Origin of the sequence: Legionella gresilensis (assembly GCF_900639865.1) — a bacterium.
Lineage (GTDB): Bacteria > Pseudomonadota > Gammaproteobacteria > Legionellales > Legionellaceae > Legionella_C > Legionella_C gresilensis.
Map to the genome: position 1 here is coordinate 346,028 of NZ_CAAAHX010000002.1, position 48,120 is coordinate 394,147.

Here is a 48,120-nt window from a genome sequence, read left to right on the forward strand (position 1 = left end):
GTGGGGGGAGTTTTGCCAGCGAGCATTGAATAAATCAATTACATTATTAAAATCAAGTTTTTGGCACATACCCGTAACCTTATAAATCAGGTTCCTTAGGCATTTTTTTTATTTATTTTCACACTAAGTCTTTAGCAACTGATTTAACTTAAAAATTAATTATCAATCAATAACATCACATTCGGTTAGGTTAATATTTTTATCAAAACAGTTATTTTCTTTAGCACACCCAAATTTTGTTATTGCCACTTAAGCGGAAATCCTTTCGCTTTGTCATTCCCGCCTATGCAGGAATGACAAACAGAAACAAACAGAAAAGAAATTATCTTGCTTAATGCGTTGTCAAATAATTTAAGTGTAGCAATTAAAATTTATTTCGGAGTGAAATTTCAAAGAAAAATCATGTTTTGACGGATTTATATAAACTGAAAATGATTCAATAGACGCTTAAACTCGCTGATATTAAATCTCTTCAATTATTAAAATTATTATTAATTTTAGGATCTTATCAGCGAGCTTTAATTAGGTAATGCTTTTAAAAAAAAATTATATTAATTTTAATTATAAATTATCGTTTTGCGATCATTTCCCACTGATCAACAATAGTCCCATCTGACTTAATGGCAAATATCTTGCGACTTCGCCCCTGAATTTCCATTAACATAAAATGACGAGTGCTATCTGTTTTTACAAACTCTGGACGATGACCATTTTGCACTTTTCGAGGCGCAACTCCCCAGGCGCCATCACCGACATAAACGACGCCTTTAGAATGGCTTACTTCACCTTGATATAAGGGATAAGTTCGCTTATAAGCGTGATCATGGTGTTCAAAAGCAATATCTAAACCATATTTTTCGAATAGGGTTCCCCAAGATTTTCGAATCTCTTTCGCTTTTGAACGGTTAAAAGAGCGTACAGAAGGATAAGCGCCTTGGTGATAAAGAGCAAAAAGATGAGGACGTGATTGATTTTCAGCAAGAACTGCGTTCAACCACTTACTTTGTGATCCGGTAATATCACTGACATTATCAGCGTCTAACATAACCATTAACATCTCTTTGCCAAATTTGAGAGCATAATAAGTTTTATCTTTGGGATTGGTTGTAGGGAAAAAGTTATAATAAACAAGTTTATTAACGGGTTGCCCTTCGCCACCTTCTACCTCATGGTTGCCAATAGCAGGGACAATAGGGATTAAGCGTGCGTTAGGGCCCCGCATTGTTTTCCACCAAATATTAAACCATTTAATCCAATATTTAAACTCAGATTTTAGATTGCCTGCATAAGATAAATCACCGCCAAGAAAAGCACACAAAGGATCATAACTTGCAGCACGAGTATTCATAGCAGCAAAATTTTCATCACGATTATCATCACCATACGTGTCACCGCCTAGGACAAAGCGAACGGGTTTATCAAAGGTTTCTGACATAGTTTTAAAAGTATAGATTTGATTATTATCCGTTTTTAATGAAAATTCATAAGTTGCACCGGGTTTTAATCCATTTAAACTTACACGGTGCACTTGATAGCTTTTATCAACAGGTAAAACATTATGATTACCATTAACAGGAATCCAGGCTGCCGTTGCAGAAGGGCGGTATTGTAAAGCATCATTGTTGTCATTAGTTTTAGTAATCCAATTGATTGTCATCGTTGTATGAGGATCAGATTGCCAGGTTAAATAAACAGCATTTGGTTCTGCAGCAAAGAGAAAGCAGGGAAAAGCACTTAATAAAATGAGTACCCTACACTTTTGTAATATTCCTTTCATTGTGAGTTATCCTTAATTCTTAGAATTAAATCTATATATTTATAATTTAAAGCTTATGAAGGCTGGCCTTAATTTATATTAATTTTTTTAAATATAAAAGATTGACTATGAAACATGATGAATTTTAAGTTTGAAAATCTAGCCTAAAAGAATGAAAGGATTGTTTAGTTAAATTAAGTGAAAAAATAAATGAATATAAGGTTAAGGATAAAGAATTAACAATCAGAACTAAATTAATAAAAAGCTAGGATCTTAATGTGAAGGAGTTTGCAACTTAATATTTAAGCCTGTAAAAGCCTTTCGTATAAATACAGTGCATCCCTAACTTCAGTGCCTATTTAAGAGTTCTCGTCAGTTGGCCAAAGTCTAAAATTTATTATATTTATTTTAACTTTTTTAGACAGGTGATATTCATTTTTTATACCAGAGCTAACTTCAAAAGTATCTGCAGATAAGTTAAATTGAGGTTCTGTTTGAAGTTCTGGCTCATCTTCTTCCTCTTCTTCGACTAGATCTCCTCTAGTTCGTCTCTCTCAATCTCTTTTACAGCTGAACTAAATTCATTTTTGCTTAACTTTCAGGTTTAACTATTTCCTCCACATAAGTAAAACTTTTTTAATAGTACTAGTTGTCGCTATTTTTGTTTTTTGGGAATGCTGGCGTTCCTTCTAATAAATCCATTATAAAATTAGTAGAACGGCGTATCCATCGATGAATCTAAGGTAACAATAGTATAATCTAATTTCATGTTGGTTTAAATTAAACCAACATGAATAAAATATTATGAGTGGATTCAGCTAGTTATTTCGATTATGATAAAATCTTTCATCAATATTTATTGCTATTTCCTACCTATATTTTGCTGTTATAGGAAAGCTACCAAATAGAGCTTATGGTGGTTTAAAGTAAAGGGATAATTTACTTAATTCTTAAGCAGCGCCTTTTCTTGCTTAATGTTTAAAAATTTTATCGATCGGTTGAAGTTAATATTGTACTACTATTAATTGTATAAAATGTAAACATGTTGGCTGCTAACAAAGGTTAGGAACTATGGGAAAATATGATCCAAGTGAGAAAGATAGTATACAAAGGAGAAAATATAATACAAGGTACATGTCTAAGGCTAACAAGGATGACAAGGGAGAAAAGGATATTAAAAAAAGAAAACAGGCTAGTTCGGCTTCTCCTGATTTGCCAGAAGAGAATAAGCCCATAGCTAATCAAGATGAAACAAAATCTAAAAAGCTGAAAACAGGAGAAAAATTTGAAAATCAGAGGGATAGGCAAAAAACAACTCAAACTAAACGTCGGGAGACTGGTGCTATTGGACTTCAAGAAGAGTCAAAGTCAACTACGAATATTCAATCTGATGAAAAAGCAATTGTAAAAAAATTAACTAAGCAGAATAGGGGTCCCATAAAAGTAAAAAAAGGTCATTCCCCAACATTTTTTTCAGGGAGAAACGACTCTCCAGTGGCTAATCCATATGCTGAAAATAAACAACAAACAGCGGCTGCAGCCTTCTCTAATCCAGAAATCCATAAACAAAATTTAAAAGAAGAGGTTGATGAGTCCAGCATGGAAAATCAGAAACTTTTTAGTATTGGACAAATCCCTAGTGAAGCTGATTTTGTTACATATCGTGGTATGCCAGCAGCGTCAGAAAGCGCTAAGAAAAAACAAGATCAATATAAGCGATTAGATCAAGTCATTGAAATAGTTAAAAAACATAATCTCACTTTAAAACCTACAAATAATGCAATGTTAGAAAATTGGCAGGCTTTATTTAAAAGTATTGCAGTACATAATCCTAATGCAAAAATGTTATTTGATGAGATTGATCCAAATGATCCAATAAAGAAAGCATTGTTAGCTACCCACAATGTAGAATATATTAAATCTATAATAGATAAATGTGTTCATTCTGATCAAGATTTAGATGAAGAAGTAGATACTGATATTCACATTAATAATCAAACGTTTGAAGTATTAATTAAAGATATTGCCACAACAATAGAGGGCTTCAACCAAAATAATAATATGATTTTTAGTATAGGTTTGCCCACTCATCATGCCTATCGTGAAAAAGCAGCTGGCTTTTGTATTTTTAATAAAGTTGCTGTACTTATTCATTATTTTGGACATACTAATAATGTTATTTGTGGCTTAGACGTTAATGAAGACGATGGTTTGCACAATACTTTAAGCACCAGTAATTTTCCTAAATCACGTACTATCCTTCATCTCGATAGCTATGATCCTCGCGTTTATCCTTATTCTGCTGCTGGTAATGTAAAGTATGATAAAGTCATAAATGAACAGTATGTCTATCTGCCAATTCACCTAGATGATCCATCTTATGCAAGAGAAGAAGCTCGTGAGTTACATCCTGTTATAGTGGAGGTATTAAATCAAATTGAGCAGGCTTGCCAGAATAACCCCCATGATACTGCCATCTATTTAGTGCTTGGTTGGGATTCACACAGTAAAGAGAAAGCAGGGTGTTCTAGAGATATTTATTATGGAATAAATAAGACAACTAAAGAATTTGCTTACAGAGATCTTAAAGCGCTAGAGGCTAATGAACAAAGATTTAATGATCGAGATTTCGAATATTTTTATAAGCAACTAAAAGAAATTATTAGTAAGCATAAAATTCCTTTTGTTTATATTAGTCTAGAGGGCGGTTACACACAAGCAGTCAATAAAAAACAGACAGAGATACTTATTAAAACGCTACTTACGCCTGAAATAAAGCCTCAAGCACAATTGAAAGAGGATACGGTTAATAATTATAGTTTTGGTTAGTTGAACCAATTAATGTTAGACAAAATTTATTAGTTATTTACTTAAAAAACTGCAAATAATTTGTAAAATTCAGCCCTATCGAAATAATTTTTAATTTTGTTTGTTCTAAAATACACCTTGGTTAAATTCAACTTATTTGTATGATGTATGAAACGCCAAAATTAGAAAGTAAAAGCTCTGCTCTTACTACGCTAAATAAAGCTATCGAGCTAAATTTAGTCCCACGAACTGAAGCAGGTGCAATTGATTTAACAAAAGCTGAAAAAATCGCTGAAGGTGGAACTCACATATTGTATCGCTTTCCAAATGGCCCTTTTGTTATTAAATTAATGAAACAGAATCCAAATCCAGAAGAACTAACTAAGTTAGAAAAGAAATATGCTGTCTTATATGCATGTTTTGATAAAGAAGGTAAGGAGCGTTGTATTCGAGAACAACATGCGACATTTTTAGTACAACTGCCAGGGAAAAAAGCTCAAATTTCAGCGTTATCCTTTGTTCCCTACGAAAAGTGCTTTAAATCAAAAATAAAGTTTGATTTTAAAATAGAACCAACAGAGCTAGATCCATATTTAATAGAACAAAATCAAGACTTTTTCGAAAAGATAAGTGAATGTCTTATCCAGCGAACAGATAAAATTGATTTTAATTTAAATGATTACGGACTGTTTGATGGGCGTATTGGAGCAATTGTGCAACGCTTGGATAATGATTTTAAGCTCAGAAAAGTGATGGCTGAGTTTTTAAATCATTATCGAGATTTTTATCAAAAAACCAATATCATTTTAGATGCCATGGGGTATGAGAATATTCTCTTCTTTAAAGATGAGCAAAACAACTGGCAGTTTAAAATTGGTAGTGTTATTAAACATGATACTGGCCAATACACGAATGAGTTATTTGCTAATTTACAGGCTGGGAAGCCTGTAGATTTAACCAATTTTTTTAACTTCACACATGCCTATTTTTCACCAGCAAACATTCGAGCCCTAAATATTTGCGCAGAGAAATTAGGTTTAGCACCTGTTATTAATGATGTAAGTATTAATACACGAGAATTAGTTAGCTTGTCTCAGCAATTGTCAATGCCAGAACGTATGCTTGCCTATGCTAAACATGGTTATTTTTCCAAAGTTGACAGCATGCTTAAAGACAATAAAAATAAATTAAGTTTCAATCTCATGGATTATTGGGCCTATTCATTAATAGCAGATGAATATATCAAGCATGGTCAGTCACCAAAAGCGCTTAAAAATTACCTTGATATTGTTAGTAGATTACCGGTTTTTTTGCCTGAAAACGAAGATGATAAACAACGTATTAATACGGCAAAAGAAATGATCATTGATAGAAAAAAAATACATGATAAAAAAATGCAATTACATGAGGAAATTATAAATATTTTTCCAAAATTTAGTATTTGGTCATTAAAAGTAAATGACCAAAATGATCGCCAACAGGAAGAAAAAATAACGAATTTATCTAATCCTTTTGAATAAATAGTTATTAATTTTTTATAAGATTATTAATTTCCTACCCTTACAAATTTTCGGTAAATTTATAAGGGTAGCTTTTGATTATTTTGAGTGCTCCTTTAAAATTAAATAAGCAGCTTTTTCTGCGATCATGATAGTAGGCGCGTTTGTATTGCCGCTGGTTATTACAGGCATAATAGAGGCATCTGCAACGCGCACCCCCTTTATGCCACGTACTTTAAGGGAGGCGTCTACTACTGCCATAGGATCTTGACCCATCTTACATGTCCCTGCAGGGTGATAACCTAAAGAAGAGTGGCGACGGATATAATCTATCAGTTGGGTATCGTGAACATTTGTTCCTGGAAAACGCTCAGCGACAAGATAGGGTTTAAACGCTGTCGTATTGATAATTTTACGCGCAATACGGCAACCTGCAAGCAAGGTTTCTACATCTTGCTCCTCAGCTAAACTTTGATAATTAATGAGAGGAGGAGAGGCAGGATCAGCGCTAGATAGCGAAATTGATCCGCGGGTTAAAGGACGACAAATATTAGGCGTAAGCACAATGGCTGGTTGCTTTGTTAAAGATAATTTGCCATCATCAAATTCATAAGAAAAGGGCGTAAAATGAATTTGGATATCAGGTTGCTGAATACCTATCGCTGTTTTGATAAAACAAATAGCATGGGCAATAGGTGTTGCTATAGCACCACCTCCTTTTATAAGCCATTGCGCTAAGTGTTTTGCTGCACGCCAAATATGGAGATCAGTATTATAAGTCGATGTATTTACAAATGCGCTAATCCAAGTATTTGGATGTTCTTGTAAATTTTTTCCAACCCCAGGTAATACGTGAATACAAGAAGAATGAAGTTCTTTAGGCGAGCCAATCCCCGATTGTAATAAAATTTTAGGAGATTGAATGCTTCCAGCACAAAGTATTATTTCTTTAGTTGCAAAAAAATCTTCTAAACCATGACTTAATTGGGTGCTTACACGATAAGCTCGCTGATTTAGTAAATGAATTTTATGCACGAACGCTTTTGTTAAAACTACTAAATTTTTACGATGTCTAGCTGGTTTAAGATAAGCAGCAGCAGTGCCATGTCGTATTCGTTTAGTTTGATTAGTCTGGCAAATTCCAACCCCTTCTTGCTCGCGGCTATTATAATCTGCATTAAAAGGGATTTTTAACTCTTGGGCTGCTGCAATAAACACCTTAGTTAAAGGATGAGGTTTGATAACTTCTCGAACCTTTACAGGGCCACAATTACCACGATAATTTGAATCACCGTGAGCAAACGATTCCATCTTTTTAAAAAACGGCAAAACTTCTTCATAAGACCAACCTGGATTACCCAGAGAATGCCAATGATCATAATCTAATTTATGTCCACGGACATAAACCATACCGTTAATTGAACTACTACCACCCAAGCATTTGCCAGCAGGCCAGCGCATTTGTCGATGTGCAGAAGAGGGATCAGGCTTGGCTAGAAATTGCCAGTCCCAATTAGGATTGCCCACTACTTTAGCTTGGCCAACAGGAAGTTGAGAGAAAATATGGCTCGAATTTTGTCCTGCTTCAAGTAAAAGTACAGAATGATTAGGGTTTTCTGATAAACGATTGGCTAAAACGCAACCTGCTGTTCCACCACCAATAATAATATAATCAAATGTTTTCATGATTCTACTCCCTCTTGAGGAAGGGTATAATTAAGCTCCCATTTTGACCGGGCTCTTCCATCTGGTGACAAAGTATAAATTCCAATAACATGCGTAATTAATTGATTATTTTTTTGCATTATTCGATAACGTAATATTACTTTTGCTTGCGCGATAATAAGGTCATCAAAAGGCATAATTAATTCGATGTCATCAGTGTTTTGAATAATCTGTTGAAAATGCTGAGACAGCTCTTGGCTTGAGTTAACTACGTTTTGTCCATTAACTGTCATATTAAAATTAGGATCAAAAAAATAATCTATAGCATCATTGGAAATGGCAATTTCTTTATCAGCTATAGTATTAAACCAAGAGTACAATTCATAAAAAAAATTTACAGTATTCATATTTACGCTCAAAAAATAGATAAGAACTTCAGCTAGGGTGAAGATGAAAAAAATTAATGTATTTGAGCGTGGCTAAACAGCTAAAAGGAAACGTTTGAAAGGTCTATGTGCATTTAACGCATAAGAAATACCGGCAACGATCGCTGCAAGTTGCATGAACAAATTATGTAATAAAATAGTATGCATTGCTATTTACCGGTTTGAAATTGACTATATATTACTTTTTTTACTTAAAGTAGTCAATAATCTTTCAAATATTGCATTGAGAACGTTTTTTATTAGCTTTACTCACTCAAAGGATACGCAGTACTCTCTAAGTTTTCTCTTAATGTTCGATAAAATTTATCCATGCGTAAGGCAATAGGTAAATAATGTTCAAACGGTTTTAGATAGGCTGGTAAAGTAACTGAGCTTTTTTCCTGGTAATATTTTTGCAACAGAATAGAAAAATCCTTATCTGAATTTATTTCTAGTTTTAAAAGATATTCAATTAACCAATAAACTAAGAAAAATGCCTTATACATTTGATCATAATTTTGGTGTCGCTTAAAAAATACTTTTTCTGATTCGGAAAGTTTAAAGTGATCACTTATGGCTAAACCAAAGTCAGATAAATAGACTTGCTGGCCATCAGTTAGGATGTTCTTGAAATGAGCATCAAAATGCTGCATACCTTGTTTATTAATAAAGGTGAGAATATCAGTAAGAGAATTATCAATTTCTTGGAGTAGTGTTGTTGATAATAGGGCGTCCTTTTTTATTGATAACAGCCAATCATGCAGTGTAAAAGGAATGTATTCTAAAAAAAGAAGAAGTACCTGTTGGCCCTTATGCCTGGCTAGGTGTCGATAGCAAATAGTAGGTTCTTTATGCCAAACAGAGACTTCTTTTTCCACTTTATCTAATATAGTTGAAGTGATTGTATGCGAGGGAATATTAATGGTGCGCCATTGATAAAGTAATGGAAAATGGTTACATTGGCCAGACAGCACCCAGTTACTAGCTATTTGTTGAGCGCTTAATTCTCGCCAAGCACCAAAGCCAAGCGAACCAATGCCATATTGGTAGTAAAGAGGTAATTGAAAAAAGTTGGTGGTAGAGAAGTAGTTTTCAGGTAAACATTCCAGCTCTGATAAATATATCGCTTTAATAAAAACGGTTTGCTCACTAACTTGCATTAGGGTATTTACGCTCAAGCTTGATAAGTGCGAGTCAATTTTTAAAAACCTTTCTAGAAGTTCATCCTCATTTAATTTATCTAATTCTTGTCTAATTAAATGATAATTATTGATACGTTTATGCCAATTCTTTTGTTGATAAGGATTATTAAATTTCATGGATTAAAACTCAGTATATAAGCTATGGTTTATTCAATTAAAGTATTCTCTTGTTAGGCAATATTGCCAGCCCCAATGATTTAAAAAGGCATCTTTATCTAACTTATCTTGATGCTTAGTGGCATTCTTTTTTAAGAGAATTTGCTCTAGGTAATAACGGATATCTTCAAAAAATCGTTGCAGTTGATAAAATTTACATAGGTCTAAATCAATTGTTTGGTTATTTAATTTAGCGTAGAACTTAAGTAAATCACTCTCTTGGTAATGCCAAAGATCTCGTTCGATAGGCGCAATCTTAATACCATCCCAATCAACTAACCATGCCTCATTTTTAGCTTGTAAAATATTATAGTGGTGTGGATCACCATGGGTAATGGTTAGCGATATATCTCTTTGTTGAAATTGAGCTTGCCATATTTTAAGCTGGCTTAGTTTTTCCTTTAGTATATCTTTGTAATTATCTAATCGCGATAATAAAGTAGGCGCATGAGTATTATCTTTAACAAAAATCTTTTGTTTAAGCCAATTTTCTAAACCAAGGGCATAGGAAATATTAAAATCTTCCTGCTTTAAATTAGGAAATTCGCTAGTCGGGATTTGGTGAAGTTTAGCAAGTAAAGCGGCGAGGTTTTCAGCTAATAATTGATTTGGGCAGTAGGAAGGATGAGAACCTTTAATATAATTAAAAAGTATTAAAATAAGTTCAGGGGTATTTAAACAAAATGTACCTAATCCAGTTTTAATGATATGGGGGATATAGTTAAGCTCAAACTCATATCTAAATCGATAGAGTGCAGTTGAAGTATAATTAAGAGATTCAAGGTTAGGATGAATAGGTACTAATGTTTGATTTTTCGGGTAAATTTTTAAAAAAAATTTTTTATTATTTACAGTTTGAACGACGAAGCTGTAAAAAGATCCGGTATTAATAAAGTGAATTTGGGTCGCTTGAAGGGCGTATCCTTGCTGAAGAAGATTAATTAGTTGTTGGTCAGAATATTTTAATTCTTTACGTCGCATACCAATCTCCTAAAATCTAATCAAATGTACATAGTGAACTTCTATTACTTCATAAATAGTGTCTATCGAGGCATATGTTTCAAGAGAGATATTAACAGAAAACTAGTTCACTACTTTTAGGCAAGGAGAGTTAATTAAGTCATAGGTATAGTAGATATTATTTTAAAGTTAACTGCAATCCTATAAGTGACTTTAGGTCACCTATAGGAAGTATGGAAGAATTAATTAATAATCACATTGTACGTTACACAATTTTTTGCCCCATTTATTCTTATAGCACGATTTTACGCATGGGTGACCATGTTTCCAAAAATAGATGTCTGGATACCAAAATACATTTTTCCAACCTGAATACCAGTAATGTCCGGGATTCCAATGATGTTTATGGTGTTTGTGATGTTTGTGATGTCCGCCTCCATAGCCATCTCCGCCATATCCACTGCCTTTACCACCCCATTTTCCATCCCCTTTACCACCCCAGTCGCCTTTTCCACCACTACCACCATGCCCACCCCATCCGCCATTATCAGCTAAGATCAGCTGGCTTGCTGGTAAGTTGACATTAGGAGAAGCAAGTACTAAGGGCGAGGCTGCTAAGGCTATGGAAATACTGAGAAATTTAAGCTTTGTGAAAGTTGCCATATACACTCCTTGTAAATGAGAAATTTCTAGAAAGACAGTATAAGTATATACAATTTGAAAAAATTGTACAAAATATGGATAGATAGTATATTTTTCAACAAAATAACTGTGTTAGTTGCCATCTCAAGGAAGTTTTAAGTTGGTAATATAATAAGTTATTGTTCTAAAAATACTTTCCTTTATGGCAATAAAGGTTGCAGATTTAATTAGAAAGGAAAAGGAGGTAAATGTTCTTTGTTTTTAAGCCAAAAGGAATGATGCCATTCTTCATAAATGGAAACCGGCATATTACTTCGTTGGTATTCTTCAAAAGATAAGTCACAAAGAAACCATTTAAGGAATTCGGCACATGTTTTAGGGCTAATTAATTGTCCCGTTTGATACACCTTATCAAATATATTATGTAAATGAAACGAAGTTGTTTCCCTTAAAATTTTCTGGATTTTAGTATCTACTTCCCCAGGAATAACACAAGCTACGCCTACCTCTTTTTCTTCTAATTCTTTTCTTACTATGGCAGTAATTTCATCCAGGCCAGCTTTACTAGCACAATAAGTGGAGCTTTCCTTAAGCTTTAAGGTTGCAGCCCTTGAGGTAACAAAAAGAATGCGTGATTTGTTAGGCATTTGGGCAGCAAGCAGCGCTGTTAATTTCATGGGTGCTAACAAATTAACCTGAAAAACTTCATCAATACTTTCACAGTTATATTGAGTTAGGGGACGCGGAGGGCTTTTCATGCCTGCATTTTGGACTAAAAGATGAAGAGATAATCTAGAATCACTAATGACTTTCGCAACCTGCTCAATATCACTATTTTTAGTAAAATCTGCTTGTATAGGAATAAAATGTGGAAACAGCGCTTTTGTATCCTCCAAACTACTCTTATCTCGCCCGGTTCCAAATACAACCCACCCCTCACTTAAAAGTCTTTTAGTCAATTCTAGGCCAATGCCATGACTTGCTCCTGTAATTAATGCTACTTTATTACCATGATTCATCCTGAAACCTCTTAGAATTTAATTCAGTTTTGGCATGCAATGATAAACAAAATTACAACTAGTGAATAGGTAGGATATGAGTGTGCACTGATACTATTAAAACCTAGATTTTTTTTACTTATCCAGTAAACTTTAAAATTTTATTTCTTAGAGCTAAAAATGTTTGCTGTTATCTATCGAGCTTTTATCAAACCTGGCTATGAGACTCAATATCAAGAAGCTTGGCGTCAGGTTGCCTCTTATTTTGTCCAATGTCGTGGTGCATTGGGTTCTTGTCTACATAAAACCCCGGAAGGCATGTGGCTTGCTTATTCTCGTTGGCCTGATAAAGTAACTCGAGATGCTTCATGGCCTGGGGAAGATGCACCATCAGAAATTTTGCCTAGTGAGATTAAAAATGCTATTGTGACAATACAAAATTGTATCGATCAAACACAAAAGTTTCCTGAAATTGCTATGGAAGTTGTTGATGATTTATTAACTACAAGTCAATTGAAAGCATAACCTCTTCATTGAAAGATGCTTTATTATGAATTAAGCGAATATCTAGGCTAATTTTTTGCTACTAATAAAACACCTAACATTAGCACAGGCTCATTCCCTTCATTAATCCAATAATGATTGGTTGAGCGTTGCAATACAGCATCAAAAGGCTTAAGTCTAACTTCACCATCATCTAACAATAAGGTGACCTCTCCCTTTAATACAACAACATAATCAATTGTATTAGTAGTATGCATCATAGGATGACGCTTAGTATTAACTCGGCAATGAGACCCCTGAACGGCAGCAAAAGCTTCCTCTGCTTGCTTTTCAGCCTTTTCTTGCGAGCAATTTTTATCTATCGGTGGAATTTCAAAAAAACGGAAAATTGTTCCATTTTCGGAAGGTCAAGGGTTGTAGGTTGATTTAATAAACTATTTTTAGCTTGACTTAATGGCGGCATTTCTTCTGTTGCCCAGAAATCATATATCCCTAAGGGACTTTTTGATACGTTGTGATCTTTTTCTATAAAGGAAGTACCATCCAGTTTTCTGCCGGTAACAACGCAACGAAAAGATGTTTTCAACAGAAGGCCTTTGAAGAAGTAAAATATGATTTAATTTTAGATTCTAATCTAATAGACAACACAACATCTTATAAAAATTATAGCAAAACTAGCCTAGTATCCTTCTACTATACCTCTTAAATTAGAAAAAACTATATTTATTTTAATAACTTAATAAATCTATAATCATATTAATCATATCTGATTTCTTTTTACAATTTAATTTATCTTTAAGCATACTTAAGTAATATTCAATCGTTCTTGGTGATAAGTTGAGAATAGGGCCAATCTCACGTGCTGATTTGCCTCTAAGTATATAAAATAAGCATTCAGCTTCCCGTTGCTTTATATGCTGCTTAAATTTTTTAGTAAATAGGGATCTTATTTTTTCAATTGTATAAGGATAATGGCCACTTTTATCATCTAAAAAAATTAAACTAGTATTATTCTGAGATATTCGATTGTCAGATAGTAAACCTGTTGTAATTAACGTTTGGACTGATTGAGCCAGTCCATCTAGTGGTAAAGAACAGCCAAAAATACCTATAATTTTTTCATTGTCATTAAAAAGCGGGTATTTGATAGCTAAGTCATAAAACTCAAAATTATCTAATCTTAAAAAATGTTCATTTTTAATTATGATAGATTTATTAGCAAGAACATCATTGTTATGTTGAATAGAGAATTCAGCAGATTCCTTCTTGGAAACGGCACGGGCTGTTTTACCAATAGCATCTTTATTTAGGTGAGTTTAGTAATTTTTACTAAACCTAAGCCCGCTTACTAGCTGTATACTTAAAATACAGGAAATAAGTAAACAGTTTTAATTAATATGAAAGATATTCAACTAGTGACTTATCAAGAGCACCTAAAAGATCAGGTTATAAAGCTTATTAGTAACATACAGCAGCAAGAATTTAATATTCCTTTATCTATTCAAGATCAGCCAGATTTATTAGATATTTTTAATTACTATCAAGTCGGTAAGGGTAATTTTTGGTGCGTAATAATAGACAATTAAGTTATAGGGGCGATTGGCTTAATAGATATAGGAAATGGGCAGGGTGTATTGCGTAAGATGTTTGTAGCTAAAAACTATAGAGGGAAAGAACGAGGGATAGCTCAATTATTATTAAATAAAGTTTTAATCTGGTGTGCAGATAAGCAAATTGATGAAGTATATTTGGGTACTGTTTCAGTATGGCAGTAGATACTAAATTTTATGTGTACCGCGGAGGAAAAAATTATGCAAGCAATCAATCTTAAAGAGAAATTTGAATTATTTACTGATTATTGGTCACCCAAAATTGTAGGTGAAATCAATGACGCTCATTTAAAGTTAGCAAAATTTAAAGGAGAATTTGTTTGGCATGTGCATGAAAATGAAGATGAATTATTCTTAGTGATAGAAGGCCAATTATTAATTCAGCTTAGAGATAGGGATATTTATTTGAATAAAGGTGAATTTGTTATTATTCCTAAAGGTACTGAACACAGACCTGTTGCTAAAGAAGAGGTCCATGTCGTGTTACTTGAGCCCAAAACAACAATTAATACGGGTAATATTCAAGATGAAAAATTAACTAAAAAAGCATTAGAGCAAATCTGATAATTAGTATGTCTTTAAAGTAGTTTCCCAAGCACCTTTAGAAACACACTTAACTTCATCACTGCCTGGCCAGGGTGGCATAGTAATACAAATAAAAATAAGAGCATCTTCATCACTGCGATATTGAAAATCTGTACCTAAAGGAATATCAATACTAATTCCAGCTGATAAGGAGGTAATCGTTTCTTGATCATCTTCTTTACGCCAAATAGCACCTTTTCCTGAAATAATATGCCAAATTTCAGAAACTGTTTTATGGCGAACCGCTTTCGAGATGGTTCCTGCCCGTAAAGTACAATGTGCCATGCCGCCTAGATGATTATTCATAAGTAACCGTACTTCTGCGCCGGCCGGTGAAATGTGTTGATAGTCTTGTGGTATATCTTGTGTTTTCATTTATAACCTCAATGATGTTTTTTTTCATAATACAAATTTGTAAAAAGGGGTTGAAAACCTATTCGTTTATATACATTTAGGCCTGATGTTGCCGCCTCTAAGAAGCATGTTTTTATCCCCAGACGAGATGCTTGGTACAAAGCTGCATGAATAAGTTCAGTCGCATAACCCTTTTTTTGATAAGCTGGCATCGTTGCGATATCATCTAGTCGAGCACTATTGTCATAAATAGATAAAGTAAGTGAACAGACGGGCGTCTTTTTAATAAAACCTGTGAAATGATAAATATTGTTCTTTGTTTGGGTAGCAATCCGATGCTGGTTAGTATAAACATCCATAATGTTAGGCGTAGATTCAAATCCATGCAGTATGGGAATACTCCAGACTTCTAGCTCATGTTTCATTTCTCTAACTTCTAGTAATGATGGTACAAAATTAGACGGTTTTAAAACGCTCTGCATCGCTACACCTTTGTCTACAAGCAACAATTTTTGCGCATCTATTAGAGATAGAATATCTTTGTTGCATAAATAATCAGGCAAAATTAATGACCAGGGCAAATTTTTTTGAGAATAAAAGGATATACAGTTTAAAAGATCTTTTTTAAAACAAGCATTAACTGGGTTTACAATAGCTGGGTTTAAGTTAGGTGCTTTCACACCCGTGGCAAAAGCGTCTAAACAACTTAAATGCATTTTCTCAAAACTAAGTAGCGCAAAAAAATGATGTTCAAGTTTATGAAAGGTAGTAAAGTTATTCATTTTTACAGCCAAAAAGCCTTAATTTGCATGATACTACATGAGGTGTAAGGCGTATCATAATACAATGGTAGCCTTTGTTTATAAAGTATAACCTTCTCTATATTATCTAAATTAAGCTTATAGCATGTAGCCTTATATACAAAATTTGATTAGGCTAGGTTACATCAAAAATTACTTTAAACAAATATCTAGATGTCCAATTCTAATATTTAGAGCGGTATTCAGATCAGTATATATGTAAGGAATGACTATGAGAAAAATATTAACGATATTAATTCTTATGCCTCTCGTCGTTTTTTCTTATACTAATGAACAAGAGATGGTGACAAAATCACTTAAAAATCTGGTTATAAATACGATAAAGTCATGTAATGAATTCGCAAACACTAACCCATCAAATTTAAGTAAATCAGTTGAAGTTTCTTTAGAAGAACTCAATAAGCAATTTCTAATTAACCATCATAAAGCTGCACAAGCCTGTAGCAAAAAAATCACACAAGTTATCGTTAACTTATCTGGCAAACTTTCTTTATGGGTTAAACAGGGTAATCAATTTGTTCTAAAAAAAGAAGTCACCATTCCTTCGCCGCAAGGGTTTTATAGTAGGGTAAAGCAAATTTCCCATATCCCTTTGCTTATTTTAGAGCACGTCAAACAATTGAATGAAGGTCTAATTGAAATAAAAGAATTTAAAAAAGCAATGAAAGACATAAATAATAAGTTGTCTGTTATTTTAGAAAATTTAACAAATATTTTTAATCCTGAAACTATAGAAACTCAGAGAAAAATTTTAACTGAAACAAGAAATTTTGTTTTGGTGGTTATCGATGATAATAATATTCATCAAATATCACAAAAAACTGAAAACTATTTTAGTAAAATAAAATATTTATTAGATAAAAATATTCATTTTGGTGGAGAGGCCATTATAAAAGAGCTAGATCATCAAATAGATAAATGGAGTTTAAAAAACAATCTTCAGCTACTGCATACACGTGTTCTTGTTGTAGGACCACAAGGTCCTAGAGATGGTGAACCCATGATTCAATACTTTGAAAGTTTGTTTAATAAATATTTATCAAATTCAACTGCTAAGGTTTTAAATGCTAAAAGAGTTTATTATGTTGAGACCTTACCTAAGTTAATGAACAAAATAAACATTGAAGAAGATTTAATTAAAGACTTTTTACTAGGTGAAGAATTTAATAAATTAATGGGAAATCAAGTTTTATCCAATTCTAACGCTTTATTTAAAAACATACTTGGGAAGCCTGCCCATAAAAGTATAGAGCAGATAGCTAATTCTATTTGACATCAAAATTTTCTGCAGGCTTATTATTATGTCAGGATATTGCAAGAAAAAATCATGAAATAAAAGAAATAAAGGTATCTATGCCGCAAGATGTCTTAAAACAATTTCAGGTAAATTGATTTTCAATCCGGAAGCCTCGGCTTGGAGTAGTAAAGCACTGGAAGCACATTAAATTAAATCAAAGCTATCGCTAATCTTGTAAACGAGCGATAGCTAAATTTCATTAAAGGTGAAAAATTTTATCTTTTGATAGGACTAATACAGAGTTGAATCAATTTACTGAAAAAATAAAACGAGGTTATGACAAGATTGCTAATATTTGGTATGAAAAGAGGGATTGGTATATTGAGAAAAAAGCCATAACTGACATTATAGCTATGCTTAAACGAGGCGTTAAAATTTTAGATGTAGGATGTGGTTCTGGCAAACCAATTGCAAAGTATCTTAAAGATAAAGGGTTTGATGTTTATGGTATTGATATCTCACCTAAACAACTTGAATATGCTAAGCAAATTATTGCTAAAGATAAGCTTTTTAATACTGATATTTTAAATTTCTCAACGAGTATTAAGTTTGAAGCCATCATTTGTTGGTTTACCTTATTTCATATTCATATAAGTCTTCATGAAGAGGTGTTAAGAAAATTACATCGTTTGCTTAAACCGCAAGGGTTATTATTAATTACTTTTGCTGACACAAGCTTTCAACCAGAGACCCCTTTTAATCGGATTGATGATTATACAATTGAGTCAGAAATGTTTGGTGAATATTTTTATCATAGTGGTCTACCTGCCGAAATCAATAGCCAACTTGTAGAAAACAATGGGTTTAGCATTCTGTCTGATAAAATAGATCAGCCTGGAAATCAGGTGATTTTAGCTAAAAGATTAACTTGATATAAATACAAAGATCCCTTCTGAAATTAAGCATAAACAGGCGCATGAAGTGTTTGATAGAATTATTTCTTATAAACAGAATTTGATTAAGCAGTTTGGCAAAACTCATAATACAACTTTTTTAGATTATGGTTGTGGAAAAGGGGATTTTGTTAAGTTATTGCTTGCTAAGGGTAATGAGCGGCCAAAAACAATTTTTGCTGTTGATTCTAGTAAGGCAATGATTCAGGGAATTAAGAAAACATTTGCAAAAGAAATAGAACTAGGTCTTTTAGTACCAAAACAATATTCAAAGCTAACTTCGCTAAAACCTAATAAATTCGATAAAATCATCTGTAATAACGTGCTTGAATGCATTGATAAGAAACTCGATTTCATTAATGAGTTTAAAAACTTACTAAATAAAAATGGCGTGTGTATCCTTTCTCATTATGATTTTGACTCAGCTATTTATAATAGCCAGTATAAAGATTTAACACGTAATCTTATTCATACTTATGCTGACACACAACAAAGCTGGCAAGCATACTGCGATGGGCAAATGGGTAGAAAGCTGCCAGGTTTAATCGCTGCTAGTTTTTTTAGTAAGACAAGTAAATGTGAAACATGGCGTATTGTTGAGTATGATTTTCAACCAGGAAATTATGGTTTTTTAATGGCGCAATTAATTATTGACATGAATAAGTCGAGTTCTGATAAAGAGTTATTACAAAATTGGTTAAAGGATTTAGAGTTAAAGAGTAGGAATAAAAGCTATTATTTTGCGATTGATCTAAATATAGCCAAACTTGTTTTGTAAGTACGTAGTTTTGTCAGGCGCTCACTTTCCTTAATTTGTATTAACTCAACTGTTATGCCCGCGCAGGCGAGCATCTACGCAATATATGGCACTGTATAAACTATTTTAAAATTTGTTTTTACTATCTAAGATGAAAACTCACCTGCGAATATGATTTAATAATTTAGATTTGGGCGTATTAACTGATACTATATTTTCTGTGCAATGGTCATGATACGCTCTGATTTATTTTCAATAAAAGGTGAGCCATCAACGTCACATTGATTTAAGATGTTAAAGCCACATTGCTGCAATAGGTCTTGTAATTGTTTAGCTGTATAAATCTGCAATGTTTGGGAGGTTTTAGACATTTTAGGCTGGCTAGAACCATATTGCTCAATTGCGGTAGTAAATGACGCAAGGACGCCATCTTCATCAACAGTACTATATTGTATTTCGCGTACTTTTTTTTCTTTATCAGCTTTAAGCCAATCAATGGTAAGCTTCATAATATTATTATCAGTTAAAAGGTAGCGTAAATTAAAAATATCAAACAGATATAAGCCATTAGGTTTTAGGTTGTTATAAATATTTTGTATAGCAATTTGAAAATCATCTTTTGTTAAATGACCTATAGCGTTAAAAATAGTAATCACAGCATCAAATTGACCAACCTTTATAGAGCGCATATCTCCTTTAATAAATTGAATATTGACATTTTCCTGTTTAGATTTGTTTTGCGCTATTTTCAACATATTTGCGTTAATATCCGTACCGACTATTTGAAAGCCTCGTCTTGCTAACCAAAAGACTTGCGAGCCCGTGCCACATGTTAAATCAAGGACGGTTTTTACCTGATGCTGTTTAAGAATATCTTCAATAGTTTGGTTAATTATCTTAGAGTTTTCTTCATTAAAGGCATCGTAATTGGTAGCTTCGGTATTGTAGTGCGAAGGTTTTGCGCTAGTATGTGATTTATATTTCATTTAAGTAAAGATCAAAGCTTTTTAAATTTTAATTAAAGATATTGCTACAACTAGACATAACTTTCAACAATTCTAGCCATTAATAGTGTTTTCTAAAGAAACTTCAGGCTTTGAAGCATCTACTATTATATTTCTTTTAAAAAGTCTATATCGATTGCTTGTATCATTTTGAGATAAAGCAATTTTATCTAGAATAATTTTTACTATTTCTGGAGACCCATTTATACGAGCAACTTCATGAGGTAAAATGGATACATATCGTCCGGATTAAGTGCTTTTTCTGTAATAAATGCTTTGGCTCTGGCCCAATATTCTGGTCCTGTATCTTCCACTATCTTAAGTAGTGATTTAACAGTTGTTTGAAAACCAAATTGACAAGCATTAGTAGCTAGCAAATATTCAACAACCTCAGCTTGTCCCTTTTCTGCTGCAAAAAAGATTGGTGTCACTCCAACTTCCGTAAGTTTGTTTACTTTTGCCTTTGCTTCTACTAGTGCTTGCACTATGTCTAAGCGCCCCTCTTTTTTGACCTTTTTTGTAGCTATGGGGCTAAGGATAATTCATTTGCTATCATTTCGTCTAATACTATAGATTTTTTGCCCCGGCTTCCTTTTTAATTTCTCTAAATTTAAGCCATGGTTATCAGTATTATTTCTGAACTTATCTAAGGCTTCTCGGTATAATTCCAATTCATTACCTAGTTTTTTTAGGCTTGCGCGGACTAAGATTTGTTTGGGCAGGACTTTTAAACCATCAAGATGATTAATAAAAAAATAAACTGCATTACATTGACCAATCGAGAGCAGGCTATTTAGTGTTATTAATCATAAGTTGGTCTTATCATTGATTTTAAAAATCTTTATTGGTGTCATTTTTAGATATCTTTTTATACATATTGGGTCAAGGCTCCCAGGAATGATAGTGAAGATAAGGTTGACTTTCGTGCAAGAAAGGTTAGCAGATTTTTTATTTTTAGTTTAATTCGCTTTAGGGTATGGAATAATTCCCTTTCCTCTTTATTAATTTTTGCGTTGTTTATGAAACATATAATATAAACTTGGTAAAACTAATAAGGTTAGAAAAGTGGAAGAGATAATGCCTCCAATGACAACGGTAGCAAGAGGTTTTTGTACTTCAGCGCCTGTACCTGTGGCTAGGGCCATTGGCACAAAGCCTAATGATGCTACTAGCGCTGTCATGAGCACGGGCCTAAGTCGTGCCAATGAGCCCTGAAAAACAGCTTCTTTTAAAGTCATTTTTTTTTGGTTATAAAGCGTATTAATAAAGGTAATCATAACAAGGCCATTTAATACGGCGATCCCTGATAAAGCAATAAAACCAACGCCGGCTGAAATTGATAAGGGAATATCACGAAGCCATAAAGCAAAAACGCCTCCTGTCAAAGCTAGAGGAATCCCTGTAAAAACTAAAAAGGCATTTTTAACATCTCCAAAACTCATAAAAAGCAAGAAAAAGATACCGAATAAGGTAATAGGAATAACAAGTTGTAATCGTTGCGATGCAGACTGCAGCTGTTCAAACTGTCCACCCCAGGTAATCCAATAGCCACTGGGCACCTTCACTGTTTTATCAATACGCTGTTTTGCATCCTGGATAAATGAATTTAAATCACGGTTTCTGACATTCGCAGTGACAACCACTAGGCGCTTTCCATTTTCACGGCTAATTTGATTAGGGCCATCGCTGCGAACTAGCGAAGCAACTTCACTTAAGGGAATAAAATGCTGGTGTTCATCTTTAGAAAGAGGTAAGGGAACAAAAACTCGGCGTAATACATTAGGATCAGTACGTAAGGATTCTGGTAGCCGGACTACTAAATCAAAGCGTCTATCTCCTTCAAAAAGTTCGCCCCCTTTCTTACCACCTGTTGCAATGACAATAGCATCTTGAACAGTACTAATTTGTAATCCATATCGTGCCAGCGCATCACGATTAATTCTAACAGTGAGAAGTGGCAAACCACTGACCTGTTCCACTTTGACATCTGATGCCCCGAGCACCTTTTTTAATTCAAGGCTGATAGCGTCTGCTGTTGTTAGTAAGGTATCTTTATTATCGCCAAATATTTTTACTGCAACATCACTACGAACACCAGATATTAACTCATTAAAACGCATTTCAATGGGCTGAGTAAATTCATAATTATTCCCAGGAATTTCTTTTACTGCTTTTTCAATTTCTTGCACGATTGCTTGTTTTGTTTTTCTAGGGTTAGGCCACTCGGTGCGTGGTTTTAATATGATAAACGTATCAGCCACATTAGGTGGCATAGGATCGTTAGCAATTTCTGCAGTCCCCAGTTTTGAAAAAATAAGTTTGACCTCAGGAAACTGTCTAATTCGTTGCTCTACTAAATATTGCATATTTATCGCTTGGGTTAAACTAGTTCCTGGAATTCGCAAGGCATGCATCGTAATATCGCCTTCATCAAGGCTTGGAATAAATTCGCCACCTAAACGAAAAGCAATAAAAAGACTTACTGCAATTAATAAAACTGCCGCGCTAATAACGAAATATCGAGCATAAAAACACCACTTTAAAACCCTGGCATATCCTAGCCCTAAGTAATGTACAAGGATATTTTCTTTTTCTCTAATTGATCCCCTTAATAAGATAGTAATTGCCGCTGGCACGAAAGTTAATGCAAATAGCATAGATGCTAATAACGCCATAATGACTGTTTTAGCCATAGGTATGAACATTTTCCCTTCAACCCCAGTTAAAGTTAAAATGGGTAAATACACGATGGTGATAATGAACACCCCAAAAATACTTGGTCTCATTACTTCAGTCGTTGCTGAGGCAACTACACCTAAACGTTCGTTGAGATTTAAAATTCGGTTCAGTGCATGCTGTTTTTGGCCTAATCGTTTCATACAGTTTTCAACAATAATGACTGCACTATCTACTATTAGACCAAAATCAAGTGCCCCTAAGCTCATTAAATTAGCACTGATTTGATTGGTTACCATACCACTAATAGTTAGCAACATTGATAGAGGAATGACTAGCGCTGTAATAAGTGCTGCCCGAATGTTGCCTAAAAATAAAAATAAAATGATGCAGACTAATAATGCGCCTTCAAGCAAATTATTCTTTACTGTATTGATCGTAGCATTCACTAACCAGGTCCGATTGTAAACGGTTACAGCCTCAACGCCTTTTGGTAGGGTTCTGTTGATTTCTTCCATTTTAGCTGCTACTCGCTTTGATACCGTACGGCTATTTTCTCCCATCAGCATAAAAACAGTGCCTAAAACCACTTCGCTACCGTTTTCAGTTGCAGCCCCCGTACGTAATTCTTTTCCTAAAGCTACTTCAGCCACATCACGGATACGTACTGGTGTCCCTTCATAACTAGCAATAACAATACTTTCAATGTCAGCTATATTTTTAACTTGACCTGGTACTCGAATTAAATTCTGCTCACCATTGCTTTCAATGTAACCTGCACCGACATTGGCATTGTTGCGCACTAATGCTTCGACTACATTATTTAAACTTAAGCGATGACGTACCAATTTCATTGGATCAGGCGTTATATGGAATTGCTTTTCGTAACCACCCACGGTATTGACTTCCGCTACGCCTTCGACGTTACGTAATTGCGGTTTAATAATCCAATCTTGGATCGTGCGCAGCTCAGTAGGATTAGCACGAAGATTGACAGGTACATCGGGTTTATTGACAACAGTGTACATAAAAATTTCACCAAGACCTGTTGAAATAGGACCTAAAGTTGTTTCTGTTTCTGGTGGCAATTTGTCTTGAACTTCTTGCAAGCGCTCATTAATAAGTTGTCTTGCAAAGTAAATATTAGTTCCATCTTTAAATACAACTGTCACTTGCGATAAGCCATAGCGCGATAAAGAGCGTGTATAGTCCAAATTAGGTAAGCCGCTCATGGCTAACTCAATAGGAAAGGTGATACGTTGCTCTACCTCAAAGGGAGAATAACCTGATGCCTGGGTATTAATTTGAACTTGCACATTGGTGATATCAGGTACAGCATCAATGGGTAAACGATGAAAATTATACACACCAAAAATTGCAATGATGGTTGTAAATAAAAGGATAAGCCAGCGATATGTTAAAGAAAAATGGATAACTCTTCCGAGCATGCTTAATCCTTAGTGGTCATGGCTTGCGCCTTCTTTACCTAGTTCAGCCTTAATAAAAAAACTGTTTTTGCTGACATACTGCTGACCAGCATCAAGACCTGATATCACTTCAGCCCATTGCTCATCTTTCTCACCTAATATAACAGGGGTTGCCTCAAAATAATTGCCTTGTTTAAGAAAGACCACCTCTTTATTATTTATAAGCTGTAAGGCAGAGAGTAAAATAGCAATGGGCACTCTTTTTACTTTAATAGTAATTATTCCATTGATATACATCCCAGGTAACCAAAGTCGCTTTTCATTAGCAAGAACAGCACGCGCTAAAATGGTTTGACTATCTTCAATTCCTAATGGGGAGATATATGAAATAGTACTAGTAGACATAGGTTTACCATCATCGCCAGTGACTGTAACTACCATACCTTGTTTCACAAGCGGTGCATCTTTACGGTACAAAGTAAAATCAGCCCACACTGTAGTTAGATTAGCTACTTCATAGATAGGTTTTGTATTTTGTGCAAGTTCTCCTTTTGTTGCCTGCTTTCGCACAATTGTTCCTGTGATGGGCGAGGTAATGGTATATTTTTCTAGACTTTCACTACTTTCTATAATAGCTAATACTTCTCCTTGCTTAACTTCATCTCCTAAATTTTTAGTCATGGATTGAATAATTCCTGAATAACGAGCATAAATAGGCGCAAGGGTATTCCGATTAGGTGTAATTTTTCCTACCACTTTCAATGACTTTTTAATAATTTGGCTTTGAGCAACAGCTATTTGCATATTAGCGGCTTGCAGCATAGCTGGTACAATTTTAACTCGCCCCTCATAACTTGAATAATGCCAATTGAACAGCTTTTTATCCAATGTTAATTTAATATCTACATCAAAAGAATGTGGTTCTTCAATCACTTGATTGCTTTGGAGAAAATCTTCTATAGGAATAAAGTTAATCATCTCTTTTTTATGAGTAAATCGCATTAATTGCAGGGTAAGATGGGCTTGGTTAGGATTAACTATCTTTTCCTTTTCATAAAGGTAGGCTCGAAAATGAGGCGGCATATTTCTTTCAAAAATAAATAATTCCAAAGTTATATTATCGGCTTTAAATAAACGGCCTCCATGCGGTCCCTTTTCTATAACAGAAGTAAGATTGTTTTCATTATTAGCATAGGTGCTGATAGGTTTGAAAGAAAGCAAAATGAAACTCAATAAAAAAATAAGTAATTGAAAATAAAAAAGGTAAGTTTTTAGAGATTTCATTTACTTTCCTTAAGGCAATTTAACCCTAGAAGTCCAGTAAGCTTAATTAATGCTTTATGATTTTCAGCATGCGCTTGTTGATAATGTCGTTCCTCTTCATATAATGTATTTAGAGCAGTAAATAATTCAATATAGGTGTAACGCCCCACCTTATAACGCTTTTGCGCTAAATTTATAGTCTTACGGGCCAAGGGTAATAGCGCATCTGTTACAAGCTTTGCTTCATAATGACTTTGTTTGGCTTGTAAATATGCAGCGTAAAGAGCTTGCTGCACATCTTGCTGTTTTCTTTGAAAATCATGCGCTGCTTTCGTATATTCTGCCTCAGCTGTCATAATTTTTCCTTGATTACGATTATAGACAGGTACTTCGGCAAAAACAGACATAACCATAGCGTTACTATCATCATCAGAAAAATGCCGGCCGCCTAATTGAATATTCAAATCAGGCCAAACCGACTTTTTAACAGCAGTAATAGCTAATCGTTTTGCTTGTAATTGCAATCGCTGTTGTTGTAGCTCTGGGTTTTGTGGTAATCGTTTAATTAATTTGGGCCAGTTTAAAAAAACACCTGGTAGCCCCTTATCAATTAAGAGGTTATCTATTTTTAATTTATTATTACCTAATAAGCGAGCAAGCTTTGCTCGTTGCAACAAAACATCACGTGCAGCTTTATTTTCCTGAATACGAGCTTCACCTAAGCGTAATTGTGCTAGTCGCAGGTCGAGCTCTGAACTAGCACCCGCTTTAACGCGTCGTTCAATAGCTGCAACAATGTTTTGATTGAGTTGAATAAGTTTTTTTGTTACTTGATGCCATTGACCTGCATAGAGTGAATCAACATAAGCAACACCAACAGATATATACAATGCTGTTTTTTGCACATTAATTTGGGCAAGAGAAGCAAGATAATCAGCATAGGTAGCTCGCTTTAAATAAGCAAGACGATTTCCTAATGGAATAGGTTGCGTCACAGAAAAAGTTGTTTCAGCTGCTTCATAACTCGAATATCGACCTGAACCACCGAAATTTTCCCCAGTTAAAGTTAATTGGGGATTAGGGTAGAGACCGCTTTGAATAAAATAGCCACGCATAGCTTCGGCTTTATCTATTTCAGCTTGCAATTCAGGATTATTACAGTAGGCAATTTCTAAGGCCTGTTTGAAAGTCAATAAGTCAGTTGCAGCCAATACATTGTAAGAAGGGAAGTAAATTAAACTAATTATGACAATACTTAAAAAATAATGCATTCCCTTCCTTTCCTAATCCATGGCTAATTTATTAGTTTTAATTTAACTATCAATCAATAAGTCCTTTCATAACTTGTATTTTTACTTTATTAGCACATTGTAAACATTGTTGCGGTGCTCCTACGTTTACACTAAAGCAAAATTCATAGGTTATGTAAAAACTCTAATATAAGCAAACCTATAAAGACAATCTTTAAATTGATTTTATTAATCAATATTGAATTTATAATTAAACATAAATTAAAAATTATAGACCAAGCTGTTTTATAATTAATATTTGATTCCAATTTTTTCTCCTTAGCGGACATCCTTTAATGAGCTTTTTTGCAGAGATTTAGAAAAGAAAATAATGATCAGCTGAACCAATTTTTTATCAAAATGTTTAACATTCATAATTTGACTATTTTCTTTTAGACGAAATATACTAAATAAGTAGTACTTATGGATTTGTATTGTAATGTGTCTTGCCTTAGTAGCTATTAATGAACATCCTAAATATCCTCTTATCATTCTATCTAATAGAGATGAATTCTACGCTCGCCCCACTTTACCGGCTAATTTTTGGCAGAATAATTTAAATGTTTTTGCTGGAAAAGATTTAAAGGAAGGTGGCACGTGGTTAGGTGTTACTAGATCGGGCTATTTCGCATTACTTACCAATTATAGAGATCCAAAATTATATAAATCATCATTAGAGTCTCGAGGTAGGCTAGTCAGTAATTATCTTTTTACCTGTGAAACAACATCTCCGCTTCAATATTTGCAAAGAGTTCAATCTTTTGCAAATAAGTACAACAAATTTAATTTAATTATCGGAAGTATTAATCAAATTCTATATTATTCTAATGTTCAAAATTCAATTCAGGAGCTGTCTTCTGGCATTTATAGCCTTAGCAACCACTTGCTGAATACGCCTTGGCCTAAAACGGAGAAAGCAAAGGCGTTATTGAAAAAACATATTACTGAATTAGATAAATATACAAATAACGAAGAAAAAATTGATGTTCTCTATACAATACTATCAGAGGAAAGCTTAGCCCCGGATAATCAGCTTCCTGTAACAGGAATTGCACGTGATTTAGAAAAATCATTAAGTTCTGTATTCGTACATGTACCACAAGCTGAATATGGTACTGTGAATTCTACAATAATATTGTTTCAACAGGATTCTTCGATATTGTTTTCAGAGAAAATATTTCAACAGGGTAATTTTATTTCATCCAAGCTCACTTTATTCTAAATTATTTGGCAGAAGCTAGATGTATCAGCTACTTTTTCCTCCTGTTTAGGTTTTGGCGGAAGTGCAATTTCTGTTAATGTATATAATATTTCAAATAATTTAGTCTCTTTTCCTGTAAAGCCAACATCATCTGATTCAGCTCTTAATTTCTTACATGAAAAATCGCCTGGTATAATCCCGACAATATTATAATTTAGTTCATCTTTTAAACTTACTAATTCAGAATAACAATTGTCTGTTGCATTAATGACTATAAGTGGAGGAGATATCGGTGAGTAAAGTTTTGCTTCAACTATGTCAGGATAGGATTGGGTTACCTCTTCTAATATAATTTTCAACTCAGCATATAATGCCTCTTGTTTATCATTTTTTAAATCAATTAACCTTAGTAATTTATTTCTTATATACTCAAAATTTTCTGCCAAAATAATTTTACGCTTTTGAACATTATCAATTAGAAGCACTTCATCTTCTTGGGAATAAAAAAACGAATAAGGATGTTTATTAGAAAATTGGAATTGTTTTCCAGGTGTTTCAATAATAATATCAAACGTTTTTTTATCATTAATAATCCTATTTAAAATATTTGAACCATAATAGAAATTCTGTAATCCTTCGCAGCACATTCTTATCTGAACTAGTGAGCTAGCTTTTATAAAAAAACATAAAGTTTTTTTAATGAATTTGGCACCATAATAATGAGCGGTAAAAAGAGATCGCCTAATATCATTCATATGTAATGTATATTCATGAAACTCAATTTGGCGTTTATTTATTAACGATTGTACATGGCTAGTTACATGCATTGAGTTTTCTGCATTAAGCTTAGTTGCATCAATAAAATAAACGGAAAAAGGAAAATTATAGTCAATGTATTTTAGGTTAATACAACTGCTTAATTGTTTTTGCAAATCTACTAAAGTCAGTTCATTGTGAACTAAACGTGCAAGCAAGTTATTTCCAGGCAACTGAAATAAAGGTTTATATTTTTTAACTAATTCTTAAGCTGAAAGCCCTAAATATTGTTGTAAATCTTTATTAATAAATTGCTTTTTCCATAGGCAATCAGCTTCAGCTTCTTTTTTAATTTGTTTAGATACAGCGGCTAGTCGACCCAGCTGTTGACGGCTAAAAAAGGAAAACATATAAAGTCTTACTTCTGTAGGCAAGTTGCTAATCATAGTTTTTTATATAACCATCTTAGTGTAATTAAATTGAGCTTTCTAATGTTATAAGGAGCATTTTCACCGCACAAGAATGGATTGATTAATTTGCGAAATGGAAGTAATTCCTGTTAAGGTCATTGCAATTTGCATTTCAGCAGCAAAAATATCCAATAAATTTTCTACGCCTTCTTGTCCCTTGGCTGCTAAAGCATAAATAAATGATCTTCCCAATAAAACAGCTTTTGCCCCTAGGGCTAGCATACGAACTACATCAAGCCCTGATCGGATGCCTGAATCTACTAAAATAGTTAGATCGTCTCCAATTGCGTCTATAATAGGGGGCAGTGCCTTAGTCGTGGATAAAACGCCATCCAGTTGACGTCCACCATGATTTGAAACAATAATTCCATCGGCGCCTAATTTTAGCGCCTCTCGGGCATCGTCAACATCTAGTATCCCTTTTATAAGCATGGTGCCTTTCCAAAAATTTCGTATCCATTCCAAATCAGCCCAACTAATAGAGGGATCAAAATTTTTATTTAGCCAGCCTATATAATCCTCTAAACCAATGGTTTGTTTCAGATAAGATGAAATATTTCCTAAATTATGAGGTCGGCCCAACATGCCAACTTGCAAAGCCCATTCCGGCTTAAATAGCACTTGTAACATTCGTCTAGACTTTCTAAATGGGCCAGATAATCCGGAATGGGCATCGCGATATCTTGCACCTGGCATAGGCATATCCACAGTAAACACCAAATTGTGGATGCCTAAAGCCTGCGCTCTTTCAAGAACATATTTCATAAAGCCGCGATCTTTAAGTACATAAAGCTGGAACCAAATAGGTTTTGGGCTTTGCAGAGAAACTTCTTCCAAGGAGCAAACTGACACAGTGGATAGGACAAATGGAATCCCTTTTTTTGCAGCAGCTTTCGCAGCCATAACTTCTCCGCGACGGGCATACATGCCAGTTAGACCTACAGGGGCTAAGATAATAGGTATATTCAGTTTTTCTTCGAAAAGTTCCACTTCTAGCTTTAATTTATCGATCTTTTTAAGAACGCGCTGCTTTAATAGAATGCTCTGAAGATCGGCCATATTTGCTCGAAGCGTTTGCTCTGTATAGGCGCCACCATCAATATAATCAAATAAAAAGCGTGGTAATTTACGCTTTGCAGCGATTCGGTAATCTAAAGCAGAAGATATGATCATTCCTGAATTCCAAAAGAATTATTCCATTATATTTTAATCTTACTAAAGATCAGACGATTCGAATACTAGGAAGCTTACTTACTTGGCGTCCTTACAATAAATAGCTTTTAATCAAATTATGCTTACATTAAAGACAATATTTACGCTAGCTAATAAAAATTTAGTGAGTAAGCGACATATTAATCGATGAATTAAAAAGTATTTCATCATTGGTAAGTAGAAAATATAAACGAGCAAGCAATGAATTATAAGAGACCTGGGTGGTCAATTTTAGAGCTCGAAATTTTTTAGATTTAAAAGGTTCATTACAAAACTATTAAGTAGGTAATTTTATGGGATGAATAATTCTTAATAAATTTAATTTATTAGCTATAAAAAAAGCTGCAGAAGCTGATAATAAGCTTTACTATTTGACTATAACATGTGTGTATTCGAATAAAAGTCTCAAAAACGTTCTTTGCAATAAATAGTGAAATAGATTGCGATTCATACAATAAACTCCTTTTCATGTTTTCTTTAAATAATAAACATGTAAAGAATGACACACCAAACCTAGTAGAATTAAACTAAGGCCTGAGAGCCAAACCGCTAAAGGAACCCAAAAAGCTAAAAATAAACATGCAATTAAACCCATGATTGCTATAGCTTGAGGATACCTCTGCTCTTCTTTAGGCAGATATAATGCTGCTAAGTTAGTAATAAAATAATAGATCAATACAGTAAAGGCACTGAATGACCATGTTAAATCAACACTTTCTAATAGACTGAAGCCAGCTATCAAGATACCAACACTGGTTATAGCAACCGTCGGTGTATGGTTTTTTCTAGAAACAAAGGCAAAGATTCTTGGTAAATCACCACGGCGACCCATTGCTAATACTACTCTAGATAAACCTAAAACTAAGTTAAGCAAAGCACTCAGCATGGCAGTACAAGCACCTAATGCGATTATTGTAGTTAATCCTGGGATTTTCATGGCTCTGGCTGCCGTCTCAAGTGGCGTTGCTTGATATTTGGTTGTTAGCCCTAATTGACTGGTTCCGACAGAGCCAATAGCAACTAAAGCTACTAAAATATAAAGTGAGGCACTGATAATTAAAGTTAAAATAATTGCTTTAGGGATAGTGTATTTAGGCTCTATTACTTCCTCGCCTAAGGTTGCAATACGTCCATAACCTGTATAGGCAACAAACATTAACGCAGTTGCATAGAAAAAATTGCCTAAGCCACCTGTGATTTGAGGAAAAAAGGGCATAAAGTGACGTCCCATATTTTGGAACAAATTAGGCAAGCCAGCTAGAATAAAGATTAGCAATGAAGTAAGGGTAATAGAGACAATAAGTAAGTTGGTTCTGTTAGAGCGCTTTATGCTACTTAATGCAATTAAAGTCAAAGCAATGACTACGAAACTAGCTAAAAAATTATTTGGTCCTTTTTGTAAGTTTATTAGGTGAAAAAAGTAGCCAGTAAATCCTAAAGCAGCAGTTGCTGCTGAAGCAATTTTTGCACATAAAAACATCCAACCCGCAGTAAATCCTAAAAAAGGATGAAGATATCGATAACCATATTCATAAGTACCACCACTAACAGGATGATTGGCAGCAAGCTGTGCGCTTGATAATGCATTACATGTAGCAACCAGCGCAGCAATCATAATCGCTAAAATAACAGAAGGACCAGTAACACCGGTAGCTATACCAATACTTACAAAGACACCTGTGCCTAAGATAGAGCCTAATCCCATCATGATGGCGCTTGGCAGTTCAAGAACCCGCTCTAATTCTAGATGTTTCTTATTATTCATAAGTTATTCTTGTTTTCTATTCCTTTAAATCAATATTATTACATAATTTGCATAAGTTATTTTTGTTGAGCAGAATAGGTTCTTCATTATGGTTATCTAAAAGAAAGCCAATAAGTCTAAACGTTTAGAGGTTTAATAAAGATCAAGGCATGTTTAAATATGGCGCTAAATCTCCTCGTATTTTATCGAATCTCCAATTCCCCTGGAACGTAGTCTTCTTGTCTTAAATTGAACCTTTTAATAATCCTACTATATTGGGATTATTGAAAAATTAAATTAATATTTTTTAAATTAAGTCTACTTTAATAGGATTATATGGCTAAAAAAATTAAAAAATTTAAGATGCCTAATTTTCAACAGCCGTTAACGGCGGAGTTGTTAGAAGAAGTTATAAAAGCACGTCGAACACAAAGTGAATTGCGGTTAGAAGATGCAGCTGCTTTATGTGGCGTGGCTAAAGAAACTTTTATGAAAGTTGAACATGGGCTAATCGAGCTGTCAATTAACAAGTGTATTACAAATTTGTTCTGGTTTAGAAATAAATATCTACATAAAGCCGTGAGTGGATAATAGCGAGGATGAAAATGATTGGAGATAAGCAGCTTTTAGATGTTTATCTAGGAAAAATTCAAATAGCTAATATCAAAACCATCGAGGATCAACTATATTGGAGTTATAGTGAAAATTGGCAAAAGACAGGATTCCCTATTTCACCACATATGAACTATCCTGGTTTTCAAGCGAGAATAGCCATCCAGTTTGGGGTGATGAGTGATAAATTTTATGTAGATATTGACGTAGGCGATGTCGTATAACCAGTATCTTTAGCTTGGCCATCATTTATCTATAAAGAAAAACCATTATTTGAAGATCTTATTTTTCTTAAGGTGTAATGCGCAATAAAAATACATTAAATTTAAAAAATAATCAGTAGACTTGCCTATCCTCTAGATCATAATTATGTTATTTAGCTGCATAATTACAAAGTACTTGCTACACTAAATTTTAAAATATTTAAAAATATTTCTATGACATTACTGCGAAAGATATGTAGCATTATATGTCTTTTACTCATTTCAGCTGTAGTTGTCAGTCAGCTTGTAAAAAACTTTGGGCAAGCTAAGAAGAATGCCCGAGTACTTTTTGCATTTCATCGGGAAACACTCTACTGCCATTGCCGTTTTGACGCGCGCCTGCAAGTTGATTTAAACAGTTGTAATATGCAATCAGCTGCTAAGTTTAAGAGGGCACACCGAGTTGAGTGGGAACATATGATGCCTGCCGAGAATTTTGGTAATCAGTTTGCTTGCTGGCGTGAACTACTTTGTCAGAAGCAAAATGGTAAACTATATAGAGGTCGCGCTTGCTGCGAGCGTATTGATCCTAAGTTTAGACAAGCCGAAGCTGAGCTTTATAATCTATGGCCTGCAGTAGGCTTAGTTAATCAAGCTCGCTCAAATTATCGTTATAGTATGTTAGATACTCATACTACTTTTTATGGATGTCCTATTACAATTGATTCGTCTACTAGGCGCGTAGAGCCAGCGGACTATGCTAAAGGAATTGTAGCAAGAGCAAATTTATTCATGTCTTATAAATATAAGATTCGATTAAGTGAAGCACAACGTACATTATTTTTAAGTTGGGATGAACAATTCCCACCTAATGATATAGAAATACAATGGGCTCAAGCAGTTGCAAAAATAGAAGGCTATGAGAATCCTTATATTTTCAACAGGGAAGATGATTATTTGAATTTGATTAATGAAGTCCCAACGTTTATTAAATCACATGAGAATTTGTTTAACCTAATACCGGTTCTATTTAAGTAATATTTTTCCATTCTATTTTAGTGGTACTCTTTGCTGTTACAAATTTGCTACGTAACCAGCTCATCGATAAAAATACTTGAGGTATAATTTGTTGATATATAAGAAAAATGGCGCGCCCGGAAGGATACGAACCTCCGACCTCCTGGTTCGTAGCCTGAGCAGTCGAATAAAATTCGCTTATAAATCAATGAATTGCAATGTAACGATAGGAGTAACTACTGTCAGAAACTGCCTGACTTTAGTGGATTTCAGTAGTGGTTTGTTACAATTTTGCTACACTATAATGACTTGTTTGTAACACAGCCATCATAAGCTTATTTTTTGATATATTCCTTATTTACAACTAGCTGCTTTTAGAAATTGTTTAATAATTTGATTATTAGTATTACCAACAATTTCACCATAAATAATACATGAATAGTCATTTGCTTGTACTAACATCCATTTATATAGTCGATCGATATCTTCTCCTGATTTATTTAATAATTCACCGTTCTCTAAGTGAATGTTAGCAGTATATCTATTCATAATTGATAAAATTTCGCCCAATAATATGTAGTTTAGTAGATATAGTTAAGTATATAGCTCTGGTGTCTAAAAGTTGTCAGGTGCTTTTAATATATTGTTCTTAAAAAGTATTTAAATTGAAATTTATACAATAAATAAAGGCTTTTTCGACTAAACCAATCTTGCAAATATTAATTGATAAGCTTCGATTATTTTCGAATTATTTGCAAAACTTTCTGTATATCTTTTTCATTTTGTAAGTTATCAAAGTCACCTCTTAAAATTTTTAGTGAATATTTCTCCGAATCAATCTCCTTCTGAGTTCAAACTTTTAATGCTCTTAATATAGGTAGAGAGGGCACCATCCTTGAAGGGCGTGTAAAGTTAGAAATGGGATCACTAAACCTGGGAGGATAAGCCAATAGGTATTTACAAATGCAACTAATAAAACACCAATAAAATCCAAGATAGAAGCATTTAACTCTAGTACTCTTTCGACATTATATTCTTTTTCAATTTTATCAATCCCTTGGCTTAGTTCATCTGAACTTGCAGTAGAGAAAGATTGTAGTGTTAATATCATTTGATTATCAATTGCTCGGTTGGCAGAAGATGAAGTGTTTGCTCTCACTTTGTTTTTGAAAATGACAGTTTTGTTACAGCGCTGGATACTATGCATAACAAAAGACTTCGCCGCCTGCCTGTTCTTGATGAAGACAAATTACTGGTGGGGATTATAACGATGGATGATATTTTAGATACTTTGGTAGAAATGCTAACTTACATTGCATCTATTATCAAAATACAACAGAAAAAGAAAGAAAAAAGGCGATAATAATCTACAAATAACGGATCTATTAATTTTTAAGACCTTAGGGAATATTTAGTAGTCTATAATAATTAACTGGGTCCAACTTTTAAGTTGATTAATGCTGAAATAAGGGACTTATATTCTATCTAAGGAGAGTAATATGCGTGGACTTAGCAAGGGAAATAAAAGTAGTGCTTCTATCACTACTGAGCACCGAATAAATCCTTTTTTAGGTTTACATCAGGCCGTTGATGAAGCAATGAAAGATTTTTACCATCTCTTTGAATCGCCGGATTTTGAGCGGCTTGAAAATCGAAACCTTTTTCCTGCCATGGACATTGTAGAAGCTAGTGACCATTACACTATTGAAATTGAAATGCCTGGGATGGGTGAAGAAGATATTAATGTCTCTATTAATAACAATCAATTGATTATTAAAGGTGAAAAATCAACTTCTAAAAAGCATAAAGATAAAAATTATTTAAGTCGAGAAATTAAATATGGTAGTTATGAGCGTGTGATTGATTTACCGCTAGCGGCTGATGCGGAAAAAGCGAGCGCTACTTTCAAAAAAGGTATGCTTTGGATAAAAATTCCTAAAAAAGCTGGCAGTAAAAATAATGCCCGTAAAATTAAAATTGAAAAAGCACAATAAAGAGTAAGGCTACTTTCTTAAGCAGAAAGTAGCTTATAAATAATTTTTAATTAGATGTTGTTAATAACTAAAATGTCTAATGTTTTGAGATAGCTTCTAACGTTTCGCCACTTGTCTCTTCATCACATTTTAAAGAGATATCGCCTAAAGAAATGACGCCTGTTAACCTTTTATCTTTATTTAAGACTATTAATCGGCGAATTTGCTGGTCCTGCATTAACTCACAGGCATCATTGATATCATCATCCTCATAGCAATAGCAAACACCTTTATGCATAATGTCTCTAATTGGTGAATTTAAGTTCTTACCTTGAGCAATAGCAGAAATCACTATATCTCGATCAGTTATTGTTCCTACAATTTTATCGGCATCTTTATCACCAATAGGTAGAAATCCCGTGTCCAGATCTTGCATTTTTTTTGCTGCTTCTTCTATTGTTGAATTTGCAAATAAATATTGAGGGTTAGAAGTCATAATATCCTTAACTTGCATATATTCCTCCTTAAATAATATAAAATAATAAATTTTTGCTTTATCTTTAGTTTAAGTTTTGATAATAAAAAACTCAATTAGTTTTTTTATTATCAATTTATGATGGAGGGATTTTTTATTTAAGAATATTTTATTTAATCAAATGGTTATTTTACTAAAAATAGGGGAAAACTATATTGTATTTTCGGGTAAATCAATTTTAACCTTGTGCCCAAAAGCTAATCTTAAGGAGTTAATTATTGCAAGTATGTCGATAACTTCTTGAATAATTGCGCCTGCAACTGGGCTAATAAAGCCTCCTGCTGCAAACCCCATACCAATAATACTCAAGACCATACCACCAATAGCACTTTGAGCGGCAATGGTCCTAGTATTTAAGCTTAAATGTATTAATTCATCTACTTTACGTAATGAACTTTCCATAATAACGGCACCCGCAGCTTCTGCCGTAATATTGCTGTTTTGCCCAAAAGCAATGCCTACAGTAGCGGCTGTTAAAGCCGGTGCATCATTAATGCCATCTCCCATAAAGACTGTAGGGGCCTTTGCTATTTCAGAACGCACAATAGCTAATTTGTCTTCAGGGCTTTTCGATGCATAAACTTCATTAAAGTGTAGCAGTTTAGCCAGATAATTGACTTCTGATTCACGATCTCCTGAGACTAGCATTAATTTTGTAAACTGGTGTGATGGATTTAAGTGATTAATAAATGATTTACTTTCAGCGCGTGGCGCGTCATGAAAATGTAGGGAGCCTGCATAATGATTATTTAACAAAATAATACACTCTAAACCCGGCGATGTTTCAGGAAGTAAGGATTCATATTTTGGTTGTGTTTCCAATAGTTTTTTTCGACTTGTAATTTGGATTTTATAGTTATTTACTGTGCCACTTAGTCCTTGGCCGGGTTTCTCAGAGACATTGGAGGGTTCTAATAATTTTATATTCTGCGCATTTGCTGCATTGATAACAGCACTGGCCAGTGGATGTTTAGAATAGCGTTCTAAGCTTGCAACATATTGTAATAATTCTGCATTTGTATAGTTTTTAGTAGTTAAAATTTTTGTTAACGTTGGTTTTCCATAGGTTAATGTCCCTGTCTTATCAAAAATAGCTGTTTTACACGTTGGTAATTGTTCTAGAACGGTGGGATCTTTAATAATAATCGATTGTTTTGCCGCTCTTGATATAGCACTAATAATGGTAATTGGAATAGCAATGAGTAAAGGACAGGGTGTTGCTATAACAAGTACAGCTAAGAAGCGCGTAGCGTCATGGGTAAAATACCAGGCAAGGGATGCAAAGAGGAATGCAATAGGCGCAAAAATGGCACCAATTCGATCGCCTAAACGACGTATAGATGGTCGCTTTTGTTCTGCTTCTTCTAAGACTTTAACAATAGTAGCATAGCGAGAGTCGGATGTAAGTTTAATAGCTCCTATGGTTAAAACAGTTTCTCCATTGATAGCGCCCGATAAAACATTAGCGCCAGCCGCTTTTGAGATTTGATATGGTTCCCCGGTAAGATACGATTCATCCATCATGCCATGTCCTTCAATAACAACACCATCAACAGGACAAATTTCATGTGGATAGATAATGAGTGTATCGCCAATATTAATTTCAGCTAATGCAACATCACTAATCTGGTTATTTATTTTTCTATGAGCTATCGAAGGCATACGGTTAGCAAGTGCTAATAAAACGGAAGAGGCTTTACGACGAGCATACTTTTCTAGGGTTTGACCACTGGCAAGCATAAGTATAATAATAACACCCGCTAAATACTCTTGTAAGATAAAGCTCGTAATAAGAGCAATAGCAGCCAGCGTGTCAGCACCTAAATTACCTTTCAGTAGTTTGAATAGTATTTGCAGAACTAGAGGTATTCCACCTATTACAAGTGTAAATAATAACGGTAGATTAGATGTAGAAATATTTAATATTTCTAATAAGAGATAAAACGTAATGGAAATTAAGGATATCAGTGCAATAAGGGGTTGCCATTTAAGCTTTAAAAGATTAATAACTGCAGTTATGTGCTCAGTATTCATGCGTTTATAGTGATAACAGCTGAGCCTGTAAACCGACCATAGCGAAGGTCATCTAAAGCTTGATTAACTTCTCTAAGAGGATAAGTGTGGATTTCTGTTTTAATGGGAATAGTTGGTGCTAGGGCTAAAAATTCTTCACCGTCTCGTCTGGTTAGATTAGCAATAGAGCATAGCGTACGTTCACCCCACAATAAATCATAAGAAAAACTGGGTATATCGCTCATGTGAATACCTGCGCACACCACTATGCCGCCTCTAATGGTATTTTTTAGGGCTAAGGGAACTAATGCCCCAATGGGTGCAAAAATGATTGCTGCTTCTAGTTGATGAGGTGGTAATTTATCGGAATCTCCAGCCCAAGTTGCGCCGAGTTGATAAGCAAATTTTTGCGCAGCTTTATCGCCTGGCGAGGTAAAGGCATAAACACGCCGCCCTTGTTTGCAGGCAACTTGGGTAAGAATGTGGGCAGCTGAGCCAAAGCCATATAGTCCTATGTGCTCGGCACTCATTGTCTTTAACAAGGCTCGATAGCCAATAAGGCCTGCACAAAACAAAGGGGCTGCTTGATAATCTGAATAACCACCAGGTATTGGAAAACAAAAACGATTATTTGCGACACAATACTCGGCAAATCCACCATCTATTTGATAACCCGTAAAACGAGCTTGCTCGCAGAGGTTTTCTCTATTTGTTAGACAAAACTGGCAAGCGCCACAGCTACTTCCTAACCAGGGAACGCCAATACGTTGCCCTAGTTTAAATGACTTAACTTCAGTTCCTATTTTTTCAACAACACCGACAATTTGATGGCCGGGTACTAGAGGTAGTTTTGGCTCAAGTAATTCGCCATCTACAACATGTAAATCAGTTCTACATATGCCACAGGCATTTATTTTAATGAGTATTTCTTCTGGTTTAGGCTCAGGCTTTGGAATTTCTGTGTAAATTAATTTTTGGCCGATTTTTTCCATTAACATAGCATGCATGTTCACTTAGTATCCTTACTTGCTAGTTCGAAACCTTAGTTAGAGTATAACTAATCATTAGGTATGCTCTATATTTAGTATATGTAGTGTTTAATTAAATATTAAATTTATGAGCAGAAATATTTTTAAATAAGGAAATTGAAATAACATGCTAGCTATTATTTCTCATAAGGATTGCTTAAAACACAATGTAGAGATTATTGAGCATCCTGAATGCCCAAATCGCTTACAAGTGGTATTTGATGCACTACATGCGGCAAAGCTGGATAATCTGTTATCTTTTGAAGAAGCGCCATTAGCCGCTGTTGATCAACTGTGTCGAGTTCATGATAATGAATATGTGAATAGTCTTTTAGCACTGACACCCAAGAATAATATGATTAGCCCAGACGGAGATACAATTCTTGGTCCAAACACGATGTCTGCAGCCCTTTATGCCGCGGGCGCCGTTATTAAAGCAGTTGATTTAGTTATGCAACAGCAGGCAATGAGTGCATTTTGTAATGTTCGCCCGCCTGGCCACCATGCGGAATCTAAGCGCTCAATGGGCTTTTGTTTTTTTAATAATGTTGCTGTGGGTGTAGCCCATGCACTTACAATTCATCAATTGAAACGAGTAGCTATTATTGATTTTGATGCTCATCGTGGTAATGGAACAGAAGCTATTTTTCGAAATAATAAGAAAGTACTTATTTGCTCCATCTATGAGGAATTATTATATCCTTTTGATAAGCTCGAGCAAGCCGATAATATTGTTTATATTCCTTTAGCTCCCGGTGCAACAGGTAGAGAATTTCGCGCAGAAATCACCCAAAATGGTTTAGAAAAAATTGCAGCTTTTAAACCTCAAATGATATTTTTCTCAGCCGGTTTTGATGGTCATGTGTTTGATAGTATGTCAAATCTGAATTTAACAGAATTTGATTATTTGTGGATAACGCAACAGATAAAACAGATTGCTGACAAATATAGTCAAAATCGAATGGTTTCAGTATTAGAGGGTGGGTATGACTTAGGTACTTTAGGGCAATGTGTAGTCGCTCATATTAAAGGGATGATTGGCGGTTTAAAGTAATTTAGAGGCAATCTTTGATAAAGAATCCTCTTTGTTTTCCTCAATAGTGAATCCTAAACGCGTAACTAATAAAATCATGTTCGTATTATTCGCTAAAATATTACCCTTCATGATAGTTAAATTACTTTTTTTAGCTATCTTAATTAAACTTATCATTAAATGGCGTCCTAAGCCTTTATTTTGCCAGGTATCTGCAACAACTAAGGCGAATTCACATGATTTAAAGTCGGGATTCGTTATATATCTCGCGATTCCTATAATGACTTCAATGTTGTTATCTTCAATCGTTGCAACTAATGCCATTTCTCTGTCGTAATCAATTTGAGTAAAGCGGACTAACATTTTAAGTGACAATTCTTGAATGTGACCCATAAAGCGAAAGTATTTAGATTGAGAGGATAAGCTATGCATAAAGTCTTGCTCTAATTTTGCATCTTCTGGCCGAATAGGGCGAATAGTTATCTTCGTCCCATCATGCAGTGTCCAATGTGAAATCATATGGCTAGGGTAAGGACAAATGGCCATATGATAATAGGGTATTTTTGCTGACTGTTCGTTATGGCTAATAAGTATTCTCGCATCAACCACAGTAGCTTCTTTGTCATTAATAATAAGTGGATTAATATCCATTTCCTGAATGTTAGGCAATTCACAAATCATTTCTGAGACTTTTAGAAGCGTGTCAATTAATGCTTCTTGATTAGCGGCTAATTTGTTTCGAAAGGGCCCAAGTAATTTTGGTAAACGAGTTTTGGAAATTAACTGCTTTATAATGGCGACACTAAGGGGCGGTAATGTAACAGCTTGGTCACGGATAATTTCAACTAAAGAGCCACCCATGCCTAACGAAATAGCAGGGCCAAAAACTTTATCTTGGATGACGCCAATTATCAGTTCGCGATCATTATCAGTTTGTAACATCGGCTCAATAGTCACACCAAAAATAGTTGCTGTCGGTTTATATTCTTTAGCGTCTGCTATCATTTGATTAAATACGGTTTTAACTGATTTTATATCAGTAATTCCTAGCTTTACTCCTTTAGCATCTTGTTTATGTGTAATATCAGGAGAATTAATTTTCATCACAATTGGAAACGGAATAGCTTTAGCTGCATTTAAAGCCGCTTCTGCAGAATTAGCAGTTAGGGTAGTAACTGTGTTAATACCAAACGCTTTTAAAATGGTTTTTGACTCTATTGTAGTTAATGAGAACCGCTGCTCATCTATGGCCCGCTTAATGATTAATTTTGCTAAGTCAATATCAGGTTTAGAGTAAAAACTACGACAAGTAGGTAAGTGTTGTAATAAAGTTTGATTATGTTGATATTCGGCTAGATAAGAGAAAGCCTCAACTGCTTCTTCCGGTGTGTTAAAATATGGAATTTGATGTTTTACGAAGAGATTTTTTGAAGTTTCTATATGATGCCCACCCATCCAACACACTAATATTGGTTTTTTAATTTTTCGGTTATCTAAAATAATTTGCTTTGCTACTTCAAGTGGCTCTGTCATCGCAACAGGTGTTAAAATCACCAATAAGCCATCAACGTTTTCATCTTTAGTGCAAATTTGAATCGCATCGTGATACCTCAGAGGTGTTGCATCACCAAGAATATCAATGGGATTTTGATGAGACCACGCTTTAGGCAGTACTTCATTGAGTTCTGATAAGTTAGTTTTATTAAGCTCAGGCAAACCAATATTTAGTTCTGCTGCTCTATCTGCTGCTAAAACGCCTGCACCACCACCGTTTGTAATAATGGCTAATTGGTTGCCTTGAGCGCGCTTAGGGCAAGAAAAAACCTGTGCTGCAGAGAATAGTTGCTCAAGTGATAATACTCGCACAGTGCCGGCACGTTGAAGGGCTGCATCAAAAACTTCGTCACTACCAACTAAGGCGCCAGTATGTGAATAGGCTGCTCTTACGCCCTGTGTATGTCTTCCACCTTTAACGACAATAACAGGTTTTATACGAGAAGCTGCTCTAAGCCCACTCATAAATTGCCTGGCATCATGAATACCTTCAATATAAAGTAAAATAGTTTCTGTGTGTCTATCCCAAGCTAGAAAGTCTAAAATTTCACCAAAATCTAAATCGACAGCATTGCCTAATGAAATAACCGTAGAAAAGCCAATATTTTTATCATGAGCCCAGTCTAAAATGGCTGCAATAATGGCGCCTGATTGAGAAATAAAGGCAATTTTACCTAGCGCCGCATTATTATTATCGAATGTGGCATTGAGCTTAAGAGAAGGACGTATTAATCCGAGACAATTTGGCCCAATTAGACGAATACTGTATTTTTGAGCTATTTTCTTTAAATCTTGCTCAAATTGTTGACCCGCTTTGCCAGTTTCACTGAAACCAGCAGAAATAATGATTACAACTTTAACTCCTTTTTTTCCGCATTGCCTGAGAATTTTAGGCACAGTTAGAGCAGGGGTGGTAATAATAGCGAGATCAATAAGCTGCGGTAGGTCGCCAACTGAGGGGTAGGCCTTTAGTCCTTGAATTTGGGTATGTTTTAAGTTTATAGGAAAGACTTGACCTACATAACCACCTTTGATTATATTTTCCAATACCAACTTACCAACAGATTTAGGGCGCTCGCTTGCTCCAACTACAGCAATGGCTTTGGGATTGAAAAGTTCGTCTAAGTAATGTTTTTCCATAAAATTTATACCGAACTACATGCTAATGATCATCTTAATGGCGCCCGTTTTACTCGCTTGAGCAAACGTTTCATAAGCCTCTATGATATCGTCAAATTGAAAGTGATGACTAATTAACTTACTTGGATTTAATTTTTCCGATATCAGCATTTTAAGTAAAGTGGGTGTTGTACTTGTATCGACAAGCCTTGTCGTAATAGCAATATTTTTTGACCATAATTGTTCTAAGTGGAGTGGGGCTTCAATACCGTGAACACCAATATTGGCAATAATGCCGCCAGGCGCGACAATGTCTTCACACATGACAAAGGTTTCGGGAATTCCTACTGCTTCAATTGCCGTGTCTACGCCTATTTGATTTGTTAGTTTCATGACTTCGTTGATAACATCGCAGTTATCACTATTTAGACTATGTATTGCACCTAACTTTTTAGCGATTTCTAACCGGTGCTCATCTTTGTCAATCATGATAATATCTGAAGGTGAATAAAGTTGGGCGGTAAGCATTACTGCTAATCCGATGGGGCCTGCGCCAACAATAGCGACTGTGGAACCTGGTTGAATTTTGCCATTTAACACGCCGCACTCAAACCCTGTTGGCAAAATATCACTTAATAGTACTAGCGCATCATTATTTAAATCAGGAATTTTATATAAACTAGTATCTGCATAAGGTATACGTACGTATTCAGCTTGCGTACCATCAATTACGTTACCGAGAACCCAGCCCCCGGTTAAGCAATGAGAATACATGCCGCGACGACAATAGTCACATTTACTACAAGACGAAATACAAGAAATAAGCACTTGATCGCCAGGAGAGAGTGTCGTTACATTACTACCAACCGTATCTACAATGCCAATCCCTTCATGCCCTAGAATTCGGCCAGGCGCACAGGTAGGAACATCGCCTTTAAGGATATGTAAATCAGTACCACAAATAGTTGTCTTCTTAACTTTAATAATAGCATCGCTCGAGTCTTGAATTTTTGGTGTTGGACGTTCTTCAACGGCCTTTTTTCCTTTGCCTTGATAGATCAGAGCTTTCATATATTTATCCTTAAATATAAATCCTAAATTCAGTATAGTGGACTATAATAAAAACACTGAACTTAAAGACTTCTTATTAGTAAGAAATCATAAGCAGTAAATTATTCAATATGAGTTTTATTGATAAGTATTTGGAAGCTGGACAGGTTTTGTACTAGCATCATAAGGCAGTTAATCATAATTCCATTGAGGCACAAGCAGGAAAGCAGGATTTAATTGTGTTTAGCACGGACAATCAATAAGAAAAGTGAGGGAAAGATGAGGAATCTACTTGGTGCCATTTTACTATTTACAGTTCATACTATCGTTCAGGCAGATAATCTACTAGGTAAAACTACCTATGAAATAGCTTGTCAAAATTGTCACGCTCCCCAGTTAGCAAGAGGTTTAAAAGCGCCAGCCGCTTTTGATAAAAAAGCATGGCGTGCTCGATTTAAAAATGCTGAGCTTCAAGCAAAAAATAACCCTACTCAATTTAAAAATGCGATGACATATTTATTATATAGTGTAACTATTGGGAAGGGATTAATGCATCACGGTGGCTTATGCAGAGAAGCAGACACTGCTAACAAAAATTGCTCAGATGAAGCACTAATTCAAGCAATTCATTATATGAGTCAACGTTAAGCTTCACATAAAAGCATTTATTAGCTTAATTCTATTCTGTCTTAGACCATCAGAATTTAGGTTGTTGCTTTAAGGAGATATCTACCAAAGCTTATTTGCTCTTTAAGAGATTCTAGTTGCCCTTACCTAGGATCTCGTACAAGCAAGACTGGGACAGTAGCAATCCGAATAATATTTTCAGCCACACTACCTAAAAAGAAACGATTAAATCCACGTCTACCATGTGTGCCAATAACAAGTAAATCAGCAGGCCATTTTTGCGCCTCTTTCATTATTAACTCAGCAATTCTTACTTGAATTTTTTTCAGTTCAACGATTGTCTTTTCAACTTTTATTGAAGATTGGCTGATAATTAGCTTTTCAATATCATCTAATATTTTCTGTCCTTCTTCTCTATACGCTGAAACAAGAGCGCCGTAATCAATAGTACTTCCCTGATAAATAAAAGTTTCATCAACAATATAGACTAGACGTACGGTAACATCTTTATTTTGAGCAATTTTAATGATTTCTTTTACAGCAACCTGTCCTATTTCACTACCATCAACAGCTAACATAATCTTCTTATATGTCATATCAGCCTCTCTTGGTTATTATTGAATAAAACTTAAACAAACTTAATTATAGCTTACTTATTATTAGCAATATCAAGATATATAATTAGTATTAAGTTAAATATAATGTTTAATGAATAAATCTTCCCCACACAGGTGGGGGTGTTTCTATTCAATGATAGAGAGTTTAGTTACTGTTGCGAAAAGATTTAGACGAATAGGCCGAAAGTTGTAAGAGGTATTGATTGATTTTAATTGCGCAGACTATATCATTCAGGCCTAAAAAAAGTTCTATATTGCATTTGCTGTAAAGGATTTTTATAAAAAGAAGAACAATGAGTTTAGATGTAGCAGGATTTGACAAAGAGGTAGGCGGAGGGGAGGTTGTTATTAAAGCCGCCGATGATCATCGCCTAATACGATTAGCGCGTAGCTTACCTTGGAGGTCGTTACTTGAGTTAGTATCACCGGATTTAGAGCGTACTGAGCAAGGTCGCTGTTGGATGGGTAGACCACTTCGAATACGTATCCACTTAGGGATTTATCTGTTTTACAGCACCTGTTTGATTTAACCCATAGAGCAACCGAAAGCAGTTTGAGTTTGGGCGCGCTTGTCAGTTAGGGTGTATTGGCGGTAACTTCTTGTTTGCCGCGCCTTGTGTCAACCTTCATATGCCTGATGCGCAATCCTTACCGCTGGTGCTTTATACCTTTGAGGGTTTATTTGGGCAAAACCCCTTGGCTTCCGTAGCAACCGATAAAGGTTATTATGCTTACAATAATGAGCAGTTATTAATCCAAATGAACGTAGCTGATATTTATTTGCCTCGTCCAAGGCGAGAACTTAATGCCCCTAAAGAAACGTCCTCGTTTGCAACGCGACTTGCGCTTCATAATCGGCGAGCAGGCATTGAAGCCTTAATTAGTCATGCTAAAAGTGGCGGTCAATTAGGCCGAAGTCAAATGAAATCGGATAATACCACCTTGATTGCCGGTTATGCTGCCGTTTTAGGTTTCAATCTTAGGCAACTGACACGCTATTTAACAGGCGAAGTGCGTCCAAAAACAGTAAAAATGATTGAAAATATAACAAAAAGCTGTATTTTAGATAATAAACTAACCGATCCTCTCGCTGCTTAGCGGCAAGATAGCGCAGCTTGTTTATTGTATTGAAAATGGTGTTAAAATTAGCCCTTATTGGTGGTTATTTAATCTATCTATTTCGCGACAGCGACGGCTTATCCACAAAAATAGTGGATAAGCTGTCGGTGTCGCGAAATGTTTCGTTTAAATAAACATCAATAAGAACTATTTTTAACAATAGTTTAAATACTGCAAACAAGCTGCTCTTCCTTTCTGCTAAGCAGCTAACGGGTTTGTTATTTTGTTGTCTAACATACTGCTTTTTGTTTCATTTTCAAGCAACTTTACATTTTTTGGACGCACCTCACCTGCCAGATAGCGGGTCAGTTGCCTGAGATTGAAACCTAAAACGGAAGCATAGCCAGCACTTAAGGTTGTATTATCGGACTTCATACGACTGCGGCCTAATTGACCGCCACATTTTGCATGACTAATCAGTGCCTCAATACCAGCTCGCCGATTGTGTAAGGCAAGTCGTGTTGCAAAGGACGAGCTTTCTTTGGGCGCGTTAAGTTCTCGCCTTGGACGAGGCAAGTAGATATCAGTCACGTTCATCTGAATTAATAACTGCTCATTATCGTAAGCATAATAGCCTTTATCGGTTGCTATCGAATCCAGGGTGTTTTGCCCAAATAGACATGCGTGGGTATAAAGCACGAGCGGCAAGGATTGAGCATCAGGCATATGAAGGCTAACACACGGACTAACAAACAAAAAGTTGCCGCCAATGCGTCCGAGTTGATAAGCTCGCCCAAATTCAAGCGTCTTATTAAGTTTGCCTTTATTAAAGCAGGTGACCTCATAAGCATGAAGCGATAAGATGCTCGTATTAGAATGGCCCTCAAACAGATGACCATGTAAGCGCTCCAAGAGTAACGCGCCACGCCACCGTAGTTGCTCGACGGCCCGCCTAAGCCTTACATCTTTTTCAGTTAGGACAGCTCCTAACTCATACAGATGATTTAAAATAGGGAGCACTGACGCATACGTATCTTGCCATAAACGTTTAAGCACGACTGACACAACCTCTATACTTGCGCCCCGGCGCTTTAGATTAAAATAATAAAGCGCTAACTGCTTTAAATAAGACAACTTTACTTGGTAAAGCGCAGCACCGCCATGGCAAAGCTGATTCATGGCTTTGCCCACCCGACTGGCTAATATCGCCACTTTGATTAGCAAATTAGTAATCGCCGGATAGGCAATATTGGCCTCTTGGACCGTTGAATCAATATCCAACTCACCAGGATTGGCATACCCCAGGCGCACCGCTTGTTGACTGATGATATTGGCAATGGCTCGTTGGGTTTCAGGACTAAGTCTTGACCGAAACGCTTCTATCTTCGTGTGATCGGGTACATGCCAGTGTTTTAAGTGTCCATAGCCACAAAATAAGCGAAACGCCGCATTGTCACGCACCTGGTGCTCAGTCGCTCTATCCGTTAAATTAAACAGCTGCTGCAACAGATAAATCCCTAGATGAACGCGGACTCGAAGAGGTCTACCCATCCACCAGCGTCCCCGCTCAGTTCTTTCTAAATCCGGCAGCACTAATTCAAGCAACGACTCCCAAGGTAAATGTCGTCCTAACCGTACAAGCCGATGATCATCAGCGACCTTAATAACAACCTCGCCTCCGCTTACTTCTTTATCAAACCCAGCTA

50 protein-coding genes (1 of these 50 running past the window's edge) are annotated in these 48,120 nt (G+C 35.0%); 19 read left to right on the forward strand and 31 right to left on the reverse strand.

Annotated elements, in window-relative coordinates; translation table 11 throughout:
* Together E1P04_RS03365 and E1P04_RS03370 are read right to left on the reverse strand one after the other, a co-directional pair.
* Positions 1-69 carry the 5' portion of a fatty acyl-AMP ligase gene (locus E1P04_RS03365; protein ID WP_131781504.1) on the reverse strand. Its footprint begins 1,746 nt before the window's first position, so the window shows 69 of its 1,815 coding nt (coding positions 1-69); it begins with the start codon at positions 67-69; its stop codon lies off the left edge, out of view.
* 499 nt (positions 70-568) lie between these two features.
* A complete protein-coding gene (locus E1P04_RS03370; RefSeq protein ID WP_131781505.1) occupies positions 569-1,777 on the reverse strand; it encodes a purple acid phosphatase family protein in 1,209 nt (402 codons plus the stop codon).
* Between the two features lie 1,050 nt (positions 1,778-2,827).
* Between E1P04_RS03370 and E1P04_RS03375 the strand changes: the two genes are divergently transcribed.
* Together E1P04_RS03375 and E1P04_RS03380 are read left to right on the forward strand one after the other, a co-directional pair.
* Positions 2,828-4,585: an arginase family protein gene (locus tag E1P04_RS03375; protein WP_131781506.1), complete on the forward strand. Its 1,758-nt coding sequence runs from the start codon at positions 2,828-2,830 to the stop codon at positions 4,583-4,585.
* Positions 4,586-4,725: 140 nt separating this feature from the next.
* Entirely contained in the window at positions 4,726-6,084 is a 1,359-nt protein-coding gene (locus E1P04_RS03380; RefSeq protein ID WP_207385977.1) for a hypothetical protein, read from the forward strand.
* Positions 6,085-6,162: 78 nt separating this feature from the next.
* Here E1P04_RS03380 and E1P04_RS03385 read toward each other — a convergent pair whose 3' ends face one another.
* The 6 genes from E1P04_RS03385 to E1P04_RS03410 all read right to left on the reverse strand — a co-directional run bounded on the left by E1P04_RS03385 (position 6,163) and on the right by E1P04_RS03410 (position 12,132).
* The gene (locus E1P04_RS03385) at positions 6,163-7,749 is read right to left on the reverse strand and encodes a GMC family oxidoreductase (protein WP_131781507.1); all 1,587 of its coding nucleotides are present in this window, start codon (positions 7,747-7,749) and stop codon (positions 6,163-6,165) included.
* Positions 7,746-8,135, reverse strand: a complete 390-nt coding sequence (locus E1P04_RS03390) for a hypothetical protein (RefSeq protein ID WP_131781508.1) — start codon at positions 8,133-8,135, stop codon at positions 7,746-7,748. The genes E1P04_RS03385 and E1P04_RS03390 overlap by 4 nt, the downstream gene beginning before the upstream one ends.
* Before the next feature lie 284 nt (positions 8,136-8,419).
* Positions 8,420-9,472, reverse strand: coding sequence for a protein kinase family protein (locus E1P04_RS03395; protein WP_131781509.1), 1,053 nt, complete (start codon positions 9,470-9,472; stop codon positions 8,420-8,422).
* A gap of 33 nt (positions 9,473-9,505) precedes the next feature.
* The gene (locus tag E1P04_RS03400; protein WP_131781510.1) at positions 9,506-10,492 is read right to left on the reverse strand and encodes a phosphotransferase; all 987 of its coding nucleotides are present in this window, start codon (positions 10,490-10,492) and stop codon (positions 9,506-9,508) included.
* A 225-nt stretch (positions 10,493-10,717) separates the two neighbouring features.
* Positions 10,718-11,134, reverse strand: coding sequence for a hypothetical protein (locus tag E1P04_RS03405; RefSeq protein ID WP_131781511.1), 417 nt, complete (start codon positions 11,132-11,134; stop codon positions 10,718-10,720).
* Positions 11,135-11,340: 206 nt separating this feature from the next.
* Complete coding sequence (locus E1P04_RS03410; protein WP_131781512.1) at positions 11,341-12,132, reverse strand: SDR family oxidoreductase; 792 nt, start codon at positions 12,130-12,132, stop codon at positions 11,341-11,343.
* 159 nt (positions 12,133-12,291) lie between these two features.
* Here E1P04_RS03410 and E1P04_RS03415 point away from each other — a divergent pair, with 159 nt between their 5' ends.
* Entirely contained in the window at positions 12,292-12,636 is a 345-nt protein-coding gene (locus E1P04_RS03415; protein ID WP_131781513.1) for an antibiotic biosynthesis monooxygenase family protein, read from the forward strand.
* Positions 12,637-12,683: 47 nt separating this feature from the next.
* Here the strand turns inward: E1P04_RS03415 and E1P04_RS03420 are convergent, their stop codons facing one another.
* The 3 genes from E1P04_RS03420 to E1P04_RS18350 all read right to left on the reverse strand — a co-directional run bounded on the left by E1P04_RS03420 (position 12,684) and on the right by E1P04_RS18350 (position 13,910).
* Positions 12,684-12,875, reverse strand: a complete 192-nt coding sequence (locus E1P04_RS03420; protein ID WP_131781514.1) for a cupin domain-containing protein — start codon at positions 12,873-12,875, stop codon at positions 12,684-12,686.
* Positions 12,876-12,973: 98 nt separating this feature from the next.
* The gene (locus E1P04_RS17845; RefSeq protein WP_131781515.1) at positions 12,974-13,201 is read right to left on the reverse strand and encodes a hypothetical protein; all 228 of its coding nucleotides are present in this window, start codon (positions 13,199-13,201) and stop codon (positions 12,974-12,976) included.
* A 142-nt stretch (positions 13,202-13,343) separates the two neighbouring features.
* Positions 13,344-13,910 carry a helix-turn-helix transcriptional regulator gene (locus E1P04_RS18350; protein WP_131781565.1) on the reverse strand — a complete coding sequence of 189 codons (567 nt, stop codon included), beginning with the start codon at positions 13,908-13,910 and terminating at the stop codon, positions 13,344-13,346.
* 102 nt (positions 13,911-14,012) lie between these two features.
* On the opposite strand from E1P04_RS18350, the gene E1P04_RS03435 reads away from it, so the two are divergent.
* The 3 genes from E1P04_RS03435 to E1P04_RS03445 are packed head-to-tail and all read left to right on the forward strand — an operon-like array spanning position 14,013 to position 14,789.
* The gene (locus tag E1P04_RS03435) at positions 14,013-14,201 is read left to right on the forward strand and encodes a hypothetical protein (RefSeq protein ID WP_131781516.1); all 189 of its coding nucleotides are present in this window, start codon (positions 14,013-14,015) and stop codon (positions 14,199-14,201) included.
* Positions 14,202-14,213: 12 nt separating this feature from the next.
* Positions 14,214-14,390, forward strand: a complete 177-nt coding sequence (locus E1P04_RS03440; protein WP_282433094.1) for a GNAT family N-acetyltransferase — start codon at positions 14,214-14,216, stop codon at positions 14,388-14,390.
* Between the two features lie 36 nt (positions 14,391-14,426).
* A complete protein-coding gene (locus E1P04_RS03445) occupies positions 14,427-14,789 on the forward strand; it encodes a cupin domain-containing protein (RefSeq protein WP_131781518.1) in 363 nt (120 codons plus the stop codon).
* A 3-nt stretch (positions 14,790-14,792) separates the two neighbouring features.
* On the opposite strand, the gene E1P04_RS03450 is transcribed toward E1P04_RS03445, so the two are convergent.
* Together E1P04_RS03450 and E1P04_RS03455 are read right to left on the reverse strand one after the other, a co-directional pair.
* Positions 14,793-15,185: a cupin domain-containing protein gene (locus E1P04_RS03450; RefSeq protein WP_131781519.1), complete on the reverse strand. Its 393-nt coding sequence runs from the start codon at positions 15,183-15,185 to the stop codon at positions 14,793-14,795.
* A gap of 8 nt (positions 15,186-15,193) precedes the next feature.
* Positions 15,194-15,946, reverse strand: a complete 753-nt coding sequence (locus tag E1P04_RS03455) for a GNAT family N-acetyltransferase (protein ID WP_131781520.1) — start codon at positions 15,944-15,946, stop codon at positions 15,194-15,196.
* Between the two features lie 250 nt (positions 15,947-16,196).
* Here E1P04_RS03455 and E1P04_RS03460 point away from each other — a divergent pair, with 250 nt between their 5' ends.
* The 3 genes from E1P04_RS03460 (at position 16,197) to E1P04_RS03470 (ending at position 18,953) form a co-directional block, all read left to right on the forward strand.
* Positions 16,197-17,258: a hypothetical protein gene (locus E1P04_RS03460; RefSeq protein ID WP_131781521.1), complete on the forward strand. Its 1,062-nt coding sequence runs from the start codon at positions 16,197-16,199 to the stop codon at positions 17,256-17,258.
* A 266-nt stretch (positions 17,259-17,524) separates the two neighbouring features.
* On the forward strand, positions 17,525-18,154 hold the full coding sequence (locus E1P04_RS03465; protein ID WP_165482661.1) for a class I SAM-dependent methyltransferase: 630 nt from the start codon (positions 17,525-17,527) through the stop codon (positions 18,152-18,154).
* 49 nt (positions 18,155-18,203) lie between these two features.
* Positions 18,204-18,953: a methyltransferase domain-containing protein gene (locus tag E1P04_RS03470; protein WP_165482662.1), complete on the forward strand. Its 750-nt coding sequence runs from the start codon at positions 18,204-18,206 to the stop codon at positions 18,951-18,953.
* A gap of 188 nt (positions 18,954-19,141) precedes the next feature.
* Here E1P04_RS03470 and E1P04_RS03475 read toward each other — a convergent pair whose 3' ends face one another.
* The 5 genes from E1P04_RS03475 to E1P04_RS03495 form a co-directional block, all read right to left on the reverse strand.
* Positions 19,142-19,918 carry a class I SAM-dependent methyltransferase gene (locus E1P04_RS03475; protein WP_131781524.1) on the reverse strand — a complete coding sequence of 259 codons (777 nt, stop codon included), beginning with the start codon at positions 19,916-19,918 and terminating at the stop codon, positions 19,142-19,144.
* 221 nt (positions 19,919-20,139) lie between these two features.
* Entirely contained in the window at positions 20,140-20,478 is a 339-nt protein-coding gene (locus E1P04_RS03480; protein WP_131781525.1) for an ankyrin repeat domain-containing protein, read from the reverse strand.
* A 459-nt stretch (positions 20,479-20,937) separates the two neighbouring features.
* Positions 20,938-24,060 (reverse strand): CusA/CzcA family heavy metal efflux RND transporter, encoded by a 3,123-nt coding sequence (locus E1P04_RS03485; protein ID WP_131781526.1) that lies wholly within the window; start codon positions 24,058-24,060, stop codon positions 20,938-20,940.
* 9 nt (positions 24,061-24,069) lie between these two features.
* Positions 24,070-25,323, reverse strand: a complete 1,254-nt coding sequence (locus tag E1P04_RS03490; protein ID WP_131781527.1) for an efflux RND transporter periplasmic adaptor subunit — start codon at positions 25,321-25,323, stop codon at positions 24,070-24,072.
* On the reverse strand, positions 25,320-26,573 hold the full coding sequence (locus E1P04_RS03495) for a TolC family protein (protein WP_131781528.1): 1,254 nt from the start codon (positions 26,571-26,573) through the stop codon (positions 25,320-25,322). The genes E1P04_RS03490 and E1P04_RS03495 overlap by 4 nt, the downstream gene beginning before the upstream one ends.
* Positions 26,574-27,030: 457 nt before the next feature.
* Between E1P04_RS03495 and E1P04_RS03500 the strand changes: the two genes are divergently transcribed.
* The gene (locus E1P04_RS03500) at positions 27,031-27,813 is read left to right on the forward strand and encodes an NRDE family protein (RefSeq protein WP_131781529.1); all 783 of its coding nucleotides are present in this window, start codon (positions 27,031-27,033) and stop codon (positions 27,811-27,813) included.
* Here E1P04_RS03500 and E1P04_RS03505 read toward each other — a convergent pair.
* The 4 genes from E1P04_RS03505 to E1P04_RS03520 form a co-directional block, all read right to left on the reverse strand.
* Complete coding sequence (locus tag E1P04_RS03505; protein ID WP_131781530.1) at positions 27,810-28,766, reverse strand: hypothetical protein; 957 nt, start codon at positions 28,764-28,766, stop codon at positions 27,810-27,812. The two genes, E1P04_RS03500 and E1P04_RS03505, sit on opposite strands and share 4 nt — an antisense overlap.
* 48 nt (positions 28,767-28,814) lie before the next feature.
* On the reverse strand, positions 28,815-28,994 hold the full coding sequence (locus E1P04_RS03510; protein ID WP_131781531.1) for an F-box protein: 180 nt from the start codon (positions 28,992-28,994) through the stop codon (positions 28,815-28,817).
* Between the two features lie 63 nt (positions 28,995-29,057).
* Positions 29,058-30,191, reverse strand: coding sequence for an FMN-dependent L-lactate dehydrogenase LldD (gene lldD / locus E1P04_RS03515; RefSeq protein WP_131781532.1), 1,134 nt, complete (start codon positions 30,189-30,191; stop codon positions 29,058-29,060).
* A gap of 505 nt (positions 30,192-30,696) precedes the next feature.
* Positions 30,697-31,995 carry an APC family permease gene (locus tag E1P04_RS03520; protein WP_131781533.1) on the reverse strand — a complete coding sequence of 433 codons (1,299 nt, stop codon included), beginning with the start codon at positions 31,993-31,995 and terminating at the stop codon, positions 30,697-30,699.
* Positions 31,996-32,310: 315 nt separating this feature from the next.
* Here E1P04_RS03520 and E1P04_RS03525 point away from each other — a divergent pair, with 315 nt between their 5' ends.
* From E1P04_RS03525 to E1P04_RS03535, 3 genes are all read left to right on the forward strand, one after another.
* Positions 32,311-32,565, forward strand: coding sequence for a hypothetical protein (locus E1P04_RS03525; RefSeq protein WP_242604373.1), 255 nt, complete (start codon positions 32,311-32,313; stop codon positions 32,563-32,565).
* A gap of 14 nt (positions 32,566-32,579) precedes the next feature.
* Positions 32,580-32,810: a HipA N-terminal domain-containing protein gene (locus E1P04_RS17975; RefSeq protein ID WP_242604374.1), complete on the forward strand. Its 231-nt coding sequence runs from the start codon at positions 32,580-32,582 to the stop codon at positions 32,808-32,810.
* 213 nt (positions 32,811-33,023) lie between these two features.
* The gene (locus tag E1P04_RS03535) at positions 33,024-33,827 is read left to right on the forward strand and encodes an endonuclease (RefSeq protein ID WP_131781534.1); all 804 of its coding nucleotides are present in this window, start codon (positions 33,024-33,026) and stop codon (positions 33,825-33,827) included.
* A gap of 333 nt (positions 33,828-34,160) precedes the next feature.
* On the opposite strand, the gene E1P04_RS03540 is transcribed toward E1P04_RS03535, so the two are convergent.
* On the reverse strand, positions 34,161-34,355 hold the full coding sequence (locus tag E1P04_RS03540; RefSeq protein ID WP_131781535.1) for a hypothetical protein: 195 nt from the start codon (positions 34,353-34,355) through the stop codon (positions 34,161-34,163).
* Between the two features lie 319 nt (positions 34,356-34,674).
* Positions 34,675-35,013: a hypothetical protein gene (locus E1P04_RS03545; protein WP_165482664.1), complete on the reverse strand. Its 339-nt coding sequence runs from the start codon at positions 35,011-35,013 to the stop codon at positions 34,675-34,677.
* On the opposite strand from E1P04_RS03545, the gene E1P04_RS03550 reads away from it, so the two are divergent.
* Both E1P04_RS03550 and E1P04_RS03555 read left to right on the forward strand, forming a co-directional pair.
* On the forward strand, positions 35,008-35,169 hold the full coding sequence (locus E1P04_RS03550; RefSeq protein ID WP_131781537.1) for a CBS domain-containing protein: 162 nt from the start codon (positions 35,008-35,010) through the stop codon (positions 35,167-35,169). The genes E1P04_RS03545 and E1P04_RS03550 overlap by 6 nt on opposite strands.
* Before the next feature lie 136 nt (positions 35,170-35,305).
* Positions 35,306-35,800 (forward strand): Hsp20/alpha crystallin family protein, encoded by a 495-nt coding sequence (locus E1P04_RS03555; protein ID WP_131781538.1) that lies wholly within the window; start codon positions 35,306-35,308, stop codon positions 35,798-35,800.
* 76 nt (positions 35,801-35,876) lie between these two features.
* On the opposite strand, the gene E1P04_RS03560 is transcribed toward E1P04_RS03555, so the two are convergent.
* The 3 genes from E1P04_RS03560 to E1P04_RS03570 all read right to left on the reverse strand — a co-directional run bounded on the left by E1P04_RS03560 (position 35,877) and on the right by E1P04_RS03570 (position 39,334).
* Positions 35,877-36,293 (reverse strand): CBS domain-containing protein, encoded by a 417-nt coding sequence (locus E1P04_RS03560; RefSeq protein ID WP_131781539.1) that lies wholly within the window; start codon positions 36,291-36,293, stop codon positions 35,877-35,879.
* 171 nt (positions 36,294-36,464) lie between these two features.
* Positions 36,465-38,348 carry a heavy metal translocating P-type ATPase gene (locus tag E1P04_RS03565; RefSeq protein WP_131781540.1) on the reverse strand — a complete coding sequence of 628 codons (1,884 nt, stop codon included), beginning with the start codon at positions 38,346-38,348 and terminating at the stop codon, positions 36,465-36,467.
* Positions 38,345-39,334 (reverse strand): zinc-dependent alcohol dehydrogenase family protein, encoded by a 990-nt coding sequence (locus E1P04_RS03570; protein ID WP_131781566.1) that lies wholly within the window; start codon positions 39,332-39,334, stop codon positions 38,345-38,347. Before E1P04_RS03570 ends, E1P04_RS03565 begins: the two co-directional genes overlap by 4 nt.
* Before the next feature lie 148 nt (positions 39,335-39,482).
* Between E1P04_RS03570 and E1P04_RS03575 the strand changes: the two genes are divergently transcribed.
* A complete protein-coding gene (locus E1P04_RS03575) occupies positions 39,483-40,409 on the forward strand; it encodes a histone deacetylase family protein (protein ID WP_131781541.1) in 927 nt (308 codons plus the stop codon).
* On the opposite strand, the gene E1P04_RS03580 is transcribed toward E1P04_RS03575, so the two are convergent.
* On the reverse strand, positions 40,401-43,082 hold the full coding sequence (locus tag E1P04_RS03580; RefSeq protein WP_131781542.1) for a bifunctional acetate--CoA ligase family protein/GNAT family N-acetyltransferase: 2,682 nt from the start codon (positions 43,080-43,082) through the stop codon (positions 40,401-40,403). The two genes, E1P04_RS03575 and E1P04_RS03580, sit on opposite strands and share 9 nt — an antisense overlap.
* A 15-nt stretch (positions 43,083-43,097) precedes the next feature.
* On the reverse strand, positions 43,098-44,132 hold the full coding sequence (locus tag E1P04_RS03585) for a zinc-dependent alcohol dehydrogenase family protein (protein WP_131781543.1): 1,035 nt from the start codon (positions 44,130-44,132) through the stop codon (positions 43,098-43,100).
* A gap of 258 nt (positions 44,133-44,390) precedes the next feature.
* On the opposite strand from E1P04_RS03585, the gene E1P04_RS03590 reads away from it, so the two are divergent.
* Positions 44,391-44,759, forward strand: a complete 369-nt coding sequence (locus E1P04_RS03590) for a c-type cytochrome (RefSeq protein WP_131781544.1) — start codon at positions 44,391-44,393, stop codon at positions 44,757-44,759.
* A 122-nt stretch (positions 44,760-44,881) separates the two neighbouring features.
* On the opposite strand, the gene E1P04_RS03595 is transcribed toward E1P04_RS03590, so the two are convergent.
* Positions 44,882-45,334 (reverse strand): universal stress protein, encoded by a 453-nt coding sequence (locus E1P04_RS03595; RefSeq protein WP_131781545.1) that lies wholly within the window; start codon positions 45,332-45,334, stop codon positions 44,882-44,884.
* 314 nt (positions 45,335-45,648) lie between these two features.
* On the opposite strand from E1P04_RS03595, the gene E1P04_RS17980 reads away from it, so the two are divergent.
* Positions 45,649-45,885, forward strand: coding sequence for a hypothetical protein (locus E1P04_RS17980; protein WP_242604375.1), 237 nt, complete (start codon positions 45,649-45,651; stop codon positions 45,883-45,885).
* Positions 45,886-45,955: 70 nt separating this feature from the next.
* The gene (locus E1P04_RS17985; protein ID WP_242604376.1) at positions 45,956-46,453 is read left to right on the forward strand and encodes a hypothetical protein; all 498 of its coding nucleotides are present in this window, start codon (positions 45,956-45,958) and stop codon (positions 46,451-46,453) included.
* Positions 46,454-46,672: 219 nt separating this feature from the next.
* Here the strand turns inward: E1P04_RS17985 and E1P04_RS03605 are convergent.
* Positions 46,673-48,120: transposase (locus tag E1P04_RS03605; RefSeq protein ID WP_131781546.1), on the reverse strand; the 1,448-nt coding region annotated here is incomplete at its 5' end.

Bases quoted from the DNA above. Each gene is read 5' to 3' on its own strand.
- E1P04_RS03435 (WP_131781516.1), top strand. From the start codon at position 14,013: ATGAAAGATATTCAACTAGTGACTTATCAAGAGCACCTAAAAGATCAG.
- E1P04_RS03400 (WP_131781510.1), bottom strand. From the start codon at position 10,492: ATGCGACGTAAAGAATTAAAATATTCTGACCAACAACTAATTAATCTT.
- E1P04_RS03555 (WP_131781538.1), top strand. From the start codon at position 35,306: ATGCGTGGACTTAGCAAGGGAAATAAAAGTAGTGCTTCTATCACTACT.
- E1P04_RS03535 (WP_131781534.1), top strand. From the start codon at position 33,024: ATGACATTACTGCGAAAGATATGTAGCATTATATGTCTTTTACTCATT.
- E1P04_RS03580 (WP_131781542.1), bottom strand. From the start codon at position 43,082: ATGGAAAAACATTACTTAGACGAACTTTTCAATCCCAAAGCCATTGCT.
- E1P04_RS03560 (WP_131781539.1), bottom strand. From the start codon at position 36,293: ATGCAAGTTAAGGATATTATGACTTCTAACCCTCAATATTTATTTGCA.
- E1P04_RS03410 (WP_131781512.1), bottom strand. From the start codon at position 12,132: ATGAATCATGGTAATAAAGTAGCATTAATTACAGGAGCAAGTCATGGC.
- E1P04_RS03565 (WP_131781540.1), bottom strand. From the start codon at position 38,348: ATGAATACTGAGCACATAACTGCAGTTATTAATCTTTTAAAGCTTAAA.
- E1P04_RS03570 (WP_131781566.1), bottom strand. From the start codon at position 39,334: ATGCATGCTATGTTAATGGAAAAAATCGGCCAAAAATTAATTTACACA.
- E1P04_RS03460 (WP_131781521.1), top strand. From the start codon at position 16,197: ATGAGAAAAATATTAACGATATTAATTCTTATGCCTCTCGTCGTTTTT.
- E1P04_RS03420 (WP_131781514.1), bottom strand. From the start codon at position 12,875: ATGATGCATACTACTAATACAATTGATTATGTTGTTGTATTAAAGGGA.
- E1P04_RS03370 (WP_131781505.1), bottom strand. From the start codon at position 1,777: ATGAAAGGAATATTACAAAAGTGTAGGGTACTCATTTTATTAAGTGCT.
- E1P04_RS03385 (WP_131781507.1), bottom strand. From the start codon at position 7,749: ATGAAAACATTTGATTATATTATTATTGGTGGTGGAACAGCAGGTTGC.
- E1P04_RS03415 (WP_131781513.1), top strand. From the start codon at position 12,292: ATGTTTGCTGTTATCTATCGAGCTTTTATCAAACCTGGCTATGAGACT.
- E1P04_RS03485 (WP_131781526.1), bottom strand. From the start codon at position 24,060: ATGCTCGGAAGAGTTATCCATTTTTCTTTAACATATCGCTGGCTTATC.
- E1P04_RS03500 (WP_131781529.1), top strand. From the start codon at position 27,031: ATGTGTCTTGCCTTAGTAGCTATTAATGAACATCCTAAATATCCTCTT.
- E1P04_RS03585 (WP_131781543.1), bottom strand. From the start codon at position 44,132: ATGAAAGCTCTGATCTATCAAGGCAAAGGAAAAAAGGCCGTTGAAGAA.
- E1P04_RS03395 (WP_131781509.1), bottom strand. From the start codon at position 9,472: ATGAAATTTAATAATCCTTATCAACAAAAGAATTGGCATAAACGTATC.
- E1P04_RS03490 (WP_131781527.1), bottom strand. From the start codon at position 25,323: ATGAAATCTCTAAAAACTTACCTTTTTTATTTTCAATTACTTATTTTT.
- E1P04_RS03510 (WP_131781531.1), bottom strand. From the start codon at position 28,994: ATGATTAGCAACTTGCCTACAGAAGTAAGACTTTATATGTTTTCCTTT.
- E1P04_RS03390 (WP_131781508.1), bottom strand. From the start codon at position 8,135: ATGAATACTGTAAATTTTTTTTATGAATTGTACTCTTGGTTTAATACT.
- lldD (WP_131781532.1), bottom strand. From the start codon at position 30,191: ATGATCATATCTTCTGCTTTAGATTACCGAATCGCTGCAAAGCGTAAA.
- E1P04_RS03375 (WP_131781506.1), top strand. From the start codon at position 2,828: ATGGGAAAATATGATCCAAGTGAGAAAGATAGTATACAAAGGAGAAAA.
- E1P04_RS03550 (WP_131781537.1), top strand. From the start codon at position 35,008: ATGCATAACAAAAGACTTCGCCGCCTGCCTGTTCTTGATGAAGACAAA.
- E1P04_RS03595 (WP_131781545.1), bottom strand. From the start codon at position 45,334: ATGACATATAAGAAGATTATGTTAGCTGTTGATGGTAGTGAAATAGGA.
- E1P04_RS03445 (WP_131781518.1), top strand. From the start codon at position 14,427: ATGCAAGCAATCAATCTTAAAGAGAAATTTGAATTATTTACTGATTAT.
- E1P04_RS03380 (WP_207385977.1), top strand. From the start codon at position 4,726: ATGATGTATGAAACGCCAAAATTAGAAAGTAAAAGCTCTGCTCTTACT.
- E1P04_RS03540 (WP_131781535.1), bottom strand. From the start codon at position 34,355: ATGAATAGATATACTGCTAACATTCACTTAGAGAACGGTGAATTATTA.
- E1P04_RS03520 (WP_131781533.1), bottom strand. From the start codon at position 31,995: ATGAATAATAAGAAACATCTAGAATTAGAGCGGGTTCTTGAACTGCCA.
- E1P04_RS17975 (WP_242604374.1), top strand. From the start codon at position 32,580: ATGATTGGAGATAAGCAGCTTTTAGATGTTTATCTAGGAAAAATTCAA.
- E1P04_RS03545 (WP_165482664.1), bottom strand. From the start codon at position 35,013: ATGCATAGTATCCAGCGCTGTAACAAAACTGTCATTTTCAAAAACAAA.
- E1P04_RS03575 (WP_131781541.1), top strand. From the start codon at position 39,483: ATGCTAGCTATTATTTCTCATAAGGATTGCTTAAAACACAATGTAGAG.
- E1P04_RS03495 (WP_131781528.1), bottom strand. From the start codon at position 26,573: ATGCATTATTTTTTAAGTATTGTCATAATTAGTTTAATTTACTTCCCT.
- E1P04_RS03475 (WP_131781524.1), bottom strand. From the start codon at position 19,918: ATGAAATATAAATCACATACTAGCGCAAAACCTTCGCACTACAATACC.
- E1P04_RS03525 (WP_242604373.1), top strand. From the start codon at position 32,311: ATGGCTAAAAAAATTAAAAAATTTAAGATGCCTAATTTTCAACAGCCG.
- E1P04_RS03455 (WP_131781520.1), bottom strand. From the start codon at position 15,946: ATGAATAACTTTACTACCTTTCATAAACTTGAACATCATTTTTTTGCG.
- E1P04_RS03450 (WP_131781519.1), bottom strand. From the start codon at position 15,185: ATGAAAACACAAGATATACCACAAGACTATCAACACATTTCACCGGCC.
- E1P04_RS03405 (WP_131781511.1), bottom strand. From the start codon at position 11,134: ATGGCAACTTTCACAAAGCTTAAATTTCTCAGTATTTCCATAGCCTTA.
- E1P04_RS17980 (WP_242604375.1), top strand. From the start codon at position 45,649: ATGAGTTTAGATGTAGCAGGATTTGACAAAGAGGTAGGCGGAGGGGAG.
- E1P04_RS03590 (WP_131781544.1), top strand. From the start codon at position 44,391: ATGAGGAATCTACTTGGTGCCATTTTACTATTTACAGTTCATACTATC.